Here is a 57,474-nt window from a genome sequence, read left to right on the forward strand (position 1 = left end):
ACCTATATGATTGCCGGTCACGGCACGCCGGACCAGGCGCCGGCGAGGCTTTTTGCCTATCGCGAAGCTGAGGCGTTTGAAGCCCTGCTCGATCTTCTGGCCGATCTGTCGGCTGACTATCTGTGTGCACAGATCGAAGCCGGTGCCGATGCCGTTCAGATTTTTGACTCCTGGGCCGGCGTTCTGGGCGAGACGGAATTTGAACGGTTTTGTATCAAGCCGGTGCAGAAGATTGTCAGGACAGTGCGAGAACGCCATCCACAGGCACGGATCATAGCCTTTGCCAAGGGCGCTGGTATTCTTCTGGAGAGCTATCGTCAGAAGACGGGCGCTGACGCGATCGGACTGGATTGGGCGGTTCCGCTGTCATTTGCACAACGATTGCAGCAGGACGGGCCCGTACAGGGCAATCTGGACCCGATGCGGGTCGTTTCCGGGGGCAATGCGCTCGATGAGGGCGTCGATGCCATTCTCGAGGCGCTGGGCGACGGTCCGCTGATCTTCAATCTCGGTCACGGCATCACGCCGCAGGCGGACCCGGACCATGTCGAGAGGCTTGTGAAGCGGTTGCGCGCGGCGCAGCGCTGACAAGGACGGTTCCATGAGCCCGCAAAACACCAATATTGACGAGATCGCCGGGAAAAAAGCGTCTGCGCGGGCGCGGATCGCGCTTGTCAGTCTTTGCGTTGTTGTTGCGGCGCTGATGATCTGGAACCCGCCGGCGCTCTATGACTGGATGCGGGCGGTCCATGTCATGGCGATCATTTCCTGGATGGCGGGTATGTTCTATCTGCCGCGGCTGTTCGTCTATCACAGCGGTAGCGAAGTCGGATCGCAGCAATCCGAGACATTCAAGATCATGGAAGCAAGACTCTACCGGGTCATCATGACACCGGCCATGGTGATATCCTGGGTTCTTGGACTTTGGCTGGCCTATGATGGCTTCGGTTTCTCGGGCGTTTGGCTTTGGCTCAAGATTGCCGCCGTTTTGGGCTTGTCCGCCGCGCATGGCTATTTCGGCAAGTCGCTGCGCCGTTTTGCAGCCGATCATCGTGACCATAGCGCTACACATTGGCGCAAAGTCAATGAAATCCCCACAGTGCTGATGGTGTTCATCGTCATCATGGTGATCGTCAAACCGTTTTGAGCTTGCCGTTTGCCGCAAAATATGCGACAGGCGGTGCACCATATGCATTTGAGAGCGTTTCACGTGAATCGCCCGGCTCCAGTCCTACCTTGCATATGGCGACGATCCTCGACCGTCATAGAATTTCCCCAAGTCTGACCGATACCCATGACGACCTTGCCCCCTTCAGAATCTGGAAACCTCATGCAGGAAATGAAGCTTCAAGAGCTTAAGAACAAAACCCCGACGGAACTTCTCGAATTTGCCGAGACGCTCGAGGTGGAAAACGCCAGCACCATGCGCAAGCAGGAGCTGATGTTTGCGATGCTGAAGAAGCTCGCAGCCCAGGATATCGAGATCATTGGCGAGGGCGTCGTCGAAATATTGCAGGACGGTTTCGGCTTTCTGCGTTCGGCCAATGCGAATTATCTGCCGGGTCCGGACGATATCTATATATCGCCGTCGCAGATCCGCCGCTTTTCACTGAAAACCGGTGACACGGTGGAAGGTCCGATCCGCGGACCCAAGGAAGGCGAGCGCTATTTTGCGCTGCTGAAGGTCAACACGATCAATTTTGAAGATCCGGAAAAGATCAGGCACAAGACCCACTTCGACAATCTGACGCCGCTTTATCCCGATGAGCGTTTCAACATGGAATTCGACGATCCGACGTCGAAGGACCTGTCGGCGCGGGTTATCGATCTTGTTGCACCGCTCGGCAAAGGCCAGCGCGGGCTGATCGTAGCGCCGCCGCGCACCGGTAAGACGGTTCTTCTGCAGAACATCGCCCATTCCATTACCGCCAATCATCCAGAATGCTATCTGATCGTTCTTCTGATTGACGAGCGTCCCGAGGAAGTCACGGATATGCAGCGTTCGGTGAATGGCGAGGTTGTCTCATCAACCTTTGACGAACCGGCCGCGCGGCACGTCCAGGTGGCTGAAATGGTCATCGAGAAGGCAAAACGGCTGGTTGAGCACGGCCGCGACGTTGTCATCCTTCTTGATTCCATCACCCGTCTTGGCCGCGCCTATAACACGGTTGTCCCGTCCTCCGGCAAGGTTTTGACCGGCGGTGTCGATGCCAACGCCCTGCAACGGCCGAAACGTTTCTTCGGCGCCGCCCGCAATATCGAGGAAGGCGGATCGCTGACGATCATCGCGACGGCCCTGATCGATACGGGCAGCCGCATGGACGAAGTGATCTTCGAGGAATTCAAGGGAACCGGCAACTCTGAAATCGTCCTGGACCGGAAGGTCGCCGACAAGCGTATCTACCCGTCCATGGACATTCTGAAATCCGGTACGCGCAAGGAAGACCTTCTCATTCCGAAGCAGGATCTTCAGAAGATTTTTGTTCTGCGCCGTATTCTCGCGCCGATGGGAACCACCGATGCGATCGAGTTCCTGATCGACAAACTCAAGCAGACGAAGAACAATTCGGATTTCTTCGATTCCATGAACGCCTAGCCTGCCGGCGGACGCAGAAGCTCTTCCAGGGATTTTGCGTCAAAGACAGGTGGCAGACAGACGGGACCGTTGCAAAGAAAAGCAGCGGTCCCTTTTTGTTTGCCGGAGTCAAAACCTGTCGCCCCGCCGATCAAGTCGCGAACCTCATCCTCCGTCCTTGCAACGAGATCAATGCGTGACGGGTCGGTATGACGATGCACAACGTCGAGAATTTCTTTAGCCGGATTCAGCAGTACAAGATTCTTCGGATTGGCGACGGTGTCGATGGCATTGATCGTGCCGCTTGCCGCCATGGGTATTTGCCGGATGCGGCCCCACAGCGAGGCCGAGAAGGCCGATACCTTTTGCGGCAGGTCAAGATCCGCCGAAAGACCTGATAGCCGCGCCATGGCTTCGAGAATCTGTGCGGATGCCGATGGTGCCGCATCGTCGTGTTCGTGCCTGGCGCGTAAAAGGACATCGTCCGCATCATCTGCGGTGAAGTAGTAACCGCCGGCACCGTCGCTGTAGTGCCGATCAAGGGTCGACAGCCACGCTTCAGCGATCGCAAGGTATGATGGCTCCAGTGTCGCCTCGTAAAGGGAGATGGCGGCATTGATCATGGCGCCATAGTCGGAGGCCAGGGCGGGATAGGTCACGCTGCCCTTGCACCAGGCATGGGCAAGCCTTCCCTCCCGAGACATCGATTCGGATACGAAATCAAAGGCGCCAACAGCAAGATCGACCCAATCAGGCCGGCCCAGGCGGTTACCGGCTTCTGCGAGCGCCCGTATCATCAGGCCGTTCCAATCGGCGAGAACCTTGTCGTCGAGGCCCGGGCGAATGCGCGATGCGCGCATCTCCAACAGTTTATCACGGCAGGCCCGCAGCCTTTTCTCCGTCGGACCGTCTGCTTGCGGTGTCTGCAGACGGTTCAAGATGACCTTGCCTTCCCAGTTTCCACCCTCACTCACATCGTAATACTGGCAAAACAACGCGGCATCGTCACCGAGCGCGGCATCGATCTCGACTTTCTGCCAGATGTAAAACCGCCCCTCTTCTCCCTCACTGTCGGCGTCAAGGCTGGAGGCGAAGCCCCCGCCTGGCAGGCGCATTTCACGCATGAGCCAGTCCGTTGTTTCTTCAATGCGTCGACGGAACAGGGCATCGCCGGTTTCGCCATAGGCCCACAGCAAGGCCCGGATGAACTGGCCATTGTCGTAGAGCATTTTTTCGAAATGCGGCACCAGCCAGATCGCGTCGACACAATAGCGCGCCAGTCCGCCGCCGAGATGATCGTAAATGCCTCCATTGGACAAAACCGTGATCCATTTCAAGGCGGCGTCCCGTGCGGCCTGCGAACCGCTTCTGCGCCAATCCCGCCACAGTGTTTCGAGCATCGAGGCGTTTGGAAATTTCGGAGCCTGGCCGATCCCGCCATTTTTGCGGTCGACGATGGACAAAACGCCGGCTGCCTGGCGTTGAAGGCTATCCGGATCCGGTTGTTCAGCAGTGCCTTCAAAAGCCAGTTGCTGTTTCAGGTGGTTGTGGATGGATTGCGTGTTGCTTTCTATCTTGCCGGGCTCTTCGTGATAGATTCGGGATAGGCTTTTCAGGACGGTTTTGAAATCCGGTCGGCCATGCGCAGCCGTTTTCGGGAAGTAGGTTCCGCCCCAGAACGGTTCGCCCTCCGGGTTAAGAAATATGGTTAACGGCCAGCCACCCTGCTCGCCCATGGCGTGAAGCGCGGCCATATAAATCTGATCGATATCCGTGCGCTCTTCGCGATCGACCTTGATGTTGATATAGAGCTCGTTCATGAGCGCAGCCGTCTCTTCATCCTCGAAGCTTTCATGGGCCATGACATGGCACCAGTGACAGGCGGCATAGCCGATGGAGAGCAAAATGGGCTTGCCCGTGCGCTTGGCCTCCTTTAAGGCGGCCTCACCCCATGTCTGCCAGTGAACCGGGTTATCTTCGTGCTGGCGCAAATAGGGGCTGGCCGATTGGCCGAGAACATTGGTCAATTCAGATGAGGACATAAATCACCGGTGTGGGCTTGATGGTGGAACGGAAGGATCACTATAGGGATACGATTTTTGCGTTGTCGAGTGGCGCGGGCGTTTCCGGTGTTGCGGTTATCCGCCTGTCCGGCCCCAGTGTCCGATTCGGACTCGAAACAATGATCGGAGACGTGCCGGAGGCGCGCCACGCCACTCTTAAATCCCTATATAGTGCAGACAAGAGAGAACTCGACCGTGGGCTGGTTTTGTATTTTCCGGGCCCGAATTCCTTTACCGGTGAGGATTGCGCCGAATTGCAGGTCCATGGCGGCCGGGCAGTGGTGCAGGCGGTTCTGGAGTGTCTGTCAGGTCTTGACGGTTTCAGGAGCGCCGAGCCGGGAGAGTTTACCCGGCGGGCCTTTGACAACGGCAAAATGGATCTGACAGAAGTTGAAGGGCTTGCAGACCTGATTGCCGCCGAAACGGAGATGCAACGGCGGCTGGCGCTGGAGCAGTCATCCGGATCCCTGTCCGATCTTTACGACGGGTGGCGGCAACGGCTTGTCAGGGCACGGGCGATGATTGAAGCGGATTTCGATTTTGCCGACGAGGAGGATATACCCGGCTCGGTCACGGAGACGATCTGGCCGGAGCTGCGCCAGCTTCTGGGCGAGATCGACCGTCATCTCCTGTCTGCCAAAGCCGGGGAAATCATCAGGGACGGTTACCGGGTGGTGATTCTCGGTGCGCCTAATGCCGGCAAATCGAGCCTGATGAATGCCCTGGCAAAGCGTGATATCGCTATCGTCTCGGACGAAAAGGGCACAACACGCGATCTGTTGGAGGTCCACCTCGATCTCGACGGCTATCCTGTGATCCTGCAGGATACCGCCGGATTACGCGATGGCGCCGGGGCAGTGGAACGCGAAGGCATGCGCCGGGCCATGGACGCTGCCCGACGGGCTGATCTTATCCTGTTGCTTGATGATTTGAGCGGTCGGGCCGGCGCCGCTCCGGTCACCGACGGTGACGTTGCCAGGCTGCGTGTCGGAACCAAAGCCGATCTGGCGGCGCATATCGATCGGGATGATCTGGACTGTCTTGTTTCGGTCAAGCAGGATGACGGACTGTCTTCGCTCCTGAGCCTTTTGCACTCTCATGTGCATGAGGCTGCGGGCCAGGCAACGGGTACGCTGCCAAACCGGCAAAGGCACAAGGAATATCTCAGGACCTGCCGAGAAGCGCTGGAAGAGGCGCTGGAAAACGATTCGGATCCGTTAGAATTAAGGGCAGAAGCGCTTCGCCGGGCGGGCAATGCCTTGGGCCGGTTGACAGGACGGATCGACGTTGAGGATCTTCTGGATCTGATATTCGGTGAATTTTGCGTGGGTAAATAACGTATGGGTTGCGGCATTTGTCCTTTGCCGGCTGCGTGTTTCACGTGAAACAGAGCCCTTGACAAATGGCGCGGGGAATCCGATTTCAGGCGCCACAGGAGTAAACCATGTCACAACAGGACCAACAGGCTTATGACGTCGTCGTCATTGGTGGTGGGCATGCCGGCTGTGAAGCTGCGGCAGCCGCTGCGCGCCTTGGTGCATCCACCGCGCTGATCACGCATCGGCGCGACACAATCGGCGTGATGTCGTGCAACCCGGCGATTGGCGGGCTGGGCAAGGGCCACCTTGTGCGTGAGATCGATGCGCTTGATGGGTTGATGGGCCGTGTGGCGGATCAATCAGGTATTCAGTTTCGCCTGCTCAACCGAAGCAAGGGCCCGGCCGTGCGTGGTCCGCGGACACAGGCAGACCGCAAGCTCTATCGCGAGGCCATGCTCCGCGCCGTTGAAGAGACGGACAATCTGGATATTGTTGAAGCGGAGGTCAGCGATTTCGAAATATCCGGCGGAAAGATTGTCGCCGTTGTTCTTTCGGACGGCAGGGCAATCCGCTGTGGTGCGGCGGTGCTGACGACCGGAACGTTTCTGCGCGGCCTTATTCATATCGGCAAGAAGCAGATTCCGGCGGGCCGCATGGGCGACAAGCCCGCTTCCGGTCTTTCAACGACATTGATGGGACTGGGGTTTGAACTCGGCCGGCTGAAAACCGGGACCCCTGCCCGACTGGATACGCGGACAATAGACTGGGATTCGGTTGGCCGACAATCGGCGGACGCGGATCCAGTGCCGTTTTCATTCATGACGGATCGGATTACGGTTCCGCAGATTGATTGCGGCATAACGCATACAACGCCTGAGACACACGAGATCATCGCAGACAATATTGATGAGTCGGCGATGTATTCCGGACGTATTGAAGGAACCGGACCGCGCTATTGCCCGTCTGTAGAGGACAAGATCGTACGGTTCGCGGATCGCGACCGACACCAGGTTTTTCTCGAGCCGGAAGGTCTCGACGACATCAATGTCTATCCCAACGGTATTTCGACCTCTCTGCCGGAGGATGTTCAAGATCGCTTTATCAGAACGATTCCCGGCCTTGAGAACGTAGAGATCCTGCAGCCCGGATATGCGATCGAATATGACCATATCGACCCGCGGGAGCTGCGCCCGACACTTGAGACAAAACGCGTTTCCGGTCTCTACCTTGCCGGCCAGATCAATGGGACGACCGGCTATGAGGAAGCGGGCGGTCAGGGGCTCGTTGCAGGCCTGAACGCCGCACTCGCAGTTGCCGGAAAAGAGCCATGGATATTCAGCCGAACAGATTCCTATCTCGGTGTGATGATCGATGATCTGACAACCCGCGGCGTGTCGGAACCGTACCGTATGTTCACCTCGCGCGCCGAATACCGGCTGACCCTGCGGGCGGACAATGCCGATTTGCGTCTGACACCGCGCGGTATTGAGCGGGGACTTGTCGGATTAACAAGGCGTAAGGAGTTTGAGTCCTGGAAGGCGGATGTCGATCAGCTGCGCGATCATTTGCAAGAGCTGACCTTAACACCGGCCGAGGCGCAAAGGCATGATCTCAAGGTCAATCAGGATGGGCAGCGCCGATCCGCCTATGCGCTGCTTGCCTATACGGAAAACGATGTCGCTCGCCTCTCCGCCATCTGGCCGGAACTTGGCGATGTTGATCGGCGCGTCGCAGAGCCGGTTCAGACAGAGGCCGCCTATGCGGTCTATCTGGAACGGCAGAGCCGCGATATAGCGATCCAGCGCAAGGAAGAGGAACGATTCATACCCGAAACGTTTGACTATGATGACCTGCCGGGCCTTTCGAACGAACTTAGTCACAAGCTGAAAAGTGCAAGGCCAAGAACAATCGCGCATGCCAGCCAGATTGAGGGCATGACACCCGCAGCGATCACGCTTGTCCTGTCACGTCTGCGCAAGAGTGAGGTTTCTTCGACCGATCGTGTCGCCAAAGTGTCCTGAATGTGAAAACAGCCGGAAAACGACATTGCACAAACAGATAGCGGATCGCCTGCAATCTCTGCACCCCGTTTCACGTGAAACATTGCGTCGGCTAGAGGTCTTTGTCGGGCTCTTTGAAAAATGGTCCCGCAGCATTAATCTGGCAGCGCCCTCCACATTGCCGCATATATGGGAGCGGCATATTCTGGACAGTGCCCAGATATTTGCCCTGAACCCGGGTCCGAAAGCCTGGCTGGATATTGGCAGCGGAGGCGGATTTCCGGGGATCGTGACTGCCGTCCTGCTTTGCGAGCAGGGTGCCGGTCACGTTGATCTGGTGGAAAGCAATCAGAAGAAGGCCGCCTTTCTTCGGCGCGCCCTTGCAGAAACCGGTGGGCGCGGGGCGGTCCATGCAATCCGGATCGAGCAGGCGCAAAAGACGCTGAGCGGCTTTGACGCGGTGTCCGCAAGGGCGGTTGCGGATCTCGACATGGTGCTCGGCTATTGTTCTTCCTGGCTTGAAGAAGGCGCGACCGCCTATTTTCACAAAGGCCGGGATTACCGGCGCGAGATCGACAAAGCCCGTAGAAGCTGGTCCTTCGATCTGGTAGAACATACAAGTATAGTCGATGCGGATTCCGTCATATTGCAGATCAGTAAACCTGTGCGTACATGACGGATTATCGAGGTGTTGGTGAAGTTGCTTGGCAAAGGCAATATGACGAGGCGCTGACAGATGTTGGGTAATGGCAAGAGAATTATAACCGTCGCCAACCAGAAGGGCGGTGTCGGAAAGACCACGACCGCGATCAATCTCGCAACTGCGCTGGCGGCCATTGGCGAGCGGGTGCTGATCATTGATCTCGACCCTCAGGGCAATGCCAGCACGGGTCTGGGGATCGAGCGGCAGGACCGGGTTAAATCATCCTATCATCTGATGCTTGGCCAGACCGGAATCGCCGAAGCGGCGATGAAAACCGATGTACCCAATCTGTCAATCGTGCCGTCGACGATGGATCTGCTTGGTGTCGAGATGGAAATCTCAGGCCAGAAGGATCGGGTCTTTCGGCTCAAGAATGCGATCGCCGCACACCGGGTCGGCGACTATGACTATATCCTTATCGACTGCCCACCGTCGCTCAATCTTCTGACCATCAACGCCATGGCTGCGGCTCATTCCGTTCTTGTGCCGCTACAGTGCGAGTTTTTTGCGCTTGAGGGTCTCAGCCAGCTTCTGGAGACGGTGGGCCAGGTGCGCTCCACACTCAATCCGAGCCTGGATATCCAGGGCATCGTCATGACCATGTACGATTCGCGCAACAACCTGGCGCAGCAGGTCGTCGACGATGTGCGGTCCTATCTCGGCGATAAAGTTTACCGTACTCTCATTCCACGCAATGTTCGCGTGTCAGAAGCGCCATCCTATGGTAAGCCGGCTATACTTTACGACCTCAGATGTTCTGGCAGCCAGGCCTATCTGAAACTGGCATCTGAGGTCATTCAGCGGGAACGCGAGCGCAAAGCCGCCTGATAAGGCATGAAGATCAAACACTTAACGGTGTAGAGATGAGTGATGAAAATTCAAAGAAGAGGCTGGGACGGGGACTTGCCGCGCTGATCGGCGAGATGGACCAGCCTTATGAAGCCCAGGAAACGCCTGTGGCTGAGACGGCCGATCAATTCGTACCGATCGAATTTGTCAGCCGCAATCCAAACAACCCGCGTCGGAATTTTGACGAATCGGACCTGGAAGATCTCGCCCGCTCGATCAACCAGCACGGCATTGTCCAGCCGGTCGTGGTTCGGCCGATGGGCGACGGGCGCTACGAGATCATTGCCGGCGAGCGGCGCTGGCGGGCAGCTCAACGGGCAGGCCTTGTCGAAATTCCTGTTCTGATCCGCGATGTGGACGACCGAATGGCGCTGGAGATCGCCATCGTCGAAAATGTTCAGCGTTCGGACCTCAATCCGCTTGACGAGGCGCTCGGATATGAGCAGCTGATCGCCGATCACGGTTATACGCAAAATGACCTCGGCGATATTATCGGCAAAAGCCGCAGCCATGTGGCGAACAGCCTCAGATTGCTGAAATTGCCGGAAAAGGTCCGTGATATGCTCTCCGATGGCGCATTGACCGCCGGGCATGCGCGGGCCATCGCCTCCACCTCTGATCCGGTGAAGCTGGCGCGGCAGATTGTTTCGAAGGGCATGTCCGTGCGCGATGCCGAGCGATTGGCTCAAAAGGACGGAGAACCTGCCACGTCCAGATCTAAGTCTACCGCTCCGGCAAAGGATGCCGATACGCTGGCCCTGGAAAAGATGCTGACCGATAATCTTGGTCTCAAGGTCACGATCAGTCACCGCGGCGGCGGTGGCCAGGTCAAGGTTGACTATCGCACCCTTGAACAGCTGGACGAGCTTTGCCGGCTGCTTCAGGCGCAACGGTAATCCAACCAGTAGCCGGCTATCTACTTGTCAGTTTCGATGATCTGAGCGCAATTGCGAGCAATGCCTGGCGGGCAATGCTGTTTTGCAATGCGGGCTGTTTGCGGGTTTCAAGGATTGCGTTCTGCAGATGCTGCAAAACATCATCCGTTGCGCGGCCATTCCAGCCGCGAACGGCCTTTTCCAGAGCGGGTTTGCGGCGAAAGTGTACGCGCCGGCCATATTCGCCAAGGACCTCGGAAACCCGCTTGCGTTCGCCCTCGATCAGTCCGCGCATGACGGCAATCATCTGGAACTGCCGCATGCAGGCCTGAAGTACCAGAAAAACCTGTGCTTTTGAGGCAATAATGCGTGTGAGTGCGTGATCGAGACCGGATACGTTCCCGGTCAGGACGCAATCCACCGCCTCGTCGATTGACAGGGAGGACGCATCGCCTGAAATGGCGCGGACATCCTCTTCGGTTACCTCACCGCGCCCATGGCAATAAAGGGCGAGCTTTTGCAGTTCCTTTCGGCTTGCCAGCCGGTCGCCACCGAGATTTTCAACGAGATGCTGACGCGCAGGCGGACTGATATTGAGACCCGACTGCCCAAGTTCTTCGTCGATCAACGCGTGAATGGCCCGCCCGTCATCAGCATAACAGGGCAGCGCCATTGATGCTTTGCCCGTTTCGGCGGTCTTGCGCAGGGACGAGCCCTTTTTGAGGTCGCCAGCCTCGATAATGAGCGTTGTATCGGCCGGCGGGTCGGCGGCCATGGCCGCAACGGCGTCGACGACCGCCTTGTCATTGCCGGCGCCCCGGAGCCAGATGAGCCGATCACCACCAAACAGAGCGATGGCGTTGATTTCGTCGAGCAGCCGTGCCGGATCTTCCTTCAGATCCGAGTTGTCCAGTTTCACGACATTAAAATCATCGGTGAGGTCGACATTGACCGTTCTGGAAAGGGCTGCTGCCCGTTCGGATACGAGGCCACGGTCCGGTCCGTAGATCAGCAGCGCCCGGTAACTCGGGTCTGGCCGCTTGATGAAACCGTCGACTTCGTGGGCCTTTTTCTGTGCCATTTCTATCGGGTAATCAGCGCCGCCGTGTCCGCCCGGATGATTTCGGCCAATTCGCCGGCCGCCCGGTCTTCCGCATCGCGAAGAGCGCGCCTGTTGGCAAATTCCTGGGTTGTCTGATCATAGAAGGTCACGACCGTGCGCTTGCCGCTGCCGATAATTTCCTTGGTTTTGTTATCCCGCAGGGAATAGGTGGCAATCGCACTGTAGCGCTGTGCGGTGATGCCGTCAGTCAGCTGCTCGCGCAATGCGGCGCTGGCGCTGCCGGCGACGGCAAGATCAAGCGTGTAGTCGGGATGCGCGGGCTCACCTTTGCCGCCTGAGAACATAAAAATCAAACGGTTACGCAATACCTGCTCAACCCGGTCGTCGGCCGGGTTGATGCCTACGGACAGGAGTTTCGATTCCGTTCCCGCCGATGTGGAATAGAGCGGTTTGACCTGGCATGCCTGGAGAATGGAAACGCCGAATACCAGAAGCACGGCAAGCAGAATATGTCTCATTCGGACCTTCCCATCATAGGACAACGTTTACGATCCTTTGCGGAACGACGATGATCTTGCGCGGAGCGTTTCCATTCAGCGCCGCCTGCACCACCGCCAACTCCAGAACGGCTGTCTCGACAGCCACTTGATCGGCATCGCGGGCAATTGTCAAATCACCTCGTTTCTTACCGTTTATCTGTACGGGAAGCGTGATCTGATCGTCGACGACAAGCTCCTTGTCGAATTGCGGCCATTGGGACTGGGCAATCAGGCTGTTCCCGCCAAGCAGCGTGTTACATTCCTCGCAAAGATGCGGCGTCATCGGGGCCATGATGCGGATCAGGATATCAACCGCATCCCTGACGGCGGCAAGGGTTGCTGCATCGGCACGACCGCCCGCGACCGAGGAAAGCGGCGCGGCCAGCGTGTTGACCAGCTCATGCATGCGGGCAATCGCCTTGTTGAAGGCAAGCTTGTCGAGATCTTCGCCAACCGCCTTCAGCGCTTTGTGTGCTGCCTTGGAAATCTCGGCTGCCTCACCCTGTTTCGCCGGTGCTGCATGCGCCGATTTGAGCGCCGGCGCGGCTTCTCCGAGAAGGCGCCAGACGCGCTGGACGAACCGGTGGGCGCCGTCGACGCCTGCCTCGGTCCAGATGACATCGCGTTCGGGCGGCGAATCCGACAGCATGAAGAAACGTGCCGCGTCCGCACCACAGGAATCGATGATATCGTCCGGATCGACCACGTTCTTTTTGGACTTCGACATCTTTTCAATGGAGCCGATCGTCACTTCATCGCCATTGTCGAGCCGGTAGGCACGGCGGTCGCCCTCGGTCTCTTCCACGCGGACATCGGCCGGCATCAGCCAGCCCTCATCGCCCTTATAAGTCTCGTGCACCACCATGCCTTGGGTAAACAGGCCCTTGAACGGCTCCTTTATGCCGACATGGCCGGCAATCCGCATCGCGCGGGTGAAGAAGCGCGAATAGAGCAAATGAAGGATCGCGTGCTCAATGCCGCCAATATACTGATCGACCGGCAGCCAGCTATCTGCGGCGGCCGCTTCCGTCGGCTCTGGGGATTTCGGTGCCGTAAATCGGGCGAAATACCAGGAAGAATCGACAAATGTGTCCATCGTATCGGTTTCACGGCGGGCATCGGCACCACATTTCGGACATGCCACAGAGCGCCATGAGGGATGGCGATCAAGCGGATTGCCAGGTTTTTCAAAGTCGATGTCGTCGGGCAGTTCGACCGGCAGATCGGACCGAGGAACCGGTACAACGCCGCAACTGTCACAATGGATGACCGGGATCGGGCAGCCCCAATAGCGCTGGCGTGAAATACCCCAGTCGCGAAGCCGGTAGTTGGTTTCGCGGCGCGCCTGCGGTTTGCCGTCAAGCTCGATGGATTCAAGCCTATTTGCGACCTCGTCGAAAGCATCACCGGGCGACATGCCATCCAGGAAGCGTGAATTGATCATCACGCCGTCGCCGACATAGGCCTCTTCCGTGATCTGGAACGTTGCGGCATCAGCATCGTCGGGCATGACGACAGCGGTGACCGGCAGACCGTATTTGTTGGCGAAGTCGAGATCGCGCTGGTCGCCCGAGGGGCATCCGAAAATCGCACCCGTGCCGTAATCCATAAGCACAAAGTTGGCGACGTAAACCGGCAGAAGCCAATCCGGATCAAAGGGATGGCGTACCTTGATGCCCGTGTCGAAACCCTGTTTCTCGGCTGTTTCGAGCGCTGCGACCGATGTGCCCATGCGGCGGCATTGGTCGCAGAAAGCTGCGAGGTCGGCATTGTCCTCAGCCGCTTTGACGGCAAGCGGATGGTCCGCGGCAATCGCCATGAAGGATGCGCCGAAAAGCGTGTCCGGACGCGTGGTGTAAACCTCCAGCACGGTTTCGCCCGCCGGTGCGGTCTCCGAAACGATCTGCCATCCCATATGCAGGCCTTCGGAGCGGCCGATCCAGTTTTTCTGCATCAGCCGGACCTTTTCCGGCCACTGATCGAGATCGTTCAGGGCTTCCAGCAGCTCCTGGCTGAAATCGGTGATTTTGAAGAACCACTGGGTCAGCTCGCGCTGCTCGACAAGCGCGCCTGAGCGCCAGCCGCGTCCGTCCACCACTTGTTCATTGGCAAGGACGGTCTGATCGACGGGATCCCAATTGACCTTCGACTGTTTGCGATAGACCAGATCATGCTCGAGGAAATCGAGGAAAAGCTGCTGCTGGTGATGATAATAGTCGACATCGCAGGTCGCGAATTCGCGCGACCAGTCGAGCGACAGGCCCATGGATTTGAGCTGCGCGCGCATGATGTCGATATTCTGGTAGGTCCAGTCGCGCGGATGCACCTTGTTTTGCATGGCGGCGTTTTCGGCGGGCATGCCGAACGCATCCCAGCCCATCGGGTGAAGCACGTTATAGCCGCAGGCGCGCTTGTAGCGAGCAATGACGTCACCCATGGCGTAATTGCGCACATGGCCGATATGGATGCGGCCCGACGGATAGGGAAACATCTCCAGGACGTAATATTTCGGCCTTGGATCGTCATTATCCGCTTCGAACAGTTTCCGCTCGTCCCAGATCTTGCGCCAGCGCGGTTCCGCTTCGCGCGGATTGTAACGTTCAATGGCCATCGAAAGGGGGTCCGTTGCTATTCTGAAACTTTGCGCGGAGCTTCACCACGAAACCCGGCGAGCGTCAACTGTCCGGCCTTCAAATTGGCGCGAATGAGCCGCAAAACGGGATTGCGGACGGCTTGTCAGCCGGAGAAGAATCCATTGTGCCGCAGCCACGGCTATGTCATGAGGCTCTGGAAGTCTGGAAGATTACCCGGAAGCAGAACATTATGAGTGCCACGGACAGATTGAAGCTGGTTCGCGAAGAGGTGGCGAAAGCGTCGGTCGATACCGGACGCGCCGGCGATGCGGTTACGATTGTTGCGGTCTCGAAAACCTTCGACGCCGACGCCATCGTCCCGGTGATCGCGGCCGGGCAACGCGTGTTTGGCGAAAACCGGGTCCAGGAAGCGCAGGGAAAATGGCCTGCGCTGAAAGAGAAAAATGCCGATATCGAACTGCGCCTCATCGGGCCGCTGCAATCCAACAAGGCGGCGGATGCCGTAGCCCTGTTTGATGTGATCGAAACCATCGATCGGGAGAAGATTGCCAAGGCGATCGCGGCTGAAATGAAAAAACAAGGCCGGCAGCCCAGGCTGTTTGTTCAGGTCAATACCGGCTCTGAGCCGCAAAAGGCGGGTGTCGAACCGAAGGATCTAGTGGCGTTCGTCGACCGTTGCCGTCGTGCGCACGGCCTTACCATTGAGGGATTGATGTGCATTCCGCCGATTGCCGAAAATCCCGGCCCGCATTTTGCCTTGCTTGCCAAGCTTGCCGAAGAGACGGGGTTGCAAAAACTGTCGATGGGCATGTCCGCCGACTACCAGACGGCCATCGCGTTCGGGGCGACGTCGGTGCGGGTCGGATCGGCAATATTTGGCAGCCGAGACAAACCGGTCGCCGCGCCGTAGAAGCCGCGCCCAACCCGTCGCATTGATCTAAGGTCTGATTTACCCTGGACGCTCCGCTTTGTATGTGTGGCGGCGCAGATGCCGGGTATTGCAGCGGCCGGGAACCGGTGTTTACTCACATCTGCGGCTGATATGGCTCCGGCCTGGCGATGGGAACGTCCTGCTCGAGGCGCCAGACCGCAAGAGCGGATGAGGAACCCACGGTTCCGGCAGGTCCGCGATGGGAGGAAAAAATGGGCAGCAGCTATCAATCGGTTTATGACGGATGGACATCTGATCCTGAAGGTTTCTGGGCGAAAGCCGCAGAAGAAATCGACTGGTTTTCGCCCTATGACAAGGTGTTTGACCCCGATCAGGGGACCTATGGCCGGTGGTTTGCCGGCGGCAAAACCAATACCTGTTTCAATTGCCTCGACCGTCATGTGGAGCGCGGCCGCGCCGACCAGCCAGCCATCATCTATGACAGCCCGATCACCGGTGCGAAAAAGAACTACAGCTATGGCGAGCTTCTGGTCGAGGTCAAGGCGCTTGCCGCCGTTCTACAGGATCAGGAGATCGGCAAGGGAGACCGGGTGATCATCTATATGCCGATGATCTCGGAAGCCGTCATGGCAATGCTCGCCTGCGCCCGTCTCGGCGCGATTCACTCGGTGGTTTTCGGCGGGTTTGCCGGCCATGAGCTTGCAACCCGGATCGACGACGCAAAACCGAAACTGATCATTGCCGCCTCCTGTGGCATCGAGCCCAACCGGGTGGTCGCCTACATGCCGATGCTGGAAGAGGCGATTGCCGAGGCCAAACACAAACCGCAGGGCTGTCTTGTCCTGCAGCGTCCGCAGGAAACGGCTCCGCTGACGCAGGGACGTGACACCGATTTTGCCGAGGCAATGGAGAAGGCGCGCGCTGAGGGCCGCGACGTGGCCTGTGTGCCGGTCGATGCGACCGATCCACTCTATATTCTTTATACGTCCGGCACGACCGGACAGCCGAAGGGCGTCGTCCGTGACAATGGCGGCCACATGGTTGCGCTCAACTGGACCATGAACGCCATTTACGGGGTTAATCCCGGAGAGGTGTTCTGGGCAGCGTCCGATGTCGGCTGGGTGGTGGGCCATTCCTATATCGCCTACGCGCCGCTCTTGCATGGAAACACGACCATCGTCTTTGAAGGAAAACCGGTCGGAACGCCGGATGCCGGCACGTTCTGGCGTGTGATTTCCGAACACAAGGTCGCTGCACTCTTTACGGCCCCGACGGCCTTCCGCGCCATCAAGAAGGAAGATCCACAGGGTGATCTTATCGGCCAATACGACCTCTCCGACTTCCGGACACTGTTCCTGGCGGGCGAACGGGCCGATCCGGACACGATCGAATGGGCGCGCGAAAAACTCCGCGTTCCGGTAATCGATCACTGGTGGCAGACGGAAACGGGCTGGACCATTGCCGGCAATCCGGTGGGTCTTGGCATGCTGCCGGTCAAACTGGGCTCGCCCACGGTCGCCATGCCGGGCTACGATATTCAGGTTCTCGACGATGAGGGCCATCCCGTCGAACGCGGCACACTTGGCAATATCGTCGTCAAACTGCCGATGCCGCCCGGCTGCCTGCCGACACTTTGGAATGCGGAGGACCGGTTCCGGGAAGCCTATCTTGCCGAATTTCCAGGTTACTACAAAACCGCCGATGCCGGTTTCATGGATGAAGACGGATATCTGTTCATCATGGCGCGCACCGACGACATCATCAACGTGGCCGGTCACCGGCTGTCTACCGGCGCAATGGAAGAAGCCATCGCCTATCATCCCGATGTTGCCGAATGCGCCGTGATCGGCATTGCCGACAGTCTGAAAGGACAGGTCCCGGCAGGTTTCCTGGTTCTCAACTCCGGCGTGGAGAGAAGCCCCCAGGATATCGAGAAGGAAGTCGTCAAGCTGGTGCGGGAGCAGATCGGGCCCGTCGCCGCCTTCAAGCAGGCCCTTACGGTCGTACGTCTGCCGAAAACGCGTTCAGGAAAGATCCTGCGCGGAACCATGCAGAAGATTGCCGATGGCGAGGCCTGGAAGATGCCCGCGACGATCGACGATCCAGCGATACTCGACGAAATCGGCGAGGCGCTGCAGACCCGAGGTATCGGCCGCCCCTGAGCCGGTTGCAGTCTTGTCCGCGACCGGTACGGCCCTATGATTATTTGTCATTGACCGGCGCAGCCATCGCGTTCACTGTCTGCCGTCGGAACGGACAAGTCTGTTGGGCTGGGGGCGGAACACATGGACGGCAAGAATGCCATAGTTACGGGCGGTGCGCGCGGCATCGGTTATGCCATTGCAAAGCGGTTCCTGATTGACGGCGCCCGAGTTGTTGTCGCCGATGTGGATGAAAAGGCCGGTGAAGCCGCGTGCGAAGAGCTTTCAGCCCTGGGTGATGTCCGGTTTGTGGCCGCCGATGTCGCAGAACGGCTGGATGTTCGAAATCTTGTCGCCAATGCGCTTGATGCATTCGGCGACATAGATGTTCTGGTCAACAATGCCGGAACGTCCCACAAGGCGGATTTTCTGGAGCTGAAGGAGACCGATTTCGATCGGGTCATGGGCGTCAATCTGAAGGGCGTATTCCTGTGCGGCCAGTCGGTTGCGCGCCATATGGTCGACAAGATCGAGAAAGGCGGCGATCCCGGCTGTATTATCAATATCTCCTCGATCAATGCAGTGGTCGGGATACCCGATCAGGTTGCCTATACAGCCTCAAAGGGTGGCGTTGTGCAGTTGACGCGCGTCATGGCGCTGGCACTTGCGCAATATGGCATCCGCGTTAACGCAATTGGTCCGGGATCGATTATGACCGATATGCTCAAGGCGGTTGTGACAGACCGCGAGGCGCGCGAACGCGTCCTGTCGCGCACGCCGCTCGGGCGTATCGGCGAGCCGGAGGAAATTGCCGGTATAGCCGCGTTTCTGGCGTCAAAGGATGCAGGCTATGTGACCGGGCAGACCGTCTACGCCGATGGCGGGCGCCTGCCGCTCAACTATACAGTGCCGCCGAACGACAACTGACTGCCGACCCCTGTCATGCTCCTGACAGAATGTTGTCAGGAGGCCTGTGTCATAAGATCTTCGTAGACATGATTACGGAGATGACAATGTCCTCTAATACACCTGAACATGCCGCTGTCTGGTTTGAAATCCCGGTCAGCGACCTGAAGGCCGGGATGGCGTTTTACAACGCGGTTCTTCAGACCGAACTGGTCGAGACCGATATGGGGCCTCAGACCATCGGTATCTTCCCGAACAAGGAGCCCGCCACTGGCGTGGCCGGCCACATATATGCCGGAAACCCGGGTGTTGCGGGCAAGGGAAGCACTGTTCACCTTGCCGTGCAGGAGAAGCTTGAATCAGCCATGGACCGTGTTGTCGAGAACGGTGGAAAGGTTGTTTCGGATATCGTGACCATCGATTCCGGACGCTTTGTCTATTGTCTCGATCCGGATGGAAACAGCATCGGGCTGTTCAACTGACCGGGCCTGGCGATAAGGTTGAGCCGTGTGTTCGGGCCATGAGCGGCCCGGGCGCACTCCTGACAGTGCGGGGGCCATGACATGCGTCGTGCAGACCGATTGTTCCAGATTGTTCAGTATCTGCGGGGTGGCCGTCTGGTTACCGCCGCCTCTCTTGCTGAGCGATTGGAGGTTTCCGAGCGTACCATCTACCGCGATATCGCCGACCTGCAATCAACGGGGGTCCCGATTGATGGGGAGGCTGGCGTTGGTTACATCATGCGCGAGGGTTTTGATCTGCCGCCGCTGATGTTTTCGCGCGACGAAATTGTCGCTCTTGTCACCGGCGCGCGCATGGCGCGGGCTTGGGGTGGCGCCGCGGTGGCGCGGGCTGCCGAAGAGGCGCTGGTCAAGATCGAGGCCGTCCTGCCCGATGGCGAGCGCAACCGGATTCAACAGACGGAAATTCACGCCCCGGATTTCATGATGCCGGATGAGGATCGCCACCGCTTCGACTTGCTTGAAAGGGCCGCCGACCGCAGGCAAGTGCTGGATGTGGAGTACCGGGATGCCGAGGGCGCAGCTACGGCACGGCGTATCCGTCCGCTCGGCCTTTGGTTCTGGGGCAAGGTGTGGACACTTGCGGCCTGGTGTGAGCTCAGATCCGATTTCAGGACATTCCGGCTCGATCGGATGGACAAGATCCGCGAAACCGGTGAAATCTTCCGGCCGGAACGCGGCCGGACGCTGGCCGACTACTACCGCAGGGTGGAACGGGATCAGGAGCCGAAAGGCCCGGACCGTTATCCATAAGGTCTGCCGGGCCCCTGTTGTCGCACGCTTGCATCGGCCCCATGCAAGGCGTATTGCCGTTGGACCTGATTGACGCGCAATCCGGAAGGCAGGTGTTGTGGGCGCCGATGTATATACCCTTGATCTGCCGCTTACGTTTATCGCAGCGGTCGGGTTGATCGTTATGGCCGGCTCGATTGTCCAGTCGGGCCTGGGAATGGGATTTGGTCTGACCGTCGCCCCGCTTTTGGCATTGCTCAATCCCGAGCTGGTGCCTGCACCGACTCTTTTTCTTGGTATGTTGACGGCAGCCTGGGGCGCCCTGGCTGAGCGGGCGCATATTCGCTGGAACGAGGTTGCGGTGGCGACGGGAGGGCGGCTTATCGGCGCGGTGTTGGGTCTCGTCCTGTTGTTGATCGTCTCGACTGCATCCGGTTTCAGTCTGCTGTTTGGCGCAATGGTTCTTGTCGCGGTGGGGCTGTCGGCCGCCGGGCGATCCCTGCCTTTCAACTGGGGCTCGCTGGGATCGATGGGTTTCATATCCGGAGCGATGGGAACGATCACGTCTGTTGGCGCGCCGCCGCTGGCCCTTGTCTATCAGGGACGCGAGCCCGATGCGGCACGCGCCACCCTTGCGGCCTTCTTTGCCATCGGCTGCGGCATTTCACTTGCGGGCCTTTACTGGGCCGGTTGGGCAGGATGGCGCGATGCCGCGCTGGCGCTGGCCATGTTGCCGCCCATGTTCGCAGGCCTTTGGGTCGCCCGTTTCTTCAGACTGCGGTTCTTGCGCTGGTATCGACCATGGTTGCTCGGCGTTGCCGGGATGGCCGGAATTCTGCTGGTTCTGCGGGGGCTGACGTGACCCCGGTACTTTCCGTTCTGCAGTTTGCCGCGCGCCACGGGCGCTGGCTCCTTGTCCTTGGGTTGGTCGCCGGTGTCGCGTTGCCAGGCATTGCCGCCTTCATGGAAAAGCAGCTTCCGATAGCCGTGGCGCTGCTGTTGTTCTTCTCCGCTTTGCGTGTCGGGCCCCGGCAGGCTTTTGGCGCGACACGGGATATCGGCCAGTCTCTCTACTTTGTTCTGGCCCTGCAACTGGCCTTGCCGATCATTTTTGTTCTAGTGCTGATTGCAACGGACTGGCGGAGCCCGCTGGCTTTCGGATTGGCGCTGATGCTCGCGGCTTCGCCGATTTCCGGAAGTCCGAGCCTGGCTATCCTGCTTGGCAAGGACAGCGCGCCTTCGTTACGGCTGTTGATCGCAGGTACGGCGCTGCTTCCCCTGACCACGATCCCGGTTTTCTGGATGATGCCGGACCTGGTTGCCGGCAAAAGCGTTTTGGGTGCGGCTCTGCGGTTGCTTCTCATCATCGGCATTGCAACGGCCATTGCCTTTGTCATTCGAGGGTTCTTTTTGAAAAATCCCGGTCCGGCGGGTCTTGGCGCCATCGATGGATTGGCAGCGCTCACCATGGCTATCATGGTTGTCGGGCTGATGGCCGCCGTTCGTCCGGCCCTGGAGAACAACCCCGGCGGACTGGCGTTTAACCTCTTTATTGCCTTTGTTGCCAATTTCGGACTGCAGGCAAGCGTCTATCTCATTTTGAAGCGACCCTTGCCGGATCAAAGCGCTGGAATCGCGGTGTGTGCCGGTAATCGCAACATTGCGCTGTTCCTGGCAGCCTTGCCGGCTGGCGTCATGGAGCCGTTGCTGCTGTTTATCGGCTGCTATCAGGTTCCGATGTATCTGACACCCATCCTGCTCAGGCGCTTTTACCGCTGAACCACAGCTTGCGACGAAAAGCGTCGCTGTAGCGGCTGTCTGTTGAACAGATTCGCGGTAAGCTGCTTGGGTAAAGGTTCTTTGCCGCGATTCGCGCTGATAAGCGCAAGTTTGGCAAAGCCAAGAGGGAAGCCGGTGCAAATCCGGCGCTGCCCCCGCAACTGTAAGCGGCGAGCCTCTCCCAAAAGCCACTGGCCTTGACAGCCGGGAAGGCAGGAGACGGTGATGACCCGCAAGCCAGGAGACCTGCCTTTACGTGAACTGCAAGCCGGGCGGGGTGCCCCGGAAGAGCGGCGAGCCCGGTCCTGGCCGGCACCTGCGCTTTCTTATGCCCCGTCTCTGCCTTTTGAGGAGAGACATGTGAACCACATCAAACAAACAGACGATCTTCACAGATGTCCTTCACCCGGCCGAATGGGAGGGTGAGCGATGTTTCCCGTACAAGATAGTGACATTGGCCGTATCGTCCGCAGGATTGGCCGGCCTGACGGAACCAACATCGTCGCGTTGCGCAAGGACCGGTCGTATCGGCCGCTTTCTGCCGAGGAAGCGCTGATCCAGTGGATGCTCGACCTTCCAACGGGCGCAGCGATCGACAAAGCGGCGCGATATGCGCTGCGCGTCGTGGATGCGGGCCCTGCCATGTCACCCGATGTTCAGCTGTTTTGCGATTATCTGAGGCAGGCCATCGAGGCATCGCAAATACCGGTTTCACCGAACCGGCGCAGGCGCAGGCGGCAACCCTGATATAAAACCGGGCTTATTGCTCGGAGAGTTTCATGTCCGGGCTGTAGGTTTTTCCGGAGACATGCTTGATGACGGCCTGGGCGCATTGCATGCGCCCGGATTCATTGTTGAAACCGTAGGCTGGATCACCATGGAGCTCCCATCCCTGTGACAAAGCTTCGCTGACCTTATGGCAGAAACTGGCATCGTCTGGCCCGGTCAGCAATCTGTAGAGTTTCATCGTGCAGCTCCAATTCGTGTCAGGTTACCGGATGCCGGCTTTTGCCAAAAGCGCCTCGGCCTGTTCCAGATGCAGGCGCTCTACCATGCGCCCGTCGATCTTTATCACCCCTTTGCCGGCGTTTTCGGGCAGGGAAAACGCTTCCACGATCGCTTTTGCCTGCGCAAGTGCGTCCTTGCCAGCTCCGAATGCCTCATTGGCACCGCCGATCTGGCTTGGATGGATAAGGGTTTTTCCGTCGAAGCCCATCAGGTGGCCTTCGGCGCATTCGGCAAGAAAACCGGCCTCGTCGTGAAAATCATTATAAACGCCGTCGAGCACATCGACGCCGGCGGCTTTGGCGGCAAGCACCACCTGCATAAGCCAGGGTGTCATAAATTGTCTTCCGTCCGGAAGGGGGATGTCCGTTTCCTTGGACAGATCATTGGATCCGATCACCAGACAATCGAGGCGGCCGCCGGGCCGATGCGCGGTGTCGGCTGTGGTGAGAACGTTTGCGATACCGCGCGGTGTTTCGATCATTGCCCAGAGCCCGATGGCCGGTTCAGCCCCAACGTCCCGCAGCGCCGCCTCGGCCTGGTCAATGTCGGCTGCACCGTTGACCTTTGGCAGCAGGATGGCGTCGGGGCGCAGACGCGCAGCCTCGACAATGTCGTCATGACCCCATTTGCTTGAAAGGGCGTTGATCCGGATGATCCATTCCTTGCCTGGCGGCCCGGTCCTTGAAAGACGGTCCTCGAGCGCATTGCGCGCTGCCGGTTTTTCATCAGGTGCGATGGAATCTTCAAGATCGACGATAATTGTATCGCAATCGAGCCCGGTAGCCTTTTCCATGGCCCGTTCATTGTTGGCGGGTATGTAAAGGACCGAGCGGCGGGTCTGTTTTTGGCGGTGATGTATGCCTGTTTTTTTCATGGCGTCTTAATGCCTTTCGCCGGGCCGCATCGCAAGGCTGTGTTGTGAGCTCCGACGGTTTTGGAGCTGCATCCTTTACGAATTGTAAGGCGGCGGCGGTTGAAACTGTACCGTTCAATGACCAATTGAATGGAAGCAGACCCGATCTCCAGCGGGTTTACACGGCTGCCGGCTGTTTTGCGGTTCGCCGAATTTGAGAAAGCGGGAGGTAATACGATGGCAAATCTTCGCGCAATCATTGTTGCAGTTGTCGGGCTCGGCATTGCCGCCCTGATCATCGTCGTCATGGCGACCGTCGGGCTGGCTATTGTCGGTTTTGCCGCTGTCGCCTGCGTGGTCGGCCTGATCGCCGCCCGGTTCAATCGGCGCAACCGCGTCCACAAACGCGAGAATGGTCCACGTGTCTGGGACGACGGGAACGGCAAGATTATCGATATGTGATCGGCGATTCTCACCGCCGGGGCCTTCTTTTTCTGTTTCAGCTTTGATAAACGCTTGGCAAAGTTCGCCTGGCGGGCGTTTGTTATGCCTGCTGGCCATCGTCGGCTAAAGCCGGGAAGTATATTGAGGTTCTCGCGATGAAGAAATTTTCAAGACACAGCGGTGTCGCTGCACCCATGCCCATTGTCAATGTCGATACCGACATGATCATCCCGAAGGACTATCTGAAGACAATCAAGCGCACGGGCCTTGGCAAGGGCCTTTTTGCGGAGATGCGTTTTAATGAGGACGGATCCGAGAACGAGGAGTTCGTGCTCAACAAGCCGGCCTATGAGAATGCGACGATCCTGGTAGCGGGTGATAATTTCGGTTGCGGCTCCTCACGCGAGCATGCGCCCTGGGCGCTGATGGATTTCGGCATACAATGCGTCATCTCGACGAGTTTCGCCGATATTTTCTACAATAACTCCTTCAAGAACGGCCTGTTGCCGATCGTCGTGACCCCGGAGGAGCTTGAAATGCTCCTTGACGACGCGTCGCGCGGCGCCAATGCGACCCTGACCGTCGATCTCGTAACCCAGGAAATCCACGGCCCCGATGGCGGCATTATCAAATTCGACATCGATCCGTTCAAGAAACACTGCCTTCTCAACGGTCTCGATGATATCGGTCTGACGATGGAAAAGGACCACCATATCGACAGCCACGAAGAACACATTTCCAACCATCGTCCGTGGCACTGAGCGGAACGGCGGATCGCAAATCGGAGTTCGGCATGCGCAAACTCATCTCCTCCGGTTCGCCCATGGAAGAGGCGGCCGGATATTCGCGGGCGGTTGTGCAAGGCGATTTCTGCTTCGTGGCGGGCACGACCGGTTACGATTACGAGACCATGGAAATGCCGGAAAGCATCGAGGCACAGACTCGAAACGCCCTTTCAACGATAGAGCGGACGCTGACGGATGCCGGTTTCGGCCTCGCCGATATCGCCCGCGTGAAATACTACATCACCGATGCCGCGGACGCCGGCCGGGTCTTTCCCGTTGTCGGGGAATTCTTTGCCGAAGTCAGGCCTGCCGCAACAATGGTTGTCACCGGTCTGATCAGGCCGGAAATGCGCATTGAAATCGAGGCTACCGCCTATAAACCGAAAGACTGACCGGGCTCTTGTCCGACACGAAGACAAACAAGGAATGTTCCATGGCAACGCGTAAACTCCTTCTTCTGCCCGGCGACGGGATCGGCCCGGAAACCATGGCCGAGGTCCGCAAGCTGATCGGTTTCATGAATGAGAGCCACGGCGCGGGTTTTGAGATCGAGGAAGGGCTGGTGGGCGGATCGGCCTATGATGCGCACGGCAAGTCCATTTCCGAAGAAGACATGGCAAAAGCCGATGCGGCCGATGCCGTGCTGTTCGGCGCGGTGGGCGGGCCCAAATGGGACAGCGTTGCCTATGATGTCCGCCCGGAAGCCGGCCTCTTGCGTTTGCGCAAGGATATGGAGCTCTTTGCCAATCTGCGTCCGGCAATCTGCTATCCGGCGCTTTCCGATGCATCCTCTCTGAAGAAGGATGTCATTGAGGGTCTCGATATCCTGATCGTACGTGAGTTGACCGGCGGCGTCTATTTCGGCGAGCCGAAGGAAATCATCGATCTCGGGAACGGCCAAAAACGCGGGATCGACACGCAGGTTTACGACACCTACGAGATCGAGCGCATTGCCGGGGTGGCATTTGAACTGGCGCGCACGCGACAGAACAAAGTCACGTCGATGGAAAAGCGCAACGTCATGAAATCCGGGGTCCTGTGGAACGAGGTCGTCACACGGACCCACGCCGAGAAATACAGCGATGTGGCGCTTGACCACATGCTGGCCGACGCCGGCGGCATGCAGCTTGTGCGCTGGCCCAAGCAGTTCGACGTCATTGTCTGCGACAACCTCTTCGGTGATATGCTGTCTGATGTCGCGGCCATGCTGACCGGTTCGCTGGGCATGTTGCCGTCGGCTTCCTTCGGTGCGCCGGACGGGAAAACCGGCATGCGCAAGGCGCTTTACGAGCCGGTGCATGGGTCAGCTCCGGATATTTCGGGCAAAGGCCTTGCCAACCCGATTGCCATGATTGCCTCATTTGCGATGTGCCTGCGCTACTCCTTCGATATGGTGAAGGAGGCGGAGATGCTTGAAAAGGCGATTGCCGATGTTCTGGAGAACGGATTGCGCACAACCGATATCGCCGCCCCCCATGCTGAAACCGTTTCAACGTCTGAAATGGGTGATGCGGTCCTTGAACGGTTCCGTTCTTTGACTGCCTGATCGATCAAGGAACCGCCGCTAAAGCAGCGGTTGGCGAAACAATGGACCATCAGGACAAGGCGGATACGGAAAACCCGGCAGGTTTCGCATCTTCGATGCGCGCTGTCGGCCGCCGTCTGTCGGATCGGTTCAGGTCGAATGTCGTTGCAAACCGTTCACTTTTGAAGCGGCGGCAGTCCTTTATCAAACGGTCCTTCCGCGTGCGAGGCTGGCGCTACCTGTTCCTGACCGTCATGGTGGTTATCCTGGTGGCGGTGGTGCTTGACAACCCGGTGGGCGCTTACCGGCATCAATGGCCGGCGGATATTCTCAGATGGGCCTTCCGCTTGACCGATATCGGCAAGTCGGGCTGGATCCTTGTTCCGACCGGCATCCTGGTGCTGGCCGGATTCCTCATCGACTGGTCCGGCTTTAAGGCGCGAACACGGCTCGTGATGGCGAAATGGGTCGCCGCCAGCGCGTATATCTTTCTATCGGTGGGTATATCCGGACTGATCGTTGCGGTCCTGAAACGAGTTATAGGGCGTGCGCGGCCTGTCCACTATGAAGAGCTTGGAGCGTTTTACTTCCAGCCCTTTTCAAATGCCAGCTTCGCCAGTTTCCCGTCCGGCCATTCAACCACATCCGGCGCGTTTTTCGCCGCCGTTGCCATCTTTTTCCCGAGCTTGCGATTTCCCGCCCTGGTGCTTGCCGTCTGGCTGGGGTTCACACGGGTTCTTGTCGGTGCCCACTATCCGAGCGATGTGATTGCCGGTGTTGCCTTCGGAGCTTGGTATGCCTATTTCACCGCGCTTTTCTTTGCCGGCTATGGAATACTTTTCAAGGTTCATGAGAACGGAATGCCGGTGCGAAGGCCAGGCTATCAGCTGCAAAAGTTCCTCTTAAGGGGCTGATTGACCGCCTCTCGGCTTCTTTCAGCGATTGACTCCAACGACAGGCGATGTAAAAGGCCTGCGAACGGAGATGAAAATGCACGTTTCAGAACTGCATAGCTGGCATGAGTGCCGTCCGGCCGATCGGGCCGGCGACCTTCTTGCATACATCCGTTTTGTCAAAACAACGGCCACGAAGACGACCAAAACGGTCTGACGTCTCTGGCTTGTCCGCGCTCTTCCCGGTCCAGCCGGGGAAGGGACCCGCAATGGCCGGCGGGTTGCGAACAGGAAGAGAGACAGGAGTAGGACACCATGGGATTTCGTGTCGCAGTCGCCGGTGCCACAGGCAATGTGGGCCGGGAAATGCTGGAGATTTTGTCGGAGCGCAATTTTCCGGCGGACGAGGTCATCGCGCTGGCATCCAGCCGCTCGGTGGGCAAGGAGGTTTCCTTCGGAGACGGGACTCTGACCGTCAAGAACCTGGAAACACACGATTTTTCCGATACCGACATCTGCCTGATGTCGGCCGGCGGGTCAGTGTCACAGAAATGGTCGCCGAAGATCGGCCAGCAGGGATGCGTGGTAATCGATAACTCTTCGGCCTGGCGTTATAATGCCGATGTTCCGCTGATCGTGCCGGAAGTCAATGCCGACGCGATCAGCGAATTTTCCAGGAAGAACATTATTGCCAATCCGAACTGTTCAACGGCCCAGCTGGTTGTCGCCCTCAAGCCGCTTCATGATGCAGCCGTCATCAAGCGTGTCGTGGTTTCGACCTACCAGTCGGTTTCAGGCAGCGGCAAGGACGGTATGGACGAGTTGTTCAACCAGACACGGGCCGTCTTCGTGAACGACCCTGTCGAGAAGGGCATCTATACCAAGCGCATCGCCTTTAACGTCATTCCGCATATCGATAGCTTCATGGAAGACGGATATACCAAGGAAGAATGGAAGGTTCTGGCAGAAACCAAGAAAATGCTGGATCCGAAGATCAAGGTGACGTGCACCGCTGTGCGGGTTCCGGTCTTCATTGGCCATTCCGAAGCTGTCAATCTCGAGTTCGAGAAAGAGATCACGGCCGAACAGGCCCGTGACATCCTGCGCGATGCGCCCGGTTGCCTTGTTGTCGACAAGGCCGAAGATGGCGGTTATGTCACGCCGCATGAATGCGCCGGCGAGGATGCGACCTATATCTCGCGTATTCGCGAGGATGCGACGGTCGAAAACGGTCTGAACATGTGGGTGGTATCGGATAATCTGCGCAAGGGTGCGGCGCTCAATGCGATCCAGATAGCCGAACTACTGGTCGCACGCGGCCTTATCAAATCGAAGAACCAGGCCGCCTGATAGCTGGTTTGCCGGGTTAAAAAGGACGGGCTGCTCTTTGCGGCCCGTCTTTTGTTTTCAAGGTAAACAGGCGGCCTCGCTTGTCGGCCTTTTGTTTCGATGCCGGAACGAGCGTTGAAATTGTTAAGCCCTTTTGGATTTAACCTTGGATTTGAACGGACCATCTGCGCAACGTTCATATCAGGCACCGACCGTTTAAGCTGTCGCCAGAAGCTCCGATGGCGCCGGCAAGCGGTCTAGACTTTGAAAAACCGTCACAGTGATTGTATAAAATTCACAGACTTCACGCTTTAAAAGAAATTCGAGGGGGCTTTTCTTGAGATCCGCGACGATAAACGGCTTTTTCAAAGTGGCGCTTGTTTTGACCGCAACGGTCATGGCCGGCGGACCGGCACTTGCCGCCAAATGCGGCAATACAGCCGCAGGATTTCCGCGCTGGGTGGAAGAAACCAAAAAGGAAGCGGCGCGCAAGGGCTTTAACCAGAGGACCATCAATGCGACGCTCGGTAATGTCTCTTACAAGACCAAGACTATCCGGCTTGACCGCAATCAGCGCAGTTTCAAGCTGTCGTTGAACCAGTTCATGCAAAAACGCGGCGCAAATGCCATTGTCAGCCGCGGCAAGCAGATGAAGAAACGTCACGCAAAGCTGCTGAACTCGTTGGAGAGGCGCTACGGTGTGCCGCCAGGGGTCATTCTGGCAATCTGGGGCATGGAAACCGGCTTCGGCGGCTATATGGGCAAGGAAGACACGATTTCAGCCCTGGCGACGCTTGCCTATGACTGCCGCCGTTCCGCTTTCTTCACAAATGAGCTTTATGCGGCCATGACCATCATCCAGCAGGGTCAGCTTACGCGCAAGCAAATGCGAGGCGCCGGGCACGGCGAGCTCGGCCACACCCAGTTTCTACCGTCCAGCTATCTGAAGTTCGCCGTGGACGGGGATGGCAACGGCCGCCGTGACCTTGTGGGCTCGCGCACCGACGCGCTGGCCTCGACGGCAAATTATCTGCGTGCCTATGGCTGGAAGCGTGGACGCGGCTATCAGCCTGGCGAGACAAACTTCCGGGCTATCCAGGCCTGGAATGCCGCGAAGGTCTACCAGCAGGCCATTGCCATCATCGCCCTGAGAATCGACAGCTAGGTTTTCGGCTGTCCGCCTGTCCGATCGTGCTATTCACCCGCGCCTTATCCTTGCGCGGGTGAGGCCACGGCCCCTCCTTCAAACAACCGCCTGTGGCGCCTGATGAGATCGGCGATGCTTCTGATCACATCGGTGATATGCGGCTCATGACGATCTTCATCGTGGCTGACAAGCCACTGGTCGTGCGCCAGTTCAGCAATCGGCTCGCTGCATCGCACCAGCCGCGGCGAAGCGTCACCGATGAAACAGGGCAGAACAGCGAGGCCGGTTCCGGTGGTCAGCGCGGCCATCAGCGCAGCCGGTGAATTGCATGTCAGGACTGCATCGCGTTCAAGATGGGTGTCGAGCCAGGCCGCCGAAGGCGGCTTCGGCCCGTCGTGAAAAATGGTCAGCCAGTCGCAATCCCAAAAGCGTCGCCGGGCCTTGGCGGCGGGGTGGGTTTCTACGTAATCCTTGTCGCCGTAGATGGAGAACTCGACCCTGACGAGACGCTGTCCGGCAAGCCCCAACCGTTCCGGCCGCCGGTTGCGCAAACCGATGTTCGCCTGTCGGCGTTGAAGGTCCATTTCGCCGATGCCGGTGATCAGGACGAGGTCGGCCTTGCCATCCTTCGGGCGCAGCTCGGAGAGCTTGTGGGCGAGGAAGAGGCCGGTCCAGAAACCGACCGCGATCCTGATTTTTCTCGACGGTTGAGTCCGGTCGCGCCAGCGGTCCACCTTTGCGGCCTCGTTCTCGACACCCTCGGCGATCTCGAGCAGCTCGTAGCCGGCCGTTGTCGGTGTGTACCCGTCCTGGCTTCGGTGAAACAGTTCCATCTCCAACGCACGTTCAAGCGCCAGAATGCGGCGGCCCAGAGTGGGCGCGCTCAGCCCGGTTGTCTGGGTGGCCATGGACAACCCACCGGCCCTCGCGACGGCGATGAAGACCCGCAAATCCTCCCATTTCCACTTTTCATTCATGAAAAGATCCTAACAAAACTGTCCGTTTTCATGACGAAAAAGGTCGATTATGGCTTGCATGTGCTGACCAGTCTCGACGTGACCATATGGGGTACGGATGATGAAAACAAACAAAAACAGTTATATAGAACTATTTGGGATGAATGATACGCCGCTGGGCATGGGAAGTTGGGCTTTGGGCGGCCCTTTTTTCAGTGGTGAAAAATGGCTTCTGCCTAAGGGTGCGCCCCTTGGATATGGAAAAACCAGCGACCCGGTATCGATCCGCGCCATCCATTGTGCCATCGACCACGGTGCGGCTGTCATCGACACAGCTGATGCCTATGGAACCGGCCACAGTGAAAGGGTGATCGCCAGAGCCCTGAGGAACCATCGCGATGGTGTTCTTCTAGCAACGAAGTTCGGCAATGTCATCGACGAAAGGACAAAGGAGCTGATTGGTACACAATGGTCCGAAGGCTATATCAGGGCGGCTCTGGAGGCCTCTTTGCGGCGTCTCGAAACAGATGTGATCGACATATACCAGCTTCACATTTCTGAGCTGGCCATGGATGAGGCGGAGCGTGTTGGAGAGACCCTTGCCGCCTTATGTCGGGAAGGAAAAGTCCGTTATTACGGATGGAGCACCGACGATCCCGAGCGGGCGAAACTGCTCGCCGCGAAGCATGGGGCGCAGATGGCCCAGTTCAATATGAATGTGTTGCAGCCGGCAACCCGGATGGTGGAGATGTGCGAGGCGCATGATCTGTTCGGGCTGGTCCGACTGCCGCTCGCCATGGGGTTTCTGAGCGGAAAATACACAGCGCAAAGCAGCTTGCCGGAGGACGATATACGCTCCGCGCCACCGCCGGATCTGGTCTATTTCGAAAGCGGTGGCCGTGCCAATGCTGAATGGGCCGCGCGCCGTGATGCAATACGCGATATCCTTACGAGCAGTGGCCGCACCCTTGCACAAGGAGCACTGGCCTGGCTGTGGGCGCAGAGCGACCGTATTATTCCAATCCCAGGCATTCGCACAGAGGCGCAGGCGAAAGAGAATTTCGGGGCCAGGGCGCATGGCCCGCTCCTTGAGGAGCAGGTTATTGAGATCGACAACATTCTGGACCGGAGGGTCTAGGCGTCTTCCTCGGCCTCGGCGCGGGCGGTATTGGCCAATGACTGATCAAGCTGTTTTTGTTCCGGGCGGACAAACTCGCCGCTGCCGGCGTCCATGACCCATAATTCGCCTGTCGAAATGTCGAACCAGGCCCCATGAAGATCGAGCTTGCCGCGCTTTTCGAGGATCCGAACGCAGGGAAATGTCCGCAGGTTGGTTATGGAATTGCGGACCGAGACCCGTTCCAGCGCGGTCTGCCGTTCCTGCCCGTCGGCGAGTGCACCGGACTGCATCTCCGATTTGACCGGATCAAGCAGGCTCATCCACTGGCCGATAAAATCGCCCGGCGAAAGAGGGGTCGCGCCGGGATTGAGCGCTGCGGATATGCCGCCGCAGCGGCCGTGTCCCATCACCACGATATCGCGCACGCGAAGAGACTGGACGGCAAATTCCAGTGCCGCCGATGTGGAATGAAAGGATCCGTCCGGCGCATAGGGCGGAACGAGGTTGGCGACATTGCGCACAACAAACAGTTCTCCGGGCCCGGCATTGAATATGGTTTCGGGAGCCGCGCGCGAGTCGCAGCATGCGACGATCAGTGTTTTGGGCTTTTGCCCCCTGTCGGCAAGTTCCCTGTATCGGTCACTTTCTTCGCCGTAACGGCCGGACATGAACTGGCTGTATCCGGCAAGCAGCCGGTCTGGAAAGGTGTTCATGGTCATTGTCTCCCTATAACCCGCTTACGCGGGGAGGCCGGCCTCATCAGCCGGCGCATATTAACGAGAGCAAAGGGGCGCTTCAGACTGTCCGCCTCGCTCTCCAGCGCAAGTTCGTCGGCGCCGCGCTTGACCGTGCGGGCCAGGATTTCAAATACGGAGGCGCTTGCCGACTGCAGCGATTTTTCGTCTGCCTTGCCGTTCATGACATGGGCGAGCATCAGCGAGGCCAGGAGATCGCCCGGTCCGTTCGGCGGTCTGGCGATTTCCTGATGTTCGGCCATCAGGGCGTCCTGCGCCGTTACAAGAATGTTTCCGGTACATCCGGACATCATGGGCAGGGCGGATGTGACAACCACGCGCTTGGGGCCAAGAGACCGCGCCGCCTCGACGATCTGCATGTTGTCGTCAAAGGTTGTGGAGCAGATCCATTCAAGTTCAAAACGGTTGGGCGTGGTCATCGTGGCAAGCGGGATCAGACGGTCGCGGACCTCTGAAGCCGTTTCCTCCGGCACATAAAGGCCATTTGCATCCCCGATGACCGGATCGCAGACATAGTGGGCGTCCGGGTTCTGGTCCCGGATCGTTTTGACGAGCCGCTCGATTGCCGGCGCCTGTCTGGCGTCACCGAGATATCCGGAGAGCACGGCGCCGACTTCTCCTATCCAGGGTGCACGGCAAAGATCGTCGACAATGGCGGCAAAATCCTCGATCGGCAGCATCGAACGGGTCGCCGGTCCATGCCCCGGGTGCCAGGGCAGGACGACAGTGGGCAGGGCCCAGACCGGATGGCCAAGCGTTTCCAGCGCAAAGACCGCCGCACGGTTACCGACCGAGCCCCGGACCACGTGGCTCGATATGACCAGGACCGCTCCCTGATCCGGTTTGTGATGCGTGTCGACGGACATGAGCTTCCTCAGTTGCTCTGAAGGAAATTGGCCAACCAGATAACGAGGGCGACGAGTGCGATCAAGGAAAGAATTCGCCCGATACGTGTTCCCCAAACCTCAATCTTATCCGAAGGATCGACATCCTTTGCCATGAAGTGACCGGTTACCGTCTTCGACTTGGTCTTGAGTTTCGGCGCGTGGAGGAGATTGCCTTCGTCCTTGAGTTTTTCAAGGTCCTGCAGCGCCTTGCGAGACTGATCGTCGTGGTCTGCCATTATTGCGATCCCGTGATGGCATCATGATATAGGCATCGGATGCGATAGAGAAGCATCTGAATACGCTTCATCCTATTTGCCGGCGGGGTCGGGCGGTGCCGGTGGAAGAATGCCATTGCGGTTGAGAAAATCAATTGCGCTTGGCCATAGGCCCATTGTCCAAAGATTGCTGTGTCCGCCCTTGTCAAATACTATCAGCTCTTTCGGATCGTTGGCCATGGCAAAGAGCGCTTCTCCATGCTCGAAAGGGATGACTCCATCGGCCTTGCCGTGAACAATTAGAAGCGGCGCATCCACCTCGCCGATCCGTTCCCGGCTTGGGAAGGGATCTCTCATCAAAGTTCTGGCCGGCAGCCACGGATAGGTCGCTGCAGCGACATCAACGGCCGCCGTATAGGGCGCTTCAAGGATCAGTGCCTTTGCGTCCCGCTGTTGCGCCACGGCGACGGCAACGCCGGTTCCAAGCGATTCGCCATGGAGAATAATGTCCGGTGTCCCGGCGCGCAGACGGTCGAAATGCTCCAACGCATCGGAGATGAGCGCGGTTTCCGATGGTGAGCCATCGGCCCCCGCATAGCCTCGATAGGTCGGAGCATAAAGACCAAGGCCGCTGTCTACGATCTGCCTATAGCGGCCTGCCCGGAGGGTGAGGTTTCCGCCATTGCCGTGGAAATAGAGAACTGTCGGCAGGTCCGGTGTTGCCGGTGCCTTGCGCCACACAGCGATACGGGTGCCGTCAGCCATTTCCGCATGGTCAAACGCGACATCGGAAAGGCCATTCTCCACCGGAGCCGTCAAATCGCCGAAGGGCTGGAAAACAAGTTGCCGCTGATAAAGATACATCAGTGCGGCGATGGCGCCGTAAGCAACCAGAACCGTGAGGACGGGGCCGGCCATGCGGCGTGCGAAACGCAAAATCGCCACGTGATAACCTCTTGATCAGGACGTTCCAGCGTCGATACGCCAAAAGACCCGCCGCGTCCATCCGGCTATGGACCGGGATTGAACCGCAAACCCGCCGGGTCGCTATAGCGCGCCCTCCTCCTCGAGCACTTTGCGGGCGATACGAAAACACTCCAGCGCCTGCGGTACACCGCAATAGATGCCGACCACGTGGATGATCGCTCTTATCTCTTCCAGCGACACCCCGTTGTTGCGGGCTCCACGGCAGTGAATTTCCCATTCATGCATCTTGCCGAGCGCGCCGATCATCGCGAGGTTCATCATCGAACGTGTCTTCGGGTCGATCGTCTCGTCGCCCCAGCCAAAGCCCCAGCACCACTCTGTCATGGCCTCCTGAAAAGGCCGGGTAAACTCGTCGGCGGCTTCAAGATTGCGCTCAACATACTCCGCGCCCAGTGTGGCCTTGCGCTGCGAAAGACCCTTTTCAAACCGTTCCTTGTCCATCTAGCCGTTCCCCTTGAGCCTGATCGCGATATTCTTTGTCTGTACGTAGTTCCAAAGCGATTCGCGTCCCTTTTCTCGCCCATAACCCGATTTGCCGTAGCCGCCGAACGGTGTTTCCACCCCACCCGCATACCATTCGTTGACGAAGACCTGCCCGGCCCGCAACCCGGCGGCCGCGCGGGTTGCCCGGTCGAGGTCGGCGGTGAAGACGCCGCCGACGAGACCGTAGGGCGTGTTGTTGGCAATGGCGATGGCCTCGTCATCGTCGCTGAATTCCAGAATCGACAAAACCGGTCCGAAAACCTCGTTACGGGCAATGTCCATTTCAGGGGAAACGTCGGTGATCACAGTTGGCTGCATGAAATAACCTGGCCGGTTCAGTGCATGGCCGCCGGTTGCCAGGGTTGCGCCCTGGCGCTCGGCATCGGCGCACATTCCAACCGCCCGTTCGCGTTGCCGCTCGGAAATCATCGCCCCCATATTGGGCCCGAAATCGGCCCGGTTCATGCCGTCGCCCACCGAGATGCTGTCAGCTAGCACCACAATGGCTTCGGTGAGCCTTCTGGCGATGCTACGATGGGCAATCACCCGAGACATTGCGGAGCAGACCTGGCCGGCATTGAAATAAATGCCCCAACGCACATCGTCCATGAAGGCATCGATGTCGGCGTCGTCATGGACGATCGCTGCCGATTTGCCACCCAGTTCGAGAACGCAGGGGACGATATTTTCAGCTGCCGAGCGGGCAATTGAAATACCAGTGGGCACGGAACCGGTGAAAACGACCTGGTTGATATCCGGATGGGCCGCGAGCGCCGCTCCGGCCTCCTTTCCATGTCCGCAGACGATGTTCACGGCACCGGCGGGAAACCCCGCCGCCTCAGCCGCCTGGGCCATGAAGCCGTTTGTGAGCGGATCAAGTTCCGGCGGCTTGACGATGCAGGCGTTCCCTGTGGCAAGCGCTGCCGACAGCGATCGTGCGGTCATCTCCAGCGGGTAGTTCCACGGGATGATCTGTGCCGACACGCCAAGTGGTTCGTGGACGGTGAAATCGAAATAGCCGGCGCCCAGCGGGATCGAACGACCCTCAACCGTTTCGGCCTGGTTGCCGTAATACTCGAAATAGCGGGCCGCTCCCTCGATTTCGAGGCGCGCTTCCCAAAGCGGCTTGCCGGATTCCTTTGTAAGAACCGGTGCAATCTCGTCGATCCTCTCAAGTAGGTGATCGCCCATGGCGCGCACCATCCGGCCGCGCTCCACTGGTCTCAGATCGCTGAGCGCGCCGCTTTCATGGCATTGTCTTGCTGCCCCGACGGCCCGATCGATATCGTAGACATCAGCAAGCGCCTGTTCTGCAATGGTATCGCCTGTTGCCGGATCATTCACGGCAAGCCGCCCGGCCCCACCGTCGACAAACGCGCCATTTATATAGTTTTGCCAGTAGGGGCGACTGTCAGCCATCGGCGGCTTCTCTCATCCATTGCTGCAGGACATGGATCGAGTGTTCGGAATTCACACCCGACGCCGGATCAAGCACCAGCGGACCGGGCTTATAGCCGCGGCTTTTCAGCCCCTTATGGACCGCTTCAACGAGATGGATGTCCTCTTCGACCGTTGTCTGCCGGTCCTGGACGGCCAGTTGGCGGATGACGTCGGAATCCTCGCCGCCCTTGGTGTACCACCCGCGCCAGACAATTACATGTTCGCTGTCGATGGCACGCCAGTGATAGGTGTTGAGCACATTGCCGGGATAGACCTGGAATGAAAACATCGGCCAGAGAAACCACGAGGAGTAATCGCCGGCGTGGTCGTTTGCGGACAAATCCACCGAATAGGTCATCTTTTCGAGATTCTGGCACTGCGTTGTGTGCCTCAGGCAGTAACCCTGCGGCTGGATGTCATAGGTTTCGGGCTTGATCACGCCATTGGCGAAGGTGTGGTGATTGATCTTGCAGTGATAGCACTCCGAATAATTCTCAACCGAGACCTTCCAATTGCAGTTCTCGGGAATCTCCACCCATTCTAACGGTTCGAGTTCGCCGTAATGCGGTACGAAGGCCGCCAGTTCCTCGCGTGCGCCGGGAAACCACTCGTCCATCGGCCGGGCGTCCGGGTCCAGGTTGACAAAGAGAAATCCGCAGAACTCCTCAACGGACACGGAGGTCAGGCAGATTTTTGTCCGGTCGAAACCGGGGACGGACTTGATATTCGGGCCCGAGCGCAATTCGCCCGTCAGTTCATAGGTCCAAGCATGGTACGGACAAACAATCAGCGGCGCGTTGCCCTGCCCGCTGACAAGCCTGTGGGCGCGATGCTGGCAGACATTGTAGTAGCCGCGAATTTCACCATCGCGGCCGCGAATGCAGAACAGGCTTTCGCCGGCGATGTCGCAGGTGATGAAGTCACCGGGTTTTTTGAGTGCAGAGGCATGGCCGGCAAACTGCCATGTGCGGGCAAGCAGCCCCTGGCATTCCGCACGGAATATGTCGGGATCTGTGTAGTAGCGCGCATCAAGCGTTCGGATCATGTTGACAGGCGCATTCATCTCGACACCTCATTCCTCAGGTTGATAAATTCCCAGTGTGTGGCGGCGTTCATGAAATCGCTCGATGTTGGAGATCACCTCGGGCGCTGCATCAGCGATGACAAAGGCCATCAGCGCTTCAAGCAATGCGATGTTGGACACCGATGAGGGGAAGAACTGAGGCGTATCGGCCGCCACGATAAATGCATGGTCGCTGCCGATCACGATCGGCGAGGCGGGGCTGTCCGAAAGGGCAATCACTGTCAGCCCCTGGCGGCGCGCCAGGCTGACAGCTTCGACAACTTCCGAGCGATAGGGTTTGCATGTCATGGCGATCAGCACGTCGCCCGGTCCGGCCCGCGCCAGATCGTCAATAGCGACGCTTCCAGGACGCGGGATCGCCTCGATGGTGTCGACCGCCATGTCCGCCAGATAGGTAAAGTTTCGGGCATTGGAGCTGTTGACGCCGACGCCAAGAACATAGGTCCTGCGTGAGGCGACGACCGCATCGGCTGCTGCTTTCATCGCCGTGTCATCGGTGGCGGCAAATGTTTCCTCGATATTGCGGATGGCGCTGGCCGCCATGTCCGCATAAAGCCGGGCAAGTTCTCCGCCGCGCGCCAGCGATTGCAGCCAGCGGGCACGGTCGGGAAAGCTGACAACGCCTCGCCGGATCTCTTCACGGAACGGCTCGCGAAAATCGTCATACCCCTCAAAACCGACGGATCTGGCCATCCGCACAAAGGTGTTCGGCTTGACCCGCGCTGCCTCAGCGATTTCCCGAATGGAGGAAACGCCCACATCATTGGGGTTTTCCAGCACATAGGCCGCAGCCTTGCGGGTTTCCGGCGTCAGCTCCTCCAGTGCGGCGGAAAGGTTTTTCAGAACCTTGGTCGGCGCCGAGTACTCTGGGTTTGGTACATTTATATTATTCATGGTTGACGAGAGTACATTTGTACGATTAGCCTGTCCACATAATTGTCAGCCATTTGGGAAGAAACCTGTGACAGAGCTAAATCCGGTTTCAGTGCCTTCAACCGCGCGCGTGGTCATTGTTGGCGGCGGCGTGATGGGCTGCGGGCTCGCCTATCATCTGGCACATGAGGGCTGGACGGATGTCGTTCTGCTGGAAAAGGCGGAATTGACGTCGGGATCGACCTGGCATGCCGCCGGCCAGATCACCCATTCGACGTCAAGCTTCGGGCTTGGCAAATGTGTTGATTACAATATCGGGCTTTATTCAGGGAAACTGGAGGCTGAGACCGGTCAATCGGTGACCTGGCATGGCTGCGGATCGTTTCGGCTTGCCTATGACGAAGATGAAATGGACTGGCTACGCCATACGCTGAGTGTTGGGCGGTCTCTTGGTTTCAATATCGAGCTGGTCGGCAAAGAGCGGATCCGGGAACTCCATCCATTTTACAATCTCGACGGTGTGCTCGGCGCGCTGCATACGCCCGATGACGGTCATGCCGATCCGTCGGGCATCACGCAGGCGCTGGCGGCCGGCGCTCGCCAGTTGGGCGTGCGGATCATTCGCCGTTGCCGGGCAACCGATATCAAGCAGATGCCAAACGGAGAGTGGCGCGTCTCCTCGGAGCGCGGCGACATCACATGCGAGCATGTGGTCAATGCCGGAGGAACCTATGCGCGCCAGATGGGCGAGTGGAGCGGGCTGCAATTGCCCATGACCTCCATGACGCATCACTACCTTGTCACCGACACGGTTCCGGAATTTCTGGACCTGGAAAGAGAACTGCCGGTCATCAGGGACGACCAAAAGGTTTCCGGTTACATCCGCATGGAGCAGAAATCCGGCCTGATCGGTATCTATGAAAAGGAAAACCCGAACACCGTTTGGGAGGATCACTGCCCCTGGGAGGCGGAAAACGAGCTTTTCGAGGCCGATTATGACCGCATCATGCCGTGGCTGGAAAACGCCATGGAGCGTATGCCTGCTCTGGCGGAACTCGGTATCAAACGGGAGGTTCACGGCGCCATATCGCATCCGCCGGACGGCAATCCTTTGATTGGACCCGCGCCCGGTGCGCGAAATTACTGGTGCTGCTGCGGTACACAGATCGGTATCGGCTGGGGGCCGGGCCTGACACGCGAACTGGCGCGCTGGATGGTGCATGGTGCGGCGGATATCTCGATGCGGGATTACGACCCGTGCCGGTTTGGAGCCTATGCCGACAAAAAATGGCAGGTGACCAAGGCAAGGGAAGACTATTGCCTGAGGCACGAAATTCCGTTTCCGCATTTCAACCGACTGGCCGGCAGACCTGTCAAACCCAGCCCTCTTTATGAGCGCCTCAAGGCAAGGGGTGCCGTTTATGAAGAAGTATACGGGCATGAACGGCCGCGCTGGTTTGCAAAGGACGGCGTCGCGCAAAAGGATCACTATTCCTTCAGGCGCACGGCCGTTGACGACATGATCGAACAGGAGGTCCGAGCGGTCCGTGGTTCCGTCGGAATCATGGATATTTCCGCCTTCACCAAGGTAGAAGTCAGCGGCGCCGGCGCTGAAGCTCTGCTCGACCGTCTGTCGGCAAACAGGCTGCCGCAAAAAACCGGTGGCATCGTGCTCAGCCATCTTTTGAACCGACGCGGGCGTATCGAGCTCGAGCTGACAATCGTTAAGCTGGCCAAGGAACGTTATTACCTGGTTTGTGCGGCATTCTTCGAACAGCGGTTGCTTGATCATCTGGAGCGTCACCGCACCGGGGGGAACGTCCTGATCAACAAGCTGTCGGACGATTGGGCGGCGATCTCCTTGCAGGGGCCCAGATCGCGGGCAGTTCTGGCTGAAAACACCACGGTTCCGTTGGACAATGCGCATTTCCGCTGGCTCACAGCACAGGAAATCGACATTGCAGGCCGCCCGATATGGGCATTCCGTATGTCCTATTGCGGCGAGCTCGGCTGGGAACTCCATGGACCGCGTGACCATATCCTTGCTGTTTATGATGCGCTTTGGGAATCGGGCAAGGCTTTCGGTATCGCCAATTACGGCTCGTTCGCGATGAATGCGATGCGGCTTGAAAAAATGTTCAAGGGCGCCGGTGAATTGACCAATGAGGTAACGCTGCGGGAAGCCGACGTCATGCGATTTGTCAAAATGGACAAGGGCGACTTCATCGGCAAGGAGGCGACGCAGCAAGGACTTGACGGCGACATGCCGTGGATTTGCACTTATCTCTCTATCGAACCTGATGGCGTTGTGGACGGGCATGGCGGAGAAGCCGTGTTGCGCGGCGGCGACGTAGTGGGCTCGACCACCTCCGTTGCCTACGGTCCGACGGTCGGCAAAATCCTTGCTTTTGCCTATATCAAGCCGGATGCCGCCGTGCCCGGCACCGCGCTGACCGTGCTGATTGCGGGTGAACCACGAAACGCCGTCGTACTTGGTGAGCCGGCTTATGATTCTCAAAACCAACGTCCGCGCACGGAAGCGGCCGTTTCGGAGGCAGCCGAATGAGCGCGATCCCTGCAGCAATGAATGCTTTTGTTCTCACCGGCCACGGCGAAATGGACATGTTGCAATACCGGACAGACTGGCCAGTCCCGGAGCCGGCGGAAGGCGAGGTCCTGATCCGGGTTCACGCCTGCGGCCTGAACAATACCGACGTCAATACCCGCACCGGCTGGTACTCAAAAACTGTGACTGCGGCGACGACCGGAAGCGGTTTCGATGATGTCGGCGAAGAGGACCCGTCCTGGGGCGGGGCGCCCATATCCTTTCCGCGGATACAGGGCGCCGATGTCGCCGGTACGGTGGTCGCGGCGGGCAAGAAGGCTGATCCTTCACTCATTGGCCGGCGCGTGTTGGTCGAAACGTGGATCCGCGATCCCGAAGACCCATTGAACATGAGCAAATGCCGCTATCTCGGCTCGGAGCTCGATGGCGGTTTTGCGGACTATCTCGCCGTTCCCGACCGGGCGGTGTTTCCAATTGAATGCGACCTCAGTCACGCAGAACTTGCGACATTCGCCACCTCCTGGGTGACGGCGGAAAACATGCTCAACCGGGCAAAGGTCACCGATGGCGATACGGTTCTTATACCGGGTGCCTCCGGCGGTGTCGGGTCGGCTCTTGTCCAGCTTGCCGCCCGCCGTGGCGCGCGCACGATCGCCATGGCCGGTACCGACAAACATGAACAGGTTGCAGCACTTGGATGTGACGCCGTTCTTGCACGGGCGCCTGCTGATTTGAAGGCAGCGCTTCGTGAGGCCATCGGTTCGGCCTCGGTCAGCGTTGTGGCCGATGTTGTCGGCGGACCGCAATTTCCATCGCTGATCGATGTCCTGGAGCGCGGCGGCCGTTATACGGTCGCGGGTGCCATCGCCGGACCGCTTGTCGAGTTGGATCTTCGCACGCTTTATCTGCGTGATCTCACATTCACCGGTGCGACGGTCGTCCCTCCGGGCACGTTTGGCGATCTTGTCGGTTATATCGAACGCGGCGAAGTCAGGCCGGTTCTCGCTCAAACCTTCCCGCTGGAACAACTGCACGACGCGCAACGCGCCTTTATCGAGAAGAAGCATATTGGCAATATCGTCGTGACCATGGACTAGCCGTCATGAAGATATCCCGCATATCGGTCTGGCAGGTGACGCTTCCGCTGAGCGTTCCATACAGGCTTTCCGGCGGGCGGCTCCAATTTGACGAGCTGGACAGTACATTTGTGCGCATCGACACGGATGAAGGCGTTTGCGGGTGGGGAGAAGCCTGCCCCTGGGGGCACACGTATCTGCCGGCGCACGGTGCGGGCGTACGCGCCGGGCTGGAACTTCTTGCACCGGCGCTGCTCGGACAGGATCCGCGGGCACTCGATGCACTAAACCGCCGGATGGATGCGACGCTTCCGGGGCATGCCTATGCCAAATCGGCACTCGACATAGCCTGTTGGGATATTCTCGGCAAAGCAGCCGGACTTCCATTGTGGATGCTGCTCGGTGGCGACCTGGCCGACCCGGTGGCAATCAACTCTTCCATATCGACCGGTACGCCTGAAGAAATGGTCACGCTGATCCGGCAGGCGCGCGAAAAGGGCTATCGTACCCATTCGGCCAAAATCGGCGGTAGCGATGTCACGCTGGACATTGCCCGGATCGACGCAATCTCGGCCGATCTGCCCGAAGGAGAACATGTCACCTATGATGTGAACCGGGCCTGGACGCCGGGGACGGCCTTGATGGTCCTTAACTCTGTCATATCCCGGGACTGGGTGGAGCAGCCCTGCGAATCCGTGGAGGCATGCGCGCATGTCGCCAGACGGGTCGCCAATCCGATTATGCTCGATGAATGCCTGCATTCGTTTCAGGATCACCTCAACGCCTGGAACCTGGGCGCCTGTGAGGGTGCAAAGGTCAAACCAAACCGGCTGGGCGGCCTGACGAAGGCAAGGCAGGTGCGTGATTTCGGTGTCAGCGTCGGCTGGCAGATGCATATTGAAGATGTCGGCGGTTCGGCCTTGGCCGACACCGCCGCGATCCACCTGGCGAGCGCCACGCCAAAGGCCAACAGGCTGGCAAGCTGGCTTTGCCATGATCATCTCGCCCTGGACCCGGTGCCGCAACAGGGCGCGCGCAACAAAGGCGGTTTTGTGGTCCCGCCATCGCAGCCGGGCCTTGGCGTCGAGCCCGTCGCCGACCTGATCGGTGAGCCGGTCGCAGTTTACGGGTAGGGCGATGAAGATTACCCGGATAACAATCTGGAAAGTCCCACTTGAGAGCCACACACCCTATCTCATGGCGTCGGGAAAAGCCTGCAAACAAGTCGACACCATGGTGGTCCGACTCGAGACGAATGGCGGGGTCGACGGGTGGGGCGAGGTATGCCCGATTCCGCACTATCTACCGGCCTATGCGGGCGGTGTAGCACCGGCGATTGAAGAAATGGCGCCTGTCGTCCTTGGAAGCGATCCTGTTGGTCCCGATGCAGTGATGGAACGGCTGGACGGTTTTCTGATCGGGCACGATTATGCAAAATCGCCGCTGGACATTGCATTGTGGGATATCACCGCGAAGGTTGCCGGACTACCTCTATATACTGTTTTAGGCGGCCGGATTGCCGAGAAGCTTCCGCTCTATCACTCGATTACCTGCATTGCAGCCGATGAAATGGTGCGGATTGCGAAAGAAGCCTTTGCGTCCGGAATTCGGCAGTTCCAGGTCAAGCTGGGCGCCGATGACGACTGGCAGGCCGATGTTGAGCGGCTGGTCAAGGTGCGTGAGGCCGTTGGAGACGGGCCGCTGGTCTATGGGGACTGGAACTGCGGTGCGCGGCGGCTTGATGCCATAAGGGTCGGTCGAGCGGTTGCACATCTTGATATCATGCTGGAGCAGCCCTGCCGGACACTGAATGATTGTGCCGCCGTTAAAACCGCAACAGGCCTTCCGATGAAAATCGACGAAGGCGCGCATGACGTCGCTTCCCTGCTTGAGGCCCACCGTCTCGGCTGCCTCGATGCGGTGGCGGTGAAGCTCTCCAAATTCGGCGGGCTTGGAGCCTGTCGAAGGGCGCGGGATCTGTGCGAGCATCTGGGTGCCCTGATGTGTGTCGAAGATACCTGGGGCTCAGACATTGCGACAGCAGCGTCGCTCCATCTTGGTGCGACCTGCCGCCGGGGATCGCTCATGAACGTCTGTGATCTGTCCGGTTACGTCTCTCCGCGCATTGCACCGGACTGCCCGGTGCGTGATGGCGGCCATATCGCGCCACCGAGCGGGCCGGGGCTTGGGATCACGCCCGATCCGGACAGGCTGGGTTCGCCGGTTGCGGTCATTGATTGAGGAAACACAGCCGATGAGCAAATCACAGCAGGACTGGATTGAACGTGCGCGGGCAGTGTTGCCTGCCGGTGGTTTCGGTAATTTTTCTCCCGATATCGTGATCCGGGAGGGCAAGGGGTCGCGGGTCTGGGATGAAGACGGCAATGAATATGTCGATTATCTGATCGGCTCCGGGCCGATGCTGCTTGGCCACGGCCATGCGGAGGTGCTGGATGCGGTCAACGAACAGATTGGCAAGGGCATGACCTTTTTCGCCAACAACGCACGCGGCATCGAACTTGCCGAGGAAATCTGCCGGGCCGTCGATTGTGCGCAAAGGGTTCGTTACGTCTCCTCGGGAGGTGAGGCGGACATGTACGCCATGCGGCTCGCGCGCGCCTTTACCGGCCGCGAGAAGATCATCAAATTCGAGGGCGGCTATCATGGGATGTCGGCGGAGGCGCAGATGAGCCTTGCGCCCTCAAGGCTGATCAATTTCCCTCTGGCGGTTCCCGATTCAGCCGGTATTCCGGCAAGTGTGCGCGACAGTGTGCTGGTCGCGCCGTTCAATGATATCGGATTTGTGGAGTCGCTGATTGCCGAACAGGGGCCGGAGATTGCCGCGATTATCGTCGAGCCGCTGCAGCGTATCGTTCCACCGGAACCGGGGTTTCTTGAGGCGCTTAGAACTCTTTGCTCGGCCAACGGCATCGTTTTGATTTTCGACGAGATCGTTACCGGTTTCCGCCTCGCCTATGGCGGCGCGCAGCAACATTACGGCGTCACGCCCGACCTTTGCACGCTCGGCAAGATCATTGGCGGCGGATTTGCCCTCGCCGCGATTGCGGGCCGCAGCGACATCATGGATCATTTCGACAAGGAGGCCGTCGGCGAAGAGGGTTTCCTCATGCAGCTTGGAACGCTGAGCGGCAATCCGGTTGCTGCCGTGGCGGGTCTGAAGACGATGGAAATCCTGCGCCGTCCGGGTGCTTATGAGCAATTGCGTGCGACCGGTGAAACGCTCATGGCAGCACTCAAACGGTCTTTGGGCAAGGCCGGCATCGATTACAGGATCGTTGGAGATGCGACGCTGTTCGATGTCGTGTTTACGGATGCCGACGTACGCGATTACCGCAATGTGTTCAAGGCAGATGCGACGCGCAACGCCCTTTTCAATGCCGCGTTGCGGGAAAAGGGCATCTTCAAATCGCCGGGCAAGCTTTATCCTTCCCTGGCGATCACCGAGGACGATATCGCCCGGACGATCGAGGCGATCGAATTCGCGGCCGGACACGTCAGCATGGAACCGGTTGCCTGACGACGTCTCTTTACCGGGGAAAAATGCCGGTTCCGCCTTTGCCGTTGATCCGATATGGTGTGAGCTCAATTGCGGGGGTTCCATATGATGACAGTGGCGATCAAGGGGTACACGGGAACGCGCGCCGGCATGGCGGCCCTTTTCCTTCTTCTGGTGCCTCTGCTGAGCGGTTGCGGGATCAATGCCATCCCGACCTATGAGGAGCAGGCGAAAGCTGCCTGGAGCCAGGTGCTCAATCAATATCAACGGCGCGCCGACCTGATCCCGAACCTGATCGAAACGGTAAAGGGATTTGCGGCCCAGGAACGCGACGTCATGACATCGGTTGTCGAGGCGCGGGCCAAGGCAACGTCGATCCAGATTCCTGCGGACGTGCTGACCAATCCGCAGGCCTTTGAAACGTTCCAGCAGAACCAGTCGGCGCTGACATCGGCGCTTTCGCGGCTTATCGCGGTGTCGGAGGCCTATCCGGATCTGAAATCCAACCAGAACTTCCTGGCGCTGCAATCGCAGCTTGAGGGAACTGAAAACCGGATCGCCGTTGCCCGGCGCGACTACATAGAAGCCGTGAGGAAATACAACACGGAACTCAAAACCATCCCCGGCCGGTGGTGGAAGTCATGGTTCTATCCGGATGCTCTGCCGATGCAGACATTCACCATCGATGCGGAAAGCCGCGATGTTCCAAAGGTCAGTTTCGACTAAGGCGAGCCCTTCAAGATGAAACGCATCGGACGTGCACCGGCTGTTCTCATTCTGCTGATCGGGCTTTTGGCTATCGGTCTTACGGCTGTTCGGGCGCAGGATATTCCGCCACTGACGGGCCGTGTGGTGGACTCGGCAGGTATTTTGCCGGCAAATGTCCGAGATAGTCTGGTCGCTAAACTTGCCGCTTTTGAGCAGAAATCCTCCGATCAGGTGGTCGTCGCGACCATCGACACGACCGGCGAATGGACCATCGAACACTATGCCAATCTGATGTTCCGCCGTTGGGGCCTTGGACAGGCGGAGGAAAATAACGGTGTCTTGCTGCTGGTCGCCGTCAGTGACCGGCAATTGCGCATCGAGGTTGGATACGGTCTTGAGGGAACGCTGACCGATGTATTGTCCAAGCTTATTATTGACGATGTCATTGTACCGGAATTCCGGGAAGGTGACTTTCCAGGCGGCATAGAAGCCGGTGTCGACAGCATCATAGATGTTCTGGAAGGCGATGCCGCAGAACTTGAAGCGCGGGCGGAGCGCAATCACAGCCGGTTCGATACTGACGACTTGTTTGCCGTCGGGTTCTTCAGCCTTTTCGGCCTGTTTTTTGGCGGCACGATCCTGTTTTCGATCTTTGCGCCCATTTTCGGAACCAAGATCGGGCCGGGCCGGTATAAATGGCTTGGCGTTCACGTCTCTTACAACAGCTCAGGCGGTTCTTCGGGTAGCCGCTCGTCAAGCTGGGGCAGCTCCGGCGGGTTTTCCGGCGGTGGCGGTTCGTCCGGCGGCGGAGGGGCTTCAGGGAGTTGGTGATGCTGACGGATCAGGAACACAGACAGGTTGCAGATGCGATCAAGGCGGCAGAGGAAAAGACCAGCGGCGAGATTTACTGTGTTGTCTGCCGCCAGTCGGACCCGTATTTCATGGCGGCTGCCTTTGTCCTGTCCTGTGCGGCACTGGTCATCGGTACATTGTCGGCCTGGGTGCTTTACTGGCTGTGGATTGATATCGGCACAGCGACGTTCACTACCGCACTGTTTTGTGCATGGCTCCTTGCCATTATCCTGATCTGGCAGTTTCCGGCATTGCGGCTGCGGTTCGTGACCAAGGCGGTGCGTTACCGGCGTTCCCATGCCCAGGCCGTTCAGCAATTTCTTGCACACAATATCCATGCCACGCCTGAGCGGACGGGCGTGCTTGTTTTTGTGTCTTTGGCCGAGCGGTATGCTGAAGTTGTCGCCGATAGCGGCATATCCGAAAGAGTTGGCCAGGAAAACTGGAACTCGGTTGTCGCAATCATTATCGACGGCGCAGCCAAAGGCCGGTTGGCAGACGCGCTGACAACCGCCGCACAGGATATCGGCGCACATCTTGCGCGGCATTTTCCCGCAAGCTCAACGGACCGGAACGAACTGCCCGATCGCGTTGTGGAAATGTAATTTCGGGCGCTGATGTCTAGCGCGCCATGGCGTGATAGTCGTCATTGGGACGCATATCCGTTGCCGCTGCCATCCGGTTGGACATGTTGAAGAAGGATGCGGTTGCCGCGATATCCCATATATCGCGGTCGCTGAAACCGGCATCGCGCAGCACCTGCCGGTCGGCCTCGACGATCTTGGCCGGTTCTTCGGTCAGTTTGACGGCAAAATCGAGCATGGCCATCTGCTTTTCGTCCAGATCGGCGGCGCGGTAGTTCATCACCATCTGCTCGCCGAGTGCGGGGTTTCCCGAAAGCTGGCGCACGGCGGCACCATGGGCCGTCAGGCAATAATAACAATGATTTACGGACGATACGGCGACAGCGATCATCTCGCGTTCCAGCTTGGTCAGCCCCGAATCGCCGAGCATGAGATCGTTATACATCGTGCTGAAGCCGGTGAGTTTTGCCTCGTCAAAAGCGTAGGCAAGCAGGACGTTGGGAATCATGCCCAGCTTTTCCTGACATTTGTCGAAATATGCCTGTGTTTTCGGCCCGAGATCTTCGGCAGGTTTCAAGTCGAGTGCGGTAATGCGTTTGTCTGTGCTGCTCATGGCTGTGCTCCGGTTAAATTTTTCGGCGATGAAAAATCACGCTGTATCCGCTGACACTTTGGTCTAAGGTCCTAGTGGTCGAAAGCTGAATGCTGACCAGGCAACGGTCTAACACCGCAAGCAAGGCAAGGTCGAGAACCTTGAGGCACTGAGGGGGAGAAAGACATGGGGACGCGACGGCACCCAAAGCGTGACAAGCAGATTGCACGCATCGCGGAAATCCTCAGCAAAAGCAAGAAACCCTATATCGATCCGGATCAGATTTTCGGGCATGTGAGCGCCGATGACGTGCTGCTTTACCGGCCGGAGGCGCTTGCCGCGGCCGCTGCGCACGCGCGCGCGCATCTGGAGAAGTGGAACGGGAACGACATGCACATCCATGTCGGACCGGTCGAGGGTGTGGACCTTGCCGGGCGCACACTGACGGTCATTACCGTGATCGACAGGAATATGCCGTTCATTTTTGATTCCGTGATGGGCGAGGTTTCCCATGCCCATCGCGATATCTGCCTGGCGGCGCATCCGGTGCTCAAACTGCAGCGTTCGACGGACGGGACCATCAAGGATATCGATCTGGCGGTTGCGGGAAAGACAACCGACGGGTGGGAAAAGGTCAGCCTGATCCAGATACATCTGCCGCGTATTTCGGCCGAGGCGATCAAGCTTTTGACGATAAACCTCATGCGGGTGCTTGATCAGGTGCACCGGGCGGTTGCCGATTGGCGGCCCATGCTGGAACGGCTCGACCGGACGGTGACGGAAATCCAGAACGCCGGAGGCAGCCAGCATCTGGCCGAGCGGCAGGAGGCGCTGGCCTTTCTCGAATGGCTGCGTGACGACAATTTCACGTTCCTCGGCATGCGCGATTACCATTTCCGGGGAAGCGGGCGTGACGCTGCGGTCGAGCGCGCCGAAAAAACCGGCCTCGGCATCCTCTCCGATCCGGAAGTCAGGGTTTTGCGGCGCGGCAACGATCCCGTTACCACCACGCCGGAACTGTTGGCGTTCCTTCAGGGCCCGGATGCGCTGATTGTTACCAAGGCCAACGTACGCTCACTGGTACACCGCCGGACCTACATGGATTATGTGGGAGTCAAACGCTACGACGAGAACGGCCGGGTGACCGGCGAACTGCGCATCGTCGGCCTGTTTACCTCAACGGCCTACACACGCTCGGTCCAGCGCATACCCCTGCTGCGGTCGAAGGTGGATGCGGTGGTGGAGAGTTTCGGGTTCGACCAGGAAAGCCATTCGGGCAAAGTGCTGCTCAACGCGCTTGAAAGCTATCCGCGTGACGAGCTGTTCCAGGTTGATGTGCCCATGCTTGCAGGGTTTTGCGAGCAGATCATCGAACTGAGCGACCGGCCCCGCGTTCGTGTGCTGCCACGCATCGACCGGTTTGATCGCTTCGTTTCCGTCCTCGTCTATGTTCCAAGGGACCAGTATGACACGGACGCACGCAGCCGGATCGGGGCTTACCTGAGGGAAGCGTTCGATGCGCGCCTGTCCGCATACTATCCGGCATTTCCAGAAGGGAGCGTCGCGCGGGTGCATTTTGTACTCGGACGCTCCGGCGGGCGCACGCCGCGTATCTCGCAAGAGGTTCTAGAAAATGCGGTGCGCCGCATCGTGACACGCTGGGAAGACCGGTTTTCCAACCTTGCCGGCGTCGATGCGCTGGCACTCCACACATCCGACGGCTACCGCGACCACTTCACCCCGGAAGAGGCGGTCGAGGACCTGCCGAGTTTCCTGCAGTGCAGCCAGGACCATCCGATCTGCATTGATTTTTATCAGCGCGACGGTGAAGCGAGTGAAAATCTCTCACTCAAGATCTTTCATATCGACGCGCCCGTAGCCTTGTCGCGGCGGGTTCCCCTGCTTGAAAACCTTGGTTTCAACGTGATCAGCGAACAGACATTTGAAGTTGCCGTCGGCGTTGATGTGACCAAGACCCGCAAGGTGCTGCTGCATAATATGGAGCTCGTGCACAGCGAAGGGAGGGCGGTCGATCTTGCGCGGCTTGTCGATTTTCTGGACGATGCCTTTTTGTCGACCTGGTTCGGCAAAATCAACAATGACGGCTTCAACAGGCTGGTTATCAATGCCGGCCTGACGGTGCGCGAAGCTGAGGTGTTGAGGGCTTATTCGCGCTATCTGCGGCAAACCGGTATCACCTATTCGCAAGGCTATATTGCCGGTACGCTTAACCGCTATCCGCTGATTGCCGCCGATATCGTCGGCCTTTTCAAAGCCCGGTTCGATCCGGCGTTGCGGGTCAAGGCGGCCGGCAAGGATTTTGACGATACTGTCGAGCGGATCGAAACCGCGCTCACACGTGTTCCGAGCCTTGATGACGATCGTATCTTGCGCCGTTACGTGAATGCGATCTCCTCGACCTTGCGCACGAACTATTTTCAGAAAAACGCCGATGGTACGCCGCTCGATACGTTGGCGTTCAAGCTTGATCCCCGGGCTCTCGACGGCATTCCGGAGCCCAGGCCCTTCCGGGAGATATTCGTGTTCGGCTCGGAAGTCGAAGGTGTTCATCTGCGCTTCGGACCGATTGCCAGGGGTGGCCTGCGATGGTCGGACCGGGCACAGGATTACCGCACCGAGGTGCTGGGCCTCGTCAAGGCGCAGCAGGTCAAGAATGCGGTCATCGTGCCGGTCGGCTCCAAGGGTGGCTTTCACCCGAAGAAGCTGCCGACGAACGGAACCCGGGACGATGTGTTCGCCGCCGGGCGAAAGGCCTATGAAACATTCATTTCCACCTTGCTTTCGGTGACGGACAATATCGTCGACGGCAAGGTCGTCGGCCCAAGGAACACGCGCCGCCATGACAGCGAAGACCCGTATTTCGTGGTGGCCGCCGACAAGGGTACGGCGACCTTTTCAGACACCGCCAATGCCATCAGCCAGGCGCATCATTTCTGGCTGGACGATGCATTCGCGTCCGGCGGGTCCGACGGATACGATCACAAGAAGATGGGCATTACCGCCCGTGGAGCCTGGGAAGCCGTCGAGAGACATTTCCGGGAAATGGATATCGATATCCAGAAGACCGAGTTTACGGTCGCCGGCGTCGGCGACATGTCCGGCGATGTCTTCGGAAACGGCATGCTCCTGTCGCCGAAGATCCGGCTTGTCGCCGCGTTCGATCATCGCGACATCTTCATCGATCCCGATCCGGACTGCAAAACCAGCTTTGCCGAGCGCAAACGTCTGTTCGATCTCGGCCGGTCGAGCTGGCAGGATTATGACACATCCGTTCTGTCACCCGGAGGGATGATCATTTCACGGTCCGAAAAAACCGTCACCTTAACCAAGCAGGCGGCGGCCGCGATCGGCCTTTCGGCGACAACGGCCTCTCCCTTCGACATCATCACCGCCATATTGAAGACGCAGATCGATCTCCTGTGGTTCGGCGGTATCGGGACCTACATCAAGGCGTCCGGTGAAAGTGATGCCGATGTGGGGGACCGCACCAACGATGCGGTGCGCGTCACCGCCAGCCAGGTCGGCGCCAAGGTCATTGGCGAAGGCGCCAATCTCGGTGTGACGCAGCGCGGCCGGATTGAATTCAACCTGTGCGGAGGCCGCTGCAATTCGGATGCGATCGACAATTCCGCAGGTGTCAATTCGTCCGACCTTGAGGTTAATATCAAGATTGCGCTGGCCGCGGCGATGCGTGCCGGACGCTTGACGCTTGCCAACCGGAACAAGCTGCTGACGGCAATGACCGACGAAGTGGCCGAGCTGGTGCTGCGCAACAATTATCTCCAGACCCTGGCGATTTCACTTGTTGAGCGGCGCAGCGCCCGGGCCACCGGCGACCTGATACGGCTAATGAACCGGCTGGAAGCCGACGGTCAATTGGACAGGCAGGTCGAGACCCTGCCCGACAACCAGACCCTCACCGAACGCCTGGCCGGGAATAAACCGCTCACACGGGCCGAAATAGGCGTTTTGCTTTCCTATGCCAAAATCGTGCTTTTTGACGATCTGACGCGTAGCGCACTGCCGGACGATCCCTATTTCGAAACCGATCTGATGGATTATTTTCCGCAGCGCATGCACAAATCCTACGGAAAAGACATCAAGGAGCATCGTCTCAGACGAGAGATCATCGGCACGGTGCTGGCGAATGATGCCATCAATCGCGGCAGCCCGATCTTCATCAGCCGGCTGGTCGATGCGACCGGCATGCTGCCGTCCGATATCGTCAAGACCTATGTGATGGTGCGTGACGGGCTCGGGCTGACGGCGCTCTATGATGCGATCGATGCCCTGGACAACAAGGTGCCGGGCGCTGTTCAGAACGAGCTTTATGCGGGTGTCGGTCATGTCATCCAGATTGTCTCGCGCTGGGCTCTGAAGACCGGGGCCAGTTCCGAACCGCTTGGACCGACCGTCAAGGCGGTTCAGGCCGCCGTCGAAGGCCTCGACGGGGTGCTGCCGACGCTGCTGCCCGAGTTCATGAGACAGGAATCGGAGCGTTGGCTTGCACATACTGTCGGCCATGGGGTTCCGAAGAAGCTTGCCGGCAAACTATCGCACCTGCCTGGCCTGGCGCTGATTCCGGAAATCATGCTGATCGCACAATCATCCGGGGCTGATCTGGTCAAGACCGCCAAGGCGTTTTTCGATGTGACGGAGCTTTTCCGTATCAGCCGGATGGACAGTGCCGCACACCAGACTAATGTCTCCGATCATTATGAGGCGCTGGCCATCGCCCGCAGCCTGGACGAGATTACAGCGGCCCGGCGCGATATCACCAGGGCCGCGCTGGAGAATTACGGCAAGGAAAAGGAACCGGTCGCAGCCTGGCATGCGGCGGACCAGGTGCGTATCGACCGGGCGCATGAGCGGATCACCGAGCTGATTGAGGGCGGCGAGATCAATGTTGCGCGCCTCACGGTCGCAGCAGGCATGATGGGCGACATCGCCCGTGGATAACAACAGCACGATAAGCCTGGAGACACGGCCATGAGCGACGCGGCACAGGCGAGCGGAGGCGGCCAGGCGGATCGCAAGGGCATATTCGGCTGGATGATGTTCGACTGGGCGACACAGCCCTTTCATACGCTGATCATCACATTCGTCTTTGCACCCTATTTTACTTCCCATGTCGCCGAAAGCGCGGTCAAAGGGCAGGAAATCTGGGGTTACGCAACAGGGTTCGGCGGTCTTTTTATCGCTTTTCTCGCGCCGGTTCTGGGCGCGATTGCGGACAATACCGGTTCGCGCAAGCCGTGGATCGTCTTCTTTTCCATATTCGGTGTCGTCGGGTGCTGGCTTTTGTGGTTTGCCGCCCCGGGTGCAAACGGTGTCACCGTTGCCGTCATCGGCGTTGTCCTCGGTTTGATCGGCATGGAGTTTGCGGCGGTGTTCAACAATGCGATGATGCCGGATCTGGTGCCGCGCGAAAGACTGGGGCGCCTGTCCGGGTCTGCCTGGGCTCTTGGTTACATCGGCGGAATTGTCTCCCTTGTCATCGTTCTGGGCTTCATGTCAGCCCCGCCGGAAACCGGAAAAACGCTGTTCGGGCTGACGCCAATCTTCGGGCTCGATCCGGTAAGCTATGAAGGTGACAGGGCAGCGGGACCACTGAGCGCGCTCTGGTATGTGATCTTTGTGTTGCCGATGTTTCTTTTCACACCCGATTCCCATCGTATGATGTCGCATAGCGGAGCGATCAAGAGGGGTCTTCGCGAACTTGCCGATACGCTGCGTGCCCTGCCGTCGCAGCGCAGCTATTTCAGCTATCTGCTGTCCAGCATGCTTTACCGGGACGGACTGAACGCACTTTATGCCTTTGGCGGGATCTACGCGGCAGGCGTGCTTGGATGGTCAATCATCCAGATTGGGGTGTTCGGCATCCTTGCGGCGTTTACAGGCGTTTTCGGCGGCTGGCTGGGCGGGAAGGCGGACGATCGTTACGGACCGAGGCTTGTTGTCAGCATTTCGATCTTTATCCTGACATTTTGCTGCCTGGTCATTGTCTCGACGTCCAAACAGGAGGTGTTTTTCATCACGGTCGGCACAGCGGATTCTCCGTCGTCGCTGCCGCACCACGTGTTCTACATTGCAGGTTGCCTGATCGGCGCGTCGGGTGCGGCCTTGCAGGCCGCCTCCAGGACACTCCTGGTAGACCAGGTGTCCCCGGACCGGGTGACCGAGGCGTTCGGACTCTATGCGTTGTCGGGCAAGGCGACGACATTTGTCGGGCCGTTGCTGATTGCCGAGGCGACAGGTTTTTTTGAAAGTCAGCGTCTCGGCGTGACCCCGGTTATCGTTCTGTTCGTCCTCGGCGTCATCCTGCTGCGGTTCGTGCAAAGCGCGCACGAGCGACCGTCACACTCCTGACCGCTGAACTTCAGACCAGGCTAATGCCTGAAATGACGCATGCCGGTCAGGACCATGGCAATGCCGGCGTCGTTTGCGGCCCTGATAACCTCATCGTCGCGCATCGAACCGCCCGGCTGGATGACCGAGGTTGCGCCGGCCTCGATAGCCGACAGAAGGCCATCGGCGAACGGGAAAAAAGCGTCCGAGGCCACGGCGGAGCCCTTTGTGAGCGGCTCGTTGAGCCCCATTGTCTGCGCTGCGTCCCGGGCTTTCCTGGCGGCGATGCGGGCGGAATCGACACGGCTCATCTGGCCTGCGCCGATCCCGACCGTCGCGCCGTCTTTTGCATAGACGATGGCGTTGGATTTGACATGTTTAGCAACGCGGAATGCGAATTTGAGATCGCGCAATTCGCCCTCGCTCGGTACCCGTTCCGTGACGATCTTCAATTCGAGATCGTCGATCACACCCTTGTCGCGAGACTGGACAAGCAGGCCGCCGGCGACGGTCTTTGCCGTCAGGCCGGAAGCGCGCGGATCGGGAAGGCCACCGGTTGTCAAAAGGCGCAGATTCTTCTTTGCGGAAAGGATCTGCAGGGCCTCTTGAGAGGCATCCGGCGCGATGATGACCTCGGTGAAAATCTTGACGACTTCCTCGGCGGTCTTTGCATCGAGCGGCGCATTGAACGCGACGATGCCGCCGAAGGCCGATACGGGATCGCAGGCCAGCGCCTTGCGGTAGGCATCGCCTAGATCTTCTGCGGTGCCGACGCCGCATGGGTTGGCGTGTTTTATGATGGCGCAGGCGGGACCAGCCTCGGGTGAGAACTCGCCGACAAGTTCAAAGGCCGCATCCGTGTCGTTTATATTGTTATAGGACAGCTGCTTGCCCTGGTGCTGGGTTGCCGTGGCGACACCCGGGCGCGCTTCACCGGTAACGTAGAAGCCGGCGCTCTGGTGCGGGTTCTCACCGTAACGCATGACGTCGCGCAGGCTTCCGGCCAAAGCACGGTGGCGCGGTGTTTCGATATCCAGTTCGCCGGCAAACCAATTGGAAATTGCCGCGTCATAGGCTGCGGTCCGGCCATAGGCTTTTGCAGCCATGTGCTTGCGGAACTCATAGGTCAGCGCGCCATTGGCGCTTTCCAGCTCCTCGATCAGTGCCTGATAGTCCGAGGGATCGGTGACGACGGTCACATAGGCGTGGTTTTTCGCAGCGGCGCGTATCATTGCCGGGCCGCCGATATCGATATTCTCAACCGTGGTCGGATAATCGCCTCCGGCCGCCCGCACGGCCTCGAAGGGGTAAAGGTTGATGATTGCGATATCGATGTCGAGGATGCCGTTTTCCTCCATCACCTTTCGATGCTGGTCATCGTCGCGGATCGAGAGCAGTCCACCGTGCACCCCCGGATGCAGGGTCTTGACCCGGCCATCCATGATTTCCGGAAAACCGGTGATGTCGGAAACATCGCGAACAGCCAGACCGGCAGCGGCTATGGCTGCGGCGGTTCCACCGGTGGAGATGAGCTCGATGCCGTGGGCCGCCAGAGCCGCCGCGAGGTTGTTGAGCCCGGTCTTGTCGGACACGGAAAGAAGGGCGCGTTTGGGTTTGACATGGTCCGGCGCGGGGATTTTCTTGGAGGCAACAGCCATTTCAGGCTCCTGATTGGTCGGGCACTACGGGAAGAGACGGTCTTGCCGCTCTGCCGTTCGCCTAACACAGTGGTGCCCGATATTAAACCGGTGCGCGGCTTGAATACCCGATGATCTTTGATTGCAGGCTTTTCGATAGGCGTTGACGGTCATGGGACCGCCCTGTGTCACGTCCTTTTGGGCTTTGGAACCGTGCGCACAAGACTCCAGGAAATCTCCGAATGCCGCGCGATGATGAAATGAATGACAATCTGCTGGGAGCGGCGCGGGCCGGCGAGATCGGCGAAGAAGATGTCCTCCTCGATTTCGGCCTCGATATCCGGCGAGAAGAATTTCCAGTATTCCCCATCCGGCGCGGTGAGCACGATGTCGCCATTGCTGTCATGGCTGATGACAATCTTGGGATGGATGTGAAAACGGATCGCCCCTTGCGTTTTCTCATCGATCGCCAGGCTGTGGTTGGCCGATTTGGCGATGCGGTCGCGTCCGGTCACCATGTTTCCGTCAGCGCTCAACTGGATGGACCGCTCGTGAATCAACCCGAATGCGCTGGCATATCCATCGTGCCGTGCGACAAAGCCCTGTCTCCCGTCCGCCTCGTCGCGGCGTTCAATATCCACCTTCTGCGGGCCGTTGGTGAGGATCGGACCGAGGAAACCGGACGAGGAGATGGTCGCCGATGAGGTATCGTCGACTATCAGTGTCGAGTGGGCGGCGGTTGAACGGGCAAGCCTGCGGTATTCACCATGATGAAAAGCCGGCGCGCCGGCATTGACGATGAAACGGTGGTGCCCGGATGACAGCTCAAAGGACAGGCAACCGGCATGGGCGGTCGCGGACAGCTCTCCCGCGGGATAGGGACCCGTATCGGCAATGATGACCGTGTTGTGGTTGAAGAGCCGCTGATAATTCATCTGCGGGGTAAGACGCGGCGGCTCGCCGGTCGATTCGTCATAGCGAAGCACGGATAAAAGCCGGTCGGCCGGCTGCGCGGTGGTGCCGTTGAACAGAGCCAGTGTTCCGTCGACATGGCGGAAGAAGCGCAGTGCCTGAAACATCCGATCGATGCTGGAAACAAGACCCTTCGGCGGCGTGTATCCGAGATTGAGGTAAGTCTGTCGAAGCGGTAGGAGGTCCGCAAGCAGGGTCATCGCCACCTGCGGGTTGCGCGAGACATGCCCGCCATCGGCGAGTATCTGCCTTTCGATTTCCTGATC

At 58.7% G+C, this 57,474-nt stretch carries 52 protein-coding genes and 1 riboswitch (2 of these 53 only partly in view); of the genes, 34 read left to right on the top strand and 18 right to left on the bottom strand.

Going from position 1 to position 57,474, the window contains the following annotated elements; genetic code table 11:
- From hemE to rho, 3 genes are all read left to right on the top strand, one after another.
- On the top strand, positions 1 to 588 hold the 3' portion of the coding sequence (hemE, locus tag OQ273_RS20510; RefSeq protein WP_271292123.1) for a uroporphyrinogen decarboxylase. It extends 423 nt beyond the left edge of the window; 588 of the gene's 1,011 nt are visible here — the last part of the coding sequence; the start codon falls outside the window, past its left edge; it ends in the stop codon at positions 586 to 588.
- Between the two features lie 13 nt (positions 589 to 601).
- Entirely contained in the window at positions 602 to 1,147 is a 546-nt protein-coding gene (gene hemJ, locus OQ273_RS20515; protein WP_267992786.1) for a protoporphyrinogen oxidase HemJ, read from the top strand.
- Positions 1,148 to 1,330: 183 nt separating this feature from the next.
- Positions 1,331 to 2,596, top strand: coding sequence for a transcription termination factor Rho (rho, locus tag OQ273_RS20520; RefSeq protein ID WP_267992787.1), 1,266 nt, complete (start codon positions 1,331 to 1,333; stop codon positions 2,594 to 2,596).
- Here the strand turns inward: rho and OQ273_RS20525 are convergent.
- Complete coding sequence (locus tag OQ273_RS20525) at positions 2,593 to 4,617, bottom strand: thioredoxin domain-containing protein (protein WP_267992788.1); 2,025 nt, start codon at positions 4,615 to 4,617, stop codon at positions 2,593 to 2,595. The two genes, rho and OQ273_RS20525, sit on opposite strands and share 4 nt — an antisense overlap.
- Before the next feature lie 20 nt (positions 4,618 to 4,637).
- Between OQ273_RS20525 and mnmE the strand changes: the two genes are divergently transcribed.
- From mnmE to OQ273_RS20550, 5 genes are all read left to right on the top strand, one after another.
- Positions 4,638 to 5,975, top strand: a complete 1,338-nt coding sequence (gene mnmE, locus OQ273_RS20530; protein WP_267992789.1) for a tRNA uridine-5-carboxymethylaminomethyl(34) synthesis GTPase MnmE — start codon at positions 4,638 to 4,640, stop codon at positions 5,973 to 5,975.
- Between the two features lie 107 nt (positions 5,976 to 6,082).
- On the top strand, positions 6,083 to 7,978 hold the full coding sequence (gene mnmG / locus OQ273_RS20535; RefSeq protein ID WP_267992790.1) for a tRNA uridine-5-carboxymethylaminomethyl(34) synthesis enzyme MnmG: 1,896 nt from the start codon (positions 6,083 to 6,085) through the stop codon (positions 7,976 to 7,978).
- 25 nt (positions 7,979 to 8,003) lie between these two features.
- On the top strand, positions 8,004 to 8,633 hold the full coding sequence (gene rsmG / locus OQ273_RS20540) for a 16S rRNA (guanine(527)-N(7))-methyltransferase RsmG (protein ID WP_425493397.1): 630 nt from the start codon (positions 8,004 to 8,006) through the stop codon (positions 8,631 to 8,633).
- Between the two features lie 60 nt (positions 8,634 to 8,693).
- Positions 8,694 to 9,488 (top strand): ParA family protein, encoded by a 795-nt coding sequence (locus OQ273_RS20545; RefSeq protein ID WP_267992791.1) that lies wholly within the window; start codon positions 8,694 to 8,696, stop codon positions 9,486 to 9,488.
- 35 nt (positions 9,489 to 9,523) lie between these two features.
- Entirely contained in the window at positions 9,524 to 10,405 is an 882-nt protein-coding gene (locus OQ273_RS20550) for a ParB/RepB/Spo0J family partition protein (RefSeq protein WP_267992792.1), read from the top strand.
- Positions 10,406 to 10,421: 16 nt separating this feature from the next.
- Here the strand turns inward: OQ273_RS20550 and holA are convergent, their stop codons facing one another.
- The 3 genes from holA to leuS are packed head-to-tail and all read right to left on the bottom strand — an operon-like array spanning position 10,422 to position 14,597.
- Positions 10,422 to 11,465, bottom strand: a complete 1,044-nt coding sequence (gene holA, locus OQ273_RS20555; RefSeq protein ID WP_267992793.1) for a DNA polymerase III subunit delta — start codon at positions 11,463 to 11,465, stop codon at positions 10,422 to 10,424.
- 2 nt (positions 11,466 to 11,467) lie between these two features.
- Positions 11,468 to 11,965, bottom strand: a complete 498-nt coding sequence (lptE, locus tag OQ273_RS20560; RefSeq protein ID WP_267992794.1) for an LPS assembly lipoprotein LptE — start codon at positions 11,963 to 11,965, stop codon at positions 11,468 to 11,470.
- A 13-nt stretch (positions 11,966 to 11,978) separates the two neighbouring features.
- A complete protein-coding gene (gene leuS, locus OQ273_RS20565; protein WP_267992795.1) occupies positions 11,979 to 14,597 on the bottom strand; it encodes a leucine--tRNA ligase in 2,619 nt (872 codons plus the stop codon).
- Between the two features lie 212 nt (positions 14,598 to 14,809).
- Between leuS and OQ273_RS20570 the strand changes: the two genes are divergently transcribed.
- The 8 genes from OQ273_RS20570 to OQ273_RS20605 all read left to right on the top strand — a co-directional run bounded on the left by OQ273_RS20570 (position 14,810) and on the right by OQ273_RS20605 (position 22,298).
- Positions 14,810 to 15,490 carry a YggS family pyridoxal phosphate-dependent enzyme gene (locus tag OQ273_RS20570; RefSeq protein ID WP_267992796.1) on the top strand — a complete coding sequence of 227 codons (681 nt, stop codon included), beginning with the start codon at positions 14,810 to 14,812 and terminating at the stop codon, positions 15,488 to 15,490.
- Between the two features lie 233 nt (positions 15,491 to 15,723).
- A complete protein-coding gene (locus tag OQ273_RS20575; RefSeq protein ID WP_267992797.1) occupies positions 15,724 to 17,634 on the top strand; it encodes a propionyl-CoA synthetase in 1,911 nt (636 codons plus the stop codon).
- Between the two features lie 123 nt (positions 17,635 to 17,757).
- Entirely contained in the window at positions 17,758 to 18,540 is a 783-nt protein-coding gene (locus OQ273_RS20580; protein ID WP_267992798.1) for an SDR family NAD(P)-dependent oxidoreductase, read from the top strand.
- 86 nt (positions 18,541 to 18,626) lie between these two features.
- A complete protein-coding gene (locus tag OQ273_RS20585) occupies positions 18,627 to 19,001 on the top strand; it encodes a VOC family protein (RefSeq protein ID WP_267992799.1) in 375 nt (124 codons plus the stop codon).
- An 81-nt stretch (positions 19,002 to 19,082) separates the two neighbouring features.
- Positions 19,083 to 19,793 carry a helix-turn-helix transcriptional regulator gene (locus OQ273_RS20590; protein WP_267992800.1) on the top strand — a complete coding sequence of 237 codons (711 nt, stop codon included), beginning with the start codon at positions 19,083 to 19,085 and terminating at the stop codon, positions 19,791 to 19,793.
- 97 nt (positions 19,794 to 19,890) lie between these two features.
- A complete protein-coding gene (locus OQ273_RS20595; RefSeq protein WP_267992801.1) occupies positions 19,891 to 20,634 on the top strand; it encodes a sulfite exporter TauE/SafE family protein in 744 nt (247 codons plus the stop codon).
- Positions 20,631 to 21,551: a hypothetical protein gene (locus OQ273_RS20600; protein ID WP_267992802.1), complete on the top strand. Its 921-nt coding sequence runs from the start codon at positions 20,631 to 20,633 to the stop codon at positions 21,549 to 21,551. Before OQ273_RS20595 ends, OQ273_RS20600 begins: the two co-directional genes overlap by 4 nt.
- A gap of 57 nt (positions 21,552 to 21,608) precedes the next feature.
- A riboswitch (cobalamin riboswitch) is annotated at positions 21,609 to 21,819 on the top strand.
- 161 nt (positions 21,820 to 21,980) lie between these two features.
- A complete protein-coding gene (locus OQ273_RS20605) occupies positions 21,981 to 22,298 on the top strand; it encodes a hypothetical protein (protein ID WP_267992803.1) in 318 nt (105 codons plus the stop codon).
- Positions 22,299 to 22,311: 13 nt separating this feature from the next.
- Here the strand turns inward: OQ273_RS20605 and OQ273_RS20610 are convergent, their stop codons facing one another.
- Positions 22,312 to 22,518, bottom strand: a complete 207-nt coding sequence (locus OQ273_RS20610; protein ID WP_267992804.1) for a DUF1737 domain-containing protein — start codon at positions 22,516 to 22,518, stop codon at positions 22,312 to 22,314.
- Positions 22,519 to 22,542: 24 nt separating this feature from the next.
- The gene (locus OQ273_RS20615; protein WP_267992805.1) at positions 22,543 to 23,433 is read right to left on the bottom strand and encodes an HpcH/HpaI aldolase/citrate lyase family protein; all 891 of its coding nucleotides are present in this window, start codon (positions 23,431 to 23,433) and stop codon (positions 22,543 to 22,545) included.
- Positions 23,434 to 23,649: 216 nt separating this feature from the next.
- On the opposite strand from OQ273_RS20615, the gene OQ273_RS20620 reads away from it, so the two are divergent.
- The 7 genes from OQ273_RS20620 to OQ273_RS20650 all read left to right on the top strand — a co-directional run bounded on the left by OQ273_RS20620 (position 23,650) and on the right by OQ273_RS20650 (position 29,553).
- The gene (locus OQ273_RS20620) at positions 23,650 to 23,874 is read left to right on the top strand and encodes a hypothetical protein (protein ID WP_267992806.1); all 225 of its coding nucleotides are present in this window, start codon (positions 23,650 to 23,652) and stop codon (positions 23,872 to 23,874) included.
- Between the two features lie 137 nt (positions 23,875 to 24,011).
- Complete coding sequence (gene leuD / locus OQ273_RS20625; protein ID WP_267992807.1) at positions 24,012 to 24,617, top strand: 3-isopropylmalate dehydratase small subunit; 606 nt, start codon at positions 24,012 to 24,014, stop codon at positions 24,615 to 24,617.
- 32 nt (positions 24,618 to 24,649) lie between these two features.
- Positions 24,650 to 25,033, top strand: coding sequence for a RidA family protein (locus tag OQ273_RS20630; RefSeq protein WP_267992808.1), 384 nt, complete (start codon positions 24,650 to 24,652; stop codon positions 25,031 to 25,033).
- 41 nt (positions 25,034 to 25,074) lie between these two features.
- Positions 25,075 to 26,187, top strand: a complete 1,113-nt coding sequence (gene leuB, locus OQ273_RS20635) for a 3-isopropylmalate dehydrogenase (protein ID WP_267992809.1) — start codon at positions 25,075 to 25,077, stop codon at positions 26,185 to 26,187.
- 41 nt (positions 26,188 to 26,228) lie between these two features.
- Entirely contained in the window at positions 26,229 to 27,080 is an 852-nt protein-coding gene (locus OQ273_RS20640) for a phosphatase PAP2 family protein (RefSeq protein WP_267992810.1), read from the top strand.
- Positions 27,081 to 27,374: 294 nt separating this feature from the next.
- The gene (locus OQ273_RS20645) at positions 27,375 to 28,409 is read left to right on the top strand and encodes an aspartate-semialdehyde dehydrogenase (protein ID WP_267992811.1); all 1,035 of its coding nucleotides are present in this window, start codon (positions 27,375 to 27,377) and stop codon (positions 28,407 to 28,409) included.
- Between the two features lie 376 nt (positions 28,410 to 28,785).
- Positions 28,786 to 29,553 (top strand): lytic murein transglycosylase, encoded by a 768-nt coding sequence (locus OQ273_RS20650; protein ID WP_267993168.1) that lies wholly within the window; start codon positions 28,786 to 28,788, stop codon positions 29,551 to 29,553.
- A gap of 44 nt (positions 29,554 to 29,597) precedes the next feature.
- On the opposite strand, the gene OQ273_RS20655 is transcribed toward OQ273_RS20650, so the two are convergent.
- The gene (locus OQ273_RS20655; protein ID WP_267992812.1) at positions 29,598 to 30,512 is read right to left on the bottom strand and encodes a LysR family transcriptional regulator; all 915 of its coding nucleotides are present in this window, start codon (positions 30,510 to 30,512) and stop codon (positions 29,598 to 29,600) included.
- Positions 30,513 to 30,651: 139 nt separating this feature from the next.
- On the opposite strand from OQ273_RS20655, the gene OQ273_RS20660 reads away from it, so the two are divergent.
- Entirely contained in the window at positions 30,652 to 31,629 is a 978-nt protein-coding gene (locus tag OQ273_RS20660; RefSeq protein ID WP_267992813.1) for an aldo/keto reductase, read from the top strand.
- On the opposite strand, the gene OQ273_RS20665 is transcribed toward OQ273_RS20660, so the two are convergent.
- From OQ273_RS20665 to OQ273_RS20700, 8 genes are all read right to left on the bottom strand, one after another.
- Complete coding sequence (locus OQ273_RS20665) at positions 31,626 to 32,330, bottom strand: carbonic anhydrase (RefSeq protein WP_267992814.1); 705 nt, start codon at positions 32,328 to 32,330, stop codon at positions 31,626 to 31,628. The genes OQ273_RS20660 and OQ273_RS20665 overlap by 4 nt on opposite strands.
- A complete protein-coding gene (pdxY, locus tag OQ273_RS20670) occupies positions 32,327 to 33,232 on the bottom strand; it encodes a pyridoxal kinase PdxY (protein WP_267992815.1) in 906 nt (301 codons plus the stop codon). The genes OQ273_RS20665 and pdxY overlap by 4 nt, the downstream gene beginning before the upstream one ends.
- Positions 33,233 to 33,240: 8 nt before the next feature.
- Complete coding sequence (locus OQ273_RS20675; RefSeq protein ID WP_267992816.1) at positions 33,241 to 33,489, bottom strand: hypothetical protein; 249 nt, start codon at positions 33,487 to 33,489, stop codon at positions 33,241 to 33,243.
- A gap of 72 nt (positions 33,490 to 33,561) precedes the next feature.
- Positions 33,562 to 34,413, bottom strand: a complete 852-nt coding sequence (locus OQ273_RS20680; protein WP_267992817.1) for an alpha/beta hydrolase — start codon at positions 34,411 to 34,413, stop codon at positions 33,562 to 33,564.
- 102 nt (positions 34,414 to 34,515) lie between these two features.
- The gene (locus OQ273_RS20685) at positions 34,516 to 34,896 is read right to left on the bottom strand and encodes a carboxymuconolactone decarboxylase family protein (RefSeq protein WP_267992818.1); all 381 of its coding nucleotides are present in this window, start codon (positions 34,894 to 34,896) and stop codon (positions 34,516 to 34,518) included.
- Positions 34,897 to 36,357, bottom strand: coding sequence for an aldehyde dehydrogenase family protein (locus OQ273_RS20690; protein ID WP_267992819.1), 1,461 nt, complete (start codon positions 36,355 to 36,357; stop codon positions 34,897 to 34,899).
- Positions 36,350 to 37,441, bottom strand: a complete 1,092-nt coding sequence (locus tag OQ273_RS20695; RefSeq protein WP_267992820.1) for an aromatic ring-hydroxylating oxygenase subunit alpha — start codon at positions 37,439 to 37,441, stop codon at positions 36,350 to 36,352. The genes OQ273_RS20690 and OQ273_RS20695 overlap by 8 nt, the downstream gene beginning before the upstream one ends.
- A gap of 9 nt (positions 37,442 to 37,450) precedes the next feature.
- Positions 37,451 to 38,356 (bottom strand): MurR/RpiR family transcriptional regulator, encoded by a 906-nt coding sequence (locus OQ273_RS20700; RefSeq protein WP_267992821.1) that lies wholly within the window; start codon positions 38,354 to 38,356, stop codon positions 37,451 to 37,453.
- 67 nt (positions 38,357 to 38,423) lie between these two features.
- On the opposite strand from OQ273_RS20700, the gene OQ273_RS20705 reads away from it, so the two are divergent.
- From OQ273_RS20705 to OQ273_RS20740, 8 genes are all read left to right on the top strand, one after another.
- The gene (locus OQ273_RS20705; protein WP_267992822.1) at positions 38,424 to 40,901 is read left to right on the top strand and encodes an FAD-dependent oxidoreductase; all 2,478 of its coding nucleotides are present in this window, start codon (positions 38,424 to 38,426) and stop codon (positions 40,899 to 40,901) included.
- On the top strand, positions 40,898 to 41,998 hold the full coding sequence (locus OQ273_RS20710; protein ID WP_267992823.1) for an alcohol dehydrogenase family protein: 1,101 nt from the start codon (positions 40,898 to 40,900) through the stop codon (positions 41,996 to 41,998). The genes OQ273_RS20705 and OQ273_RS20710 overlap by 4 nt, the downstream gene beginning before the upstream one ends.
- 5 nt (positions 41,999 to 42,003) lie before the next feature.
- Complete coding sequence (locus tag OQ273_RS20715) at positions 42,004 to 43,110, top strand: mandelate racemase/muconate lactonizing enzyme family protein (protein WP_267992824.1); 1,107 nt, start codon at positions 42,004 to 42,006, stop codon at positions 43,108 to 43,110.
- A 4-nt stretch (positions 43,111 to 43,114) separates the two neighbouring features.
- Positions 43,115 to 44,218, top strand: coding sequence for a mandelate racemase/muconate lactonizing enzyme family protein (locus OQ273_RS20720; protein WP_267992825.1), 1,104 nt, complete (start codon positions 43,115 to 43,117; stop codon positions 44,216 to 44,218).
- A gap of 13 nt (positions 44,219 to 44,231) precedes the next feature.
- Complete coding sequence (locus OQ273_RS20725) at positions 44,232 to 45,515, top strand: aspartate aminotransferase family protein (protein WP_267992826.1); 1,284 nt, start codon at positions 44,232 to 44,234, stop codon at positions 45,513 to 45,515.
- A gap of 87 nt (positions 45,516 to 45,602) precedes the next feature.
- Positions 45,603 to 46,220 carry a LemA family protein gene (locus OQ273_RS20730; RefSeq protein ID WP_267993169.1) on the top strand — a complete coding sequence of 206 codons (618 nt, stop codon included), beginning with the start codon at positions 45,603 to 45,605 and terminating at the stop codon, positions 46,218 to 46,220.
- Between the two features lie 15 nt (positions 46,221 to 46,235).
- Positions 46,236 to 47,033 carry a TPM domain-containing protein gene (locus OQ273_RS20735; RefSeq protein ID WP_267992827.1) on the top strand — a complete coding sequence of 266 codons (798 nt, stop codon included), beginning with the start codon at positions 46,236 to 46,238 and terminating at the stop codon, positions 47,031 to 47,033.
- On the top strand, positions 47,033 to 47,659 hold the full coding sequence (locus OQ273_RS20740; protein ID WP_267992828.1) for a TPM domain-containing protein: 627 nt from the start codon (positions 47,033 to 47,035) through the stop codon (positions 47,657 to 47,659). The genes OQ273_RS20735 and OQ273_RS20740 overlap by 1 nt, the downstream gene beginning before the upstream one ends.
- Before the next feature lie 16 nt (positions 47,660 to 47,675).
- Here OQ273_RS20740 and OQ273_RS20745 read toward each other — a convergent pair whose 3' ends face one another.
- Positions 47,676 to 48,251, bottom strand: coding sequence for a peroxidase-related enzyme (locus tag OQ273_RS20745; protein ID WP_267992829.1), 576 nt, complete (start codon positions 48,249 to 48,251; stop codon positions 47,676 to 47,678).
- Positions 48,252 to 48,416: 165 nt separating this feature from the next.
- Here OQ273_RS20745 and OQ273_RS20750 point away from each other — a divergent pair, with 165 nt between their 5' ends.
- Together OQ273_RS20750 and OQ273_RS20755 are read left to right on the top strand one after the other, a co-directional pair.
- Positions 48,417 to 53,210, top strand: coding sequence for an NAD-glutamate dehydrogenase (locus OQ273_RS20750; RefSeq protein ID WP_267992830.1), 4,794 nt, complete (start codon positions 48,417 to 48,419; stop codon positions 53,208 to 53,210).
- Positions 53,211 to 53,240: 30 nt separating this feature from the next.
- Positions 53,241 to 54,620, top strand: coding sequence for an MFS transporter (locus OQ273_RS20755; RefSeq protein WP_267992831.1), 1,380 nt, complete (start codon positions 53,241 to 53,243; stop codon positions 54,618 to 54,620).
- 20 nt (positions 54,621 to 54,640) lie between these two features.
- Here OQ273_RS20755 and purH read toward each other — a convergent pair whose 3' ends face one another.
- Entirely contained in the window at positions 54,641 to 56,257 is a 1,617-nt protein-coding gene (purH, locus tag OQ273_RS20760; protein ID WP_267992832.1) for a bifunctional phosphoribosylaminoimidazolecarboxamide formyltransferase/IMP cyclohydrolase, read from the bottom strand.
- A gap of 167 nt (positions 56,258 to 56,424) precedes the next feature.
- Positions 56,425 to 57,474 carry the 3' portion of a heparinase II/III family protein gene (locus OQ273_RS20765; RefSeq protein ID WP_425493398.1) on the bottom strand. Its footprint extends 660 nt past the window's final position, so the window shows 1,050 of its 1,710 coding nt (coding positions 661-1,710); its start codon lies beyond the right edge, outside the window — the gene reads right to left on this strand; its stop codon occupies positions 56,425 to 56,427.

The sequence above is a fragment of the Hoeflea prorocentri genome, assembly GCF_027944115.1.
Lineage (GTDB): Bacteria > Pseudomonadota > Alphaproteobacteria > Rhizobiales > Rhizobiaceae > Hoeflea_A > Hoeflea_A prorocentri.

What these genes read in the sequence shown, in the direction of transcription:
- hemJ (WP_267992786.1), top strand. Translation starts at nt 602, where the DNA reads ATGAGCCCGCAAAACACCAATATTGACGAGATCGCCGGGAAAAAAGCG.
- rho (WP_267992787.1), top strand. Translation starts at nt 1,331, where the DNA reads ATGCAGGAAATGAAGCTTCAAGAGCTTAAGAACAAAACCCCGACGGAA.
- OQ273_RS20525 (WP_267992788.1), bottom strand. Translation starts at nt 4,617, where the DNA reads ATGTCCTCATCTGAATTGACCAATGTTCTCGGCCAATCGGCCAGCCCC.
- mnmE (WP_267992789.1), top strand. Translation starts at nt 4,638, where the DNA reads ATGGTGGAACGGAAGGATCACTATAGGGATACGATTTTTGCGTTGTCG.
- mnmG (WP_267992790.1), top strand. Translation starts at nt 6,083, where the DNA reads ATGTCACAACAGGACCAACAGGCTTATGACGTCGTCGTCATTGGTGGT.
- OQ273_RS20545 (WP_267992791.1), top strand. Translation starts at nt 8,694, where the DNA reads ATGTTGGGTAATGGCAAGAGAATTATAACCGTCGCCAACCAGAAGGGC.
- OQ273_RS20550 (WP_267992792.1), top strand. Translation starts at nt 9,524, where the DNA reads ATGAGTGATGAAAATTCAAAGAAGAGGCTGGGACGGGGACTTGCCGCG.
- holA (WP_267992793.1), bottom strand. Translation starts at nt 11,465, where the DNA reads ATGGCACAGAAAAAGGCCCACGAAGTCGACGGTTTCATCAAGCGGCCA.
- lptE (WP_267992794.1), bottom strand. Translation starts at nt 11,965, where the DNA reads ATGAGACATATTCTGCTTGCCGTGCTTCTGGTATTCGGCGTTTCCATT.
- leuS (WP_267992795.1), bottom strand. Translation starts at nt 14,597, where the DNA reads ATGGCCATTGAACGTTACAATCCGCGCGAAGCGGAACCGCGCTGGCGC.
- OQ273_RS20570 (WP_267992796.1), top strand. Translation starts at nt 14,810, where the DNA reads ATGAGTGCCACGGACAGATTGAAGCTGGTTCGCGAAGAGGTGGCGAAA.
- OQ273_RS20575 (WP_267992797.1), top strand. Translation starts at nt 15,724, where the DNA reads ATGGGCAGCAGCTATCAATCGGTTTATGACGGATGGACATCTGATCCT.
- OQ273_RS20580 (WP_267992798.1), top strand. Translation starts at nt 17,758, where the DNA reads ATGGACGGCAAGAATGCCATAGTTACGGGCGGTGCGCGCGGCATCGGT.
- OQ273_RS20585 (WP_267992799.1), top strand. Translation starts at nt 18,627, where the DNA reads ATGTCCTCTAATACACCTGAACATGCCGCTGTCTGGTTTGAAATCCCG.
- OQ273_RS20590 (WP_267992800.1), top strand. Translation starts at nt 19,083, where the DNA reads ATGCGTCGTGCAGACCGATTGTTCCAGATTGTTCAGTATCTGCGGGGT.
- OQ273_RS20605 (WP_267992803.1), top strand. Translation starts at nt 21,981, where the DNA reads ATGTTTCCCGTACAAGATAGTGACATTGGCCGTATCGTCCGCAGGATT.
- OQ273_RS20610 (WP_267992804.1), bottom strand. Translation starts at nt 22,518, where the DNA reads ATGAAACTCTACAGATTGCTGACCGGGCCAGACGATGCCAGTTTCTGC.
- OQ273_RS20615 (WP_267992805.1), bottom strand. Translation starts at nt 23,433, where the DNA reads ATGAAAAAAACAGGCATACATCACCGCCAAAAACAGACCCGCCGCTCG.
- OQ273_RS20620 (WP_267992806.1), top strand. Translation starts at nt 23,650, where the DNA reads ATGGCAAATCTTCGCGCAATCATTGTTGCAGTTGTCGGGCTCGGCATT.
- leuD (WP_267992807.1), top strand. Translation starts at nt 24,012, where the DNA reads ATGAAGAAATTTTCAAGACACAGCGGTGTCGCTGCACCCATGCCCATT.
- OQ273_RS20630 (WP_267992808.1), top strand. Translation starts at nt 24,650, where the DNA reads ATGCGCAAACTCATCTCCTCCGGTTCGCCCATGGAAGAGGCGGCCGGA.
- leuB (WP_267992809.1), top strand. Translation starts at nt 25,075, where the DNA reads ATGGCAACGCGTAAACTCCTTCTTCTGCCCGGCGACGGGATCGGCCCG.
- OQ273_RS20640 (WP_267992810.1), top strand. Translation starts at nt 26,229, where the DNA reads ATGGACCATCAGGACAAGGCGGATACGGAAAACCCGGCAGGTTTCGCA.
- OQ273_RS20645 (WP_267992811.1), top strand. Translation starts at nt 27,375, where the DNA reads ATGGGATTTCGTGTCGCAGTCGCCGGTGCCACAGGCAATGTGGGCCGG.
- OQ273_RS20650 (WP_267993168.1), top strand. Translation starts at nt 28,786, where the DNA reads ATGGCCGGCGGACCGGCACTTGCCGCCAAATGCGGCAATACAGCCGCA.
- OQ273_RS20655 (WP_267992812.1), bottom strand. Translation starts at nt 30,512, where the DNA reads ATGAATGAAAAGTGGAAATGGGAGGATTTGCGGGTCTTCATCGCCGTC.
- OQ273_RS20660 (WP_267992813.1), top strand. Translation starts at nt 30,652, where the DNA reads ATGAATGATACGCCGCTGGGCATGGGAAGTTGGGCTTTGGGCGGCCCT.
- OQ273_RS20665 (WP_267992814.1), bottom strand. Translation starts at nt 32,330, where the DNA reads ATGACCATGAACACCTTTCCAGACCGGCTGCTTGCCGGATACAGCCAG.
- pdxY (WP_267992815.1), bottom strand. Translation starts at nt 33,232, where the DNA reads ATGTCCGTCGACACGCATCACAAACCGGATCAGGGAGCGGTCCTGGTC.
- OQ273_RS20675 (WP_267992816.1), bottom strand. Translation starts at nt 33,489, where the DNA reads ATGGCAGACCACGACGATCAGTCTCGCAAGGCGCTGCAGGACCTTGAA.
- OQ273_RS20685 (WP_267992818.1), bottom strand. Translation starts at nt 34,896, where the DNA reads ATGGACAAGGAACGGTTTGAAAAGGGTCTTTCGCAGCGCAAGGCCACA.
- OQ273_RS20690 (WP_267992819.1), bottom strand. Translation starts at nt 36,357, where the DNA reads ATGGCTGACAGTCGCCCCTACTGGCAAAACTATATAAATGGCGCGTTT.
- OQ273_RS20695 (WP_267992820.1), bottom strand. Translation starts at nt 37,441, where the DNA reads ATGAATGCGCCTGTCAACATGATCCGAACGCTTGATGCGCGCTACTAC.
- OQ273_RS20700 (WP_267992821.1), bottom strand. Translation starts at nt 38,356, where the DNA reads ATGAATAATATAAATGTACCAAACCCAGAGTACTCGGCGCCGACCAAG.
- OQ273_RS20710 (WP_267992823.1), top strand. Translation starts at nt 40,898, where the DNA reads ATGAGCGCGATCCCTGCAGCAATGAATGCTTTTGTTCTCACCGGCCAC.
- OQ273_RS20715 (WP_267992824.1), top strand. Translation starts at nt 42,004, where the DNA reads ATGAAGATATCCCGCATATCGGTCTGGCAGGTGACGCTTCCGCTGAGC.
- OQ273_RS20720 (WP_267992825.1), top strand. Translation starts at nt 43,115, where the DNA reads ATGAAGATTACCCGGATAACAATCTGGAAAGTCCCACTTGAGAGCCAC.
- OQ273_RS20725 (WP_267992826.1), top strand. Translation starts at nt 44,232, where the DNA reads ATGAGCAAATCACAGCAGGACTGGATTGAACGTGCGCGGGCAGTGTTG.
- OQ273_RS20730 (WP_267993169.1), top strand. Translation starts at nt 45,603, where the DNA reads ATGACAGTGGCGATCAAGGGGTACACGGGAACGCGCGCCGGCATGGCG.
- OQ273_RS20735 (WP_267992827.1), top strand. Translation starts at nt 46,236, where the DNA reads ATGAAACGCATCGGACGTGCACCGGCTGTTCTCATTCTGCTGATCGGG.
- OQ273_RS20740 (WP_267992828.1), top strand. Translation starts at nt 47,033, where the DNA reads ATGCTGACGGATCAGGAACACAGACAGGTTGCAGATGCGATCAAGGCG.
- OQ273_RS20745 (WP_267992829.1), bottom strand. Translation starts at nt 48,251, where the DNA reads ATGAGCAGCACAGACAAACGCATTACCGCACTCGACTTGAAACCTGCC.
- OQ273_RS20750 (WP_267992830.1), top strand. Translation starts at nt 48,417, where the DNA reads ATGGGGACGCGACGGCACCCAAAGCGTGACAAGCAGATTGCACGCATC.
- OQ273_RS20755 (WP_267992831.1), top strand. Translation starts at nt 53,241, where the DNA reads ATGAGCGACGCGGCACAGGCGAGCGGAGGCGGCCAGGCGGATCGCAAG.
- purH (WP_267992832.1), bottom strand. Translation starts at nt 56,257, where the DNA reads ATGGCTGTTGCCTCCAAGAAAATCCCCGCGCCGGACCATGTCAAACCC.